Source organism: Glycomyces sp. NPDC046736 (assembly GCF_040645615.1).
Lineage (GTDB): Bacteria > Actinomycetota > Actinomycetes > Mycobacteriales > Micromonosporaceae > Glycomyces.
Genome location: NZ_JBEYYO010000003.1, coordinates 1 through 55,370, shown reverse-complemented (window position 1 = coordinate 55,370; position 55,370 = coordinate 1). Strand labels below are relative to the sequence as shown.

Annotated in this window: 59 protein-coding genes and 1 tRNA gene (1 of these 60 running past the window's edge); 36 read left to right on the top strand and 24 right to left on the bottom strand. The window is 68.8% G+C overall.

Annotated features, from left to right (window positions below):
- The 4 genes from AB0B28_RS04005 to AB0B28_RS03990 all read right to left on the bottom strand — a co-directional run.
- On the bottom strand, positions 1 to 464 hold the 5' portion of the coding sequence (locus AB0B28_RS04005; RefSeq protein WP_360116100.1) for a phosphoglyceromutase. It extends 289 nt beyond the left edge of the window; only the first 464 of its 753 coding nucleotides appear in the window; the start codon lies at positions 462 to 464; the stop codon falls past the left edge of the window.
- A gap of 82 nt (positions 465 to 546) precedes the next feature.
- Complete coding sequence (locus AB0B28_RS04000; protein WP_360116097.1) at positions 547 to 1,590, bottom strand: hypothetical protein; 1,044 nt, start codon at positions 1,588 to 1,590, stop codon at positions 547 to 549.
- A 30-nt stretch (positions 1,591 to 1,620) separates the two neighbouring features.
- Positions 1,621 to 1,914 (bottom strand): hypothetical protein, encoded by a 294-nt coding sequence (locus AB0B28_RS03995; RefSeq protein WP_360116094.1) that lies wholly within the window; start codon positions 1,912 to 1,914, stop codon positions 1,621 to 1,623.
- Entirely contained in the window at positions 1,907 to 2,602 is a 696-nt protein-coding gene (locus AB0B28_RS03990; RefSeq protein ID WP_360116091.1) for a hypothetical protein, read from the bottom strand. Before AB0B28_RS03990 ends, AB0B28_RS03995 begins: the two co-directional genes overlap by 8 nt.
- Positions 2,603 to 2,893: 291 nt before the next feature.
- On the opposite strand from AB0B28_RS03990, the gene AB0B28_RS03985 reads away from it, so the two are divergent.
- From AB0B28_RS03985 to AB0B28_RS03960, 6 genes are all read left to right on the top strand, one after another.
- On the top strand, positions 2,894 to 3,229 hold the full coding sequence (locus AB0B28_RS03985; protein ID WP_360116088.1) for a WXG100 family type VII secretion target: 336 nt from the start codon (positions 2,894 to 2,896) through the stop codon (positions 3,227 to 3,229).
- 2 nt (positions 3,230 to 3,231) lie between these two features.
- Positions 3,232 to 3,756, top strand: a complete 525-nt coding sequence (locus AB0B28_RS03980; RefSeq protein ID WP_360116085.1) for a hypothetical protein — start codon at positions 3,232 to 3,234, stop codon at positions 3,754 to 3,756.
- Between the two features lie 36 nt (positions 3,757 to 3,792).
- Complete coding sequence (locus AB0B28_RS03975) at positions 3,793 to 4,221, top strand: EndoU domain-containing protein (RefSeq protein ID WP_360116082.1); 429 nt, start codon at positions 3,793 to 3,795, stop codon at positions 4,219 to 4,221.
- Positions 4,222 to 4,269: 48 nt separating this feature from the next.
- Positions 4,270 to 4,698 (top strand): hypothetical protein, encoded by a 429-nt coding sequence (locus tag AB0B28_RS03970; RefSeq protein WP_360116079.1) that lies wholly within the window; start codon positions 4,270 to 4,272, stop codon positions 4,696 to 4,698.
- Between the two features lie 75 nt (positions 4,699 to 4,773).
- Positions 4,774 to 5,202 carry a hypothetical protein gene (locus AB0B28_RS03965; protein ID WP_360116076.1) on the top strand — a complete coding sequence of 143 codons (429 nt, stop codon included), beginning with the start codon at positions 4,774 to 4,776 and terminating at the stop codon, positions 5,200 to 5,202.
- Positions 5,203 to 5,325: 123 nt separating this feature from the next.
- Complete coding sequence (locus AB0B28_RS03960; RefSeq protein ID WP_360116073.1) at positions 5,326 to 5,709, top strand: hypothetical protein; 384 nt, start codon at positions 5,326 to 5,328, stop codon at positions 5,707 to 5,709.
- A gap of 71 nt (positions 5,710 to 5,780) precedes the next feature.
- Here AB0B28_RS03960 and AB0B28_RS03955 read toward each other — a convergent pair whose 3' ends face one another.
- From AB0B28_RS03955 to AB0B28_RS03945, 3 genes are read right to left on the bottom strand one after another with little or no spacing between them, the layout of a single operon-like run.
- Positions 5,781 to 5,993, bottom strand: coding sequence for a DUF397 domain-containing protein (locus AB0B28_RS03955; protein ID WP_360116070.1), 213 nt, complete (start codon positions 5,991 to 5,993; stop codon positions 5,781 to 5,783).
- Positions 5,994 to 6,004: 11 nt separating this feature from the next.
- Positions 6,005 to 6,223: a DUF397 domain-containing protein gene (locus AB0B28_RS03950; protein WP_360116068.1), complete on the bottom strand. Its 219-nt coding sequence runs from the start codon at positions 6,221 to 6,223 to the stop codon at positions 6,005 to 6,007.
- Position 6,224: 1 nt separating this feature from the next.
- Positions 6,225 to 7,079: a helix-turn-helix transcriptional regulator gene (locus AB0B28_RS03945; protein ID WP_360116065.1), complete on the bottom strand. Its 855-nt coding sequence runs from the start codon at positions 7,077 to 7,079 to the stop codon at positions 6,225 to 6,227.
- Between the two features lie 313 nt (positions 7,080 to 7,392).
- Here AB0B28_RS03945 and AB0B28_RS03940 point away from each other — a divergent pair, with 313 nt between their 5' ends.
- The 3 genes from AB0B28_RS03940 to AB0B28_RS03930 all read left to right on the top strand — a co-directional run bounded on the left by AB0B28_RS03940 (position 7,393) and on the right by AB0B28_RS03930 (position 8,430).
- Positions 7,393 to 7,668 carry a hypothetical protein gene (locus tag AB0B28_RS03940; protein WP_360116062.1) on the top strand — a complete coding sequence of 92 codons (276 nt, stop codon included), beginning with the start codon at positions 7,393 to 7,395 and terminating at the stop codon, positions 7,666 to 7,668.
- Positions 7,665 to 8,042: a hypothetical protein gene (locus AB0B28_RS03935; protein ID WP_360116059.1), complete on the top strand. Its 378-nt coding sequence runs from the start codon at positions 7,665 to 7,667 to the stop codon at positions 8,040 to 8,042. Before AB0B28_RS03940 ends, AB0B28_RS03935 begins: the two co-directional genes overlap by 4 nt.
- 118 nt (positions 8,043 to 8,160) lie before the next feature.
- Positions 8,161 to 8,430, top strand: coding sequence for a hypothetical protein (locus AB0B28_RS03930; RefSeq protein ID WP_360116056.1), 270 nt, complete (start codon positions 8,161 to 8,163; stop codon positions 8,428 to 8,430).
- On the opposite strand, the gene AB0B28_RS03925 is transcribed toward AB0B28_RS03930, so the two are convergent.
- Both AB0B28_RS03925 and mshA read right to left on the bottom strand, forming a co-directional pair.
- Positions 8,427 to 8,903 (bottom strand): YbjN domain-containing protein, encoded by a 477-nt coding sequence (locus tag AB0B28_RS03925; protein ID WP_360116053.1) that lies wholly within the window; start codon positions 8,901 to 8,903, stop codon positions 8,427 to 8,429. The genes AB0B28_RS03930 and AB0B28_RS03925 overlap by 4 nt on opposite strands.
- Positions 8,900 to 10,135 carry a D-inositol-3-phosphate glycosyltransferase gene (mshA, locus tag AB0B28_RS03920; RefSeq protein WP_360116919.1) on the bottom strand — a complete coding sequence of 412 codons (1,236 nt, stop codon included), beginning with the start codon at positions 10,133 to 10,135 and terminating at the stop codon, positions 8,900 to 8,902. Before mshA ends, AB0B28_RS03925 begins: the two co-directional genes overlap by 4 nt.
- Positions 10,136 to 10,492: 357 nt before the next feature.
- On the opposite strand from mshA, the gene AB0B28_RS03915 reads away from it, so the two are divergent.
- The 3 genes from AB0B28_RS03915 to AB0B28_RS03905 all read left to right on the top strand — a co-directional run bounded on the left by AB0B28_RS03915 (position 10,493) and on the right by AB0B28_RS03905 (position 14,599).
- Positions 10,493 to 11,164, top strand: a complete 672-nt coding sequence (locus AB0B28_RS03915) for a TetR/AcrR family transcriptional regulator (RefSeq protein ID WP_360116050.1) — start codon at positions 10,493 to 10,495, stop codon at positions 11,162 to 11,164.
- Between the two features lie 115 nt (positions 11,165 to 11,279).
- A complete protein-coding gene (gene tmk / locus AB0B28_RS03910) occupies positions 11,280 to 13,445 on the top strand; it encodes a dTMP kinase (protein WP_360116047.1) in 2,166 nt (721 codons plus the stop codon).
- The gene (locus tag AB0B28_RS03905; protein ID WP_360116044.1) at positions 13,442 to 14,599 is read left to right on the top strand and encodes a DNA polymerase III subunit delta'; all 1,158 of its coding nucleotides are present in this window, start codon (positions 13,442 to 13,444) and stop codon (positions 14,597 to 14,599) included. Before tmk ends, AB0B28_RS03905 begins: the two co-directional genes overlap by 4 nt.
- On the opposite strand, the gene AB0B28_RS03900 is transcribed toward AB0B28_RS03905, so the two are convergent.
- Entirely contained in the window at positions 14,600 to 15,178 is a 579-nt protein-coding gene (locus AB0B28_RS03900) for a hypothetical protein (protein WP_360116041.1), read from the bottom strand.
- Positions 15,179 to 15,330: 152 nt separating this feature from the next.
- Here AB0B28_RS03900 and AB0B28_RS03895 point away from each other — a divergent pair, with 152 nt between their 5' ends.
- Entirely contained in the window at positions 15,331 to 15,963 is a 633-nt protein-coding gene (locus AB0B28_RS03895; RefSeq protein WP_360116038.1) for a hypothetical protein, read from the top strand.
- Between the two features lie 106 nt (positions 15,964 to 16,069).
- Here the strand turns inward: AB0B28_RS03895 and folE are convergent, their stop codons facing one another.
- Together folE and ftsH are read right to left on the bottom strand one after the other, a co-directional pair.
- Positions 16,070 to 16,711 (bottom strand): GTP cyclohydrolase I FolE, encoded by a 642-nt coding sequence (gene folE, locus AB0B28_RS03890; RefSeq protein ID WP_360116035.1) that lies wholly within the window; start codon positions 16,709 to 16,711, stop codon positions 16,070 to 16,072.
- 103 nt (positions 16,712 to 16,814) lie between these two features.
- Positions 16,815 to 18,794, bottom strand: coding sequence for an ATP-dependent zinc metalloprotease FtsH (gene ftsH, locus AB0B28_RS03885; RefSeq protein WP_360116032.1), 1,980 nt, complete (start codon positions 18,792 to 18,794; stop codon positions 16,815 to 16,817).
- A 297-nt stretch (positions 18,795 to 19,091) separates the two neighbouring features.
- Between ftsH and hpt the strand changes: the two genes are divergently transcribed.
- Positions 19,092 to 19,724: a hypoxanthine phosphoribosyltransferase gene (hpt, locus tag AB0B28_RS03880; protein WP_360116029.1), complete on the top strand. Its 633-nt coding sequence runs from the start codon at positions 19,092 to 19,094 to the stop codon at positions 19,722 to 19,724.
- A gap of 276 nt (positions 19,725 to 20,000) precedes the next feature.
- On the opposite strand, the gene tilS is transcribed toward hpt, so the two are convergent.
- The gene (tilS, locus tag AB0B28_RS03875; protein ID WP_360116026.1) at positions 20,001 to 20,972 is read right to left on the bottom strand and encodes a tRNA lysidine(34) synthetase TilS; all 972 of its coding nucleotides are present in this window, start codon (positions 20,970 to 20,972) and stop codon (positions 20,001 to 20,003) included.
- Positions 20,973 to 20,977: 5 nt separating this feature from the next.
- Positions 20,978 to 22,084: a zinc-dependent metalloprotease gene (locus AB0B28_RS03870; protein ID WP_360116023.1), complete on the bottom strand. Its 1,107-nt coding sequence runs from the start codon at positions 22,082 to 22,084 to the stop codon at positions 20,978 to 20,980.
- A gap of 183 nt (positions 22,085 to 22,267) precedes the next feature.
- On the opposite strand from AB0B28_RS03870, the gene AB0B28_RS03865 reads away from it, so the two are divergent.
- On the top strand, positions 22,268 to 24,049 hold the full coding sequence (locus AB0B28_RS03865; protein ID WP_360116020.1) for a carbohydrate-binding module family 20 domain-containing protein: 1,782 nt from the start codon (positions 22,268 to 22,270) through the stop codon (positions 24,047 to 24,049).
- A gap of 47 nt (positions 24,050 to 24,096) precedes the next feature.
- Here AB0B28_RS03865 and dacB read toward each other — a convergent pair whose 3' ends face one another.
- Positions 24,097 to 25,539 (bottom strand): D-alanyl-D-alanine carboxypeptidase/D-alanyl-D-alanine-endopeptidase, encoded by a 1,443-nt coding sequence (dacB, locus tag AB0B28_RS03860; RefSeq protein WP_360116018.1) that lies wholly within the window; start codon positions 25,537 to 25,539, stop codon positions 24,097 to 24,099.
- Between the two features lie 55 nt (positions 25,540 to 25,594).
- Here dacB and AB0B28_RS03855 point away from each other — a divergent pair, with 55 nt between their 5' ends.
- Positions 25,595 to 26,092: an inorganic diphosphatase gene (locus AB0B28_RS03855; RefSeq protein WP_360116015.1), complete on the top strand. Its 498-nt coding sequence runs from the start codon at positions 25,595 to 25,597 to the stop codon at positions 26,090 to 26,092.
- A gap of 48 nt (positions 26,093 to 26,140) precedes the next feature.
- Here AB0B28_RS03855 and AB0B28_RS03850 read toward each other — a convergent pair whose 3' ends face one another.
- Positions 26,141 to 26,884, bottom strand: coding sequence for a peroxide stress protein YaaA (locus AB0B28_RS03850; protein ID WP_360116012.1), 744 nt, complete (start codon positions 26,882 to 26,884; stop codon positions 26,141 to 26,143).
- 454 nt (positions 26,885 to 27,338) lie between these two features.
- On the opposite strand from AB0B28_RS03850, the gene AB0B28_RS03845 reads away from it, so the two are divergent.
- The 6 genes from AB0B28_RS03845 to AB0B28_RS03820 all read left to right on the top strand — a co-directional run bounded on the left by AB0B28_RS03845 (position 27,339) and on the right by AB0B28_RS03820 (position 30,395).
- Positions 27,339 to 27,414 (top strand) — tRNA-Lys (locus tag AB0B28_RS03845).
- A gap of 193 nt (positions 27,415 to 27,607) precedes the next feature.
- Positions 27,608 to 28,216, top strand: a complete 609-nt coding sequence (locus AB0B28_RS03840) for a hypothetical protein (RefSeq protein ID WP_360116009.1) — start codon at positions 27,608 to 27,610, stop codon at positions 28,214 to 28,216.
- Positions 28,213 to 28,800, top strand: coding sequence for a hypothetical protein (locus AB0B28_RS03835; protein WP_360116006.1), 588 nt, complete (start codon positions 28,213 to 28,215; stop codon positions 28,798 to 28,800). The genes AB0B28_RS03840 and AB0B28_RS03835 overlap by 4 nt, the downstream gene beginning before the upstream one ends.
- Positions 28,801 to 28,833: 33 nt before the next feature.
- The gene (locus tag AB0B28_RS03830; protein WP_360116003.1) at positions 28,834 to 29,370 is read left to right on the top strand and encodes an SUKH-4 family immunity protein; all 537 of its coding nucleotides are present in this window, start codon (positions 28,834 to 28,836) and stop codon (positions 29,368 to 29,370) included.
- A gap of 23 nt (positions 29,371 to 29,393) precedes the next feature.
- Positions 29,394 to 29,918, top strand: coding sequence for an SUKH-4 family immunity protein (locus tag AB0B28_RS03825; RefSeq protein ID WP_360116000.1), 525 nt, complete (start codon positions 29,394 to 29,396; stop codon positions 29,916 to 29,918).
- Between the two features lie 276 nt (positions 29,919 to 30,194).
- A complete protein-coding gene (locus AB0B28_RS03820) occupies positions 30,195 to 30,395 on the top strand; it encodes a hypothetical protein (RefSeq protein WP_360115997.1) in 201 nt (66 codons plus the stop codon).
- 124 nt (positions 30,396 to 30,519) lie between these two features.
- On the opposite strand, the gene AB0B28_RS03815 is transcribed toward AB0B28_RS03820, so the two are convergent.
- From AB0B28_RS03815 to AB0B28_RS03800, 4 genes are all read right to left on the bottom strand, one after another.
- A complete protein-coding gene (locus tag AB0B28_RS03815; protein WP_360115994.1) occupies positions 30,520 to 31,662 on the bottom strand; it encodes an amidohydrolase in 1,143 nt (380 codons plus the stop codon).
- A gap of 92 nt (positions 31,663 to 31,754) precedes the next feature.
- Complete coding sequence (locus AB0B28_RS03810) at positions 31,755 to 32,675, bottom strand: alpha/beta hydrolase (RefSeq protein WP_360115991.1); 921 nt, start codon at positions 32,673 to 32,675, stop codon at positions 31,755 to 31,757.
- A 370-nt stretch (positions 32,676 to 33,045) separates the two neighbouring features.
- A complete protein-coding gene (acs, locus tag AB0B28_RS03805) occupies positions 33,046 to 35,004 on the bottom strand; it encodes an acetate--CoA ligase (RefSeq protein WP_360115988.1) in 1,959 nt (652 codons plus the stop codon).
- Between the two features lie 230 nt (positions 35,005 to 35,234).
- The gene (locus AB0B28_RS03800) at positions 35,235 to 36,377 is read right to left on the bottom strand and encodes a transposase (protein WP_360116916.1); all 1,143 of its coding nucleotides are present in this window, start codon (positions 36,375 to 36,377) and stop codon (positions 35,235 to 35,237) included.
- Positions 36,378 to 36,719: 342 nt separating this feature from the next.
- On the opposite strand from AB0B28_RS03800, the gene AB0B28_RS03795 reads away from it, so the two are divergent.
- Positions 36,720 to 37,475 carry an oxidoreductase gene (locus tag AB0B28_RS03795; RefSeq protein WP_360115985.1) on the top strand — a complete coding sequence of 252 codons (756 nt, stop codon included), beginning with the start codon at positions 36,720 to 36,722 and terminating at the stop codon, positions 37,473 to 37,475.
- Positions 37,476 to 37,509: 34 nt separating this feature from the next.
- On the opposite strand, the gene AB0B28_RS03790 is transcribed toward AB0B28_RS03795, so the two are convergent.
- The 3 genes from AB0B28_RS03790 to mqnE are packed head-to-tail and all read right to left on the bottom strand — an operon-like array spanning position 37,510 to position 39,346.
- Positions 37,510 to 37,761, bottom strand: coding sequence for a DUF4229 domain-containing protein (locus AB0B28_RS03790; RefSeq protein WP_360115982.1), 252 nt, complete (start codon positions 37,759 to 37,761; stop codon positions 37,510 to 37,512).
- Positions 37,758 to 38,171: a hypothetical protein gene (locus AB0B28_RS03785; RefSeq protein WP_360115979.1), complete on the bottom strand. Its 414-nt coding sequence runs from the start codon at positions 38,169 to 38,171 to the stop codon at positions 37,758 to 37,760. Before AB0B28_RS03785 ends, AB0B28_RS03790 begins: the two co-directional genes overlap by 4 nt.
- The gene (mqnE, locus tag AB0B28_RS03780) at positions 38,171 to 39,346 is read right to left on the bottom strand and encodes an aminofutalosine synthase MqnE (RefSeq protein ID WP_360115976.1); all 1,176 of its coding nucleotides are present in this window, start codon (positions 39,344 to 39,346) and stop codon (positions 38,171 to 38,173) included. The genes AB0B28_RS03785 and mqnE overlap by 1 nt, the downstream gene beginning before the upstream one ends.
- 213 nt (positions 39,347 to 39,559) lie before the next feature.
- On the opposite strand from mqnE, the gene AB0B28_RS03775 reads away from it, so the two are divergent.
- The 13 genes from AB0B28_RS03775 (at position 39,560) to AB0B28_RS03715 (ending at position 52,617) form a co-directional block, all read left to right on the top strand.
- Positions 39,560 to 40,909, top strand: coding sequence for a C40 family peptidase (locus AB0B28_RS03775; RefSeq protein ID WP_360115973.1), 1,350 nt, complete (start codon positions 39,560 to 39,562; stop codon positions 40,907 to 40,909).
- A 105-nt stretch (positions 40,910 to 41,014) separates the two neighbouring features.
- Positions 41,015 to 43,249, top strand: a complete 2,235-nt coding sequence (locus AB0B28_RS03770; RefSeq protein WP_360115970.1) for a hypothetical protein — start codon at positions 41,015 to 41,017, stop codon at positions 43,247 to 43,249.
- A gap of 140 nt (positions 43,250 to 43,389) precedes the next feature.
- A complete protein-coding gene (locus AB0B28_RS03765) occupies positions 43,390 to 43,659 on the top strand; it encodes an HPr family phosphocarrier protein (RefSeq protein ID WP_360115967.1) in 270 nt (89 codons plus the stop codon).
- A 71-nt stretch (positions 43,660 to 43,730) separates the two neighbouring features.
- Positions 43,731 to 44,594, top strand: coding sequence for a menaquinone biosynthesis protein (locus AB0B28_RS03760; protein WP_360115964.1), 864 nt, complete (start codon positions 43,731 to 43,733; stop codon positions 44,592 to 44,594).
- 37 nt (positions 44,595 to 44,631) lie between these two features.
- Positions 44,632 to 45,399, top strand: a complete 768-nt coding sequence (locus AB0B28_RS03755) for an FAD-binding oxidoreductase (RefSeq protein ID WP_360115961.1) — start codon at positions 44,632 to 44,634, stop codon at positions 45,397 to 45,399.
- A gap of 64 nt (positions 45,400 to 45,463) precedes the next feature.
- Positions 45,464 to 46,621, top strand: a complete 1,158-nt coding sequence (mqnC, locus tag AB0B28_RS03750) for a cyclic dehypoxanthinyl futalosine synthase (RefSeq protein WP_360115958.1) — start codon at positions 45,464 to 45,466, stop codon at positions 46,619 to 46,621.
- A 145-nt stretch (positions 46,622 to 46,766) separates the two neighbouring features.
- On the top strand, positions 46,767 to 47,141 hold the full coding sequence (locus tag AB0B28_RS03745) for a hypothetical protein (protein ID WP_360115955.1): 375 nt from the start codon (positions 46,767 to 46,769) through the stop codon (positions 47,139 to 47,141).
- A gap of 32 nt (positions 47,142 to 47,173) precedes the next feature.
- Positions 47,174 to 47,926, top strand: a complete 753-nt coding sequence (locus AB0B28_RS03740) for a hypothetical protein (protein WP_360115952.1) — start codon at positions 47,174 to 47,176, stop codon at positions 47,924 to 47,926.
- A gap of 18 nt (positions 47,927 to 47,944) precedes the next feature.
- Positions 47,945 to 49,510, top strand: a complete 1,566-nt coding sequence (locus AB0B28_RS03735) for a hypothetical protein (protein WP_360115949.1) — start codon at positions 47,945 to 47,947, stop codon at positions 49,508 to 49,510.
- Between the two features lie 62 nt (positions 49,511 to 49,572).
- Positions 49,573 to 49,878, top strand: coding sequence for a YbaB/EbfC family nucleoid-associated protein (locus AB0B28_RS03730; protein ID WP_360115946.1), 306 nt, complete (start codon positions 49,573 to 49,575; stop codon positions 49,876 to 49,878).
- A gap of 12 nt (positions 49,879 to 49,890) precedes the next feature.
- Positions 49,891 to 51,156 (top strand): hypothetical protein, encoded by a 1,266-nt coding sequence (locus tag AB0B28_RS03725; RefSeq protein ID WP_360115943.1) that lies wholly within the window; start codon positions 49,891 to 49,893, stop codon positions 51,154 to 51,156.
- A gap of 15 nt (positions 51,157 to 51,171) precedes the next feature.
- Positions 51,172 to 51,789 carry a hypothetical protein gene (locus tag AB0B28_RS03720; RefSeq protein ID WP_360115941.1) on the top strand — a complete coding sequence of 206 codons (618 nt, stop codon included), beginning with the start codon at positions 51,172 to 51,174 and terminating at the stop codon, positions 51,787 to 51,789.
- Between the two features lie 105 nt (positions 51,790 to 51,894).
- A complete protein-coding gene (locus AB0B28_RS03715; protein ID WP_360115938.1) occupies positions 51,895 to 52,617 on the top strand; it encodes a hypothetical protein in 723 nt (240 codons plus the stop codon).
- A gap of 51 nt (positions 52,618 to 52,668) precedes the next feature.
- Here AB0B28_RS03715 and AB0B28_RS03710 read toward each other — a convergent pair whose 3' ends face one another.
- Positions 52,669 to 55,020 carry a fibronectin type III domain-containing protein gene (locus tag AB0B28_RS03710; protein WP_360115935.1) on the bottom strand — a complete coding sequence of 784 codons (2,352 nt, stop codon included), beginning with the start codon at positions 55,018 to 55,020 and terminating at the stop codon, positions 52,669 to 52,671.
- Positions 55,021 to 55,370 lie beyond the last annotated feature (350 nt).

The following is a 55,370-nucleotide window of genomic DNA, read 5'->3' as shown; positions in this document are numbered from 1 at the left end:
TCCTTGAGGCACTCGGTGGCCGGGCGCACCTCGGGGGCGAGGTCGGCGTAGCGCGCGTCGGTGTCCTGGGAGAACTCCGAGCCGGCCTCGATCGCCGGCGGCGGCACGTCGTAGGAGCGGCGCCAGATCATGAACTGCTCCTCGCCGAACTCGGCGAGCGTGGCGGCCTTGTCCTTGCCCTGGAGCGCGCCGTAGTGGCGCTCGTTGAGCCGCCAGGAGCGCTTGACCGGGATCCAGGAGCGCTCGGCCTCGGCCAGCGCCAGCTCGGAGGTGTTGATCGCGCGGCGCAGCAGCGACGTGTGCACCACGTCGGGAAGCAGCCCGGCCTCGGCGAGCAGCCGCCCGCCGCGCCTCGCCTCGTCCTCGCCCGACGCCGACAGCTTGACGTCGACCCAGCCGGTGAACAGGTTCTTGGCGTTCCATTCGCTTTCGCCGTGGCGAAGCAGCACGAGTGTGTAGGTCATGCCTTCTATCCTGCCTGTCCGCGGGCTGGGACGGGGCGCGGTCGCCGCGGGTGTGTGGCGGAGGTCGCGGCGGCGGGGCGGGTCACTCGCCGCCCTCTTCCTCGTCCTTGGGCTTGCTCGACCAGTTCGGGGCGTCGTCCCCGCCGCCGCGGGCCTTGTCCTCGAACGTGTTGGGGATGAAGTCCAGGCCCATGACGTCGATGCCGGCGTCGGTCATCTTGTTCTCGCCGTCGGGGTTGACGTCGCCGGCGGCGTTGTTGCCGATGTTGTAGACGCCCTGGACGCCCACGAAGCCCTGCATGAACGGGTTGGCCTTGGCGACGGTGTCGCTCAGGGGCTTGGAGATCTTGTCGAGGTGGGTGCCGCTGGCCCCGGCCCGGCCGGGGGCCATGAGGTTGCGCAGCGCCAGCTGCGACAGGCCTTGGAGCATGCTGAACCCGGTGGAGCCGAGCGTGTCGGCGGGGTTGATGAGGATGCCCTTGGAGGCCATCGCGATCCAGGTGGCGGTCATGTTCGCGCCCATGAAGCCCGCGAGGGTCTTGGCGGCGACGCCGATCGCGTTGTCGAGTGCGGTGAGTGCCGTGAGTGAGCTTGTGGCCGTGGACATCACGATCAGGCGGATGTTCTCGGCGACGATCGCGGAGATCGGGTTCGGGATGGCGCGGATCGTCAGGTACGCGATCGAGAACGCCATGAGCGAGGTCGCGACGGCGAGCATGAGCGGGACCATGACCGCGAGCATCGTGGCCATGATGAACAGCGAGATGCCGATCTGCATGGCGAACGCGCCGATGGTCTGGAGCTGGGCGGCGACCTTGTCGGCCTTGCCGTCGAACGCGTCGCGGTCCTCGCCCGACCACGTCTCCCCGTCGACCGCGCCGGTCTTCTCCTTGAGCATGTCGCTGGCGGCGAGGTACTTCTCGGCGACCTGGAGCCAGGTGGCGGCGACGATCATGAGTTGGCCGGGGTTGCACTGGTTCATGTAGATCAGGCGCGAGAGCGCGGTGCAGGGGCCGGAGAACAGGAACGCGGGCAGGGTGATCTGGGCCGCGGCGAGCGGGGCCATGTACGAGCTGGCCTGCTCCAGGCCGCTGAACTGCTCGGGGTTGGGGGCGGTGTAACCCATCTGGGCTCCTTCAGGACTCGTTCGCGGGCGTCACTTGAAATCGGAGGCGGTGGCGTCGTCCGCCTCCTCCCATGACTTCGCCGTCTCCGCGAGGTCTGTGTTCATGCCCTGGAAGCATTCGGCGGCGCCCCGGACCATCTCGTACATGTAGCTGGTCGCGCCGGTGTAGGCGATCGCGAGTGAATAGTGGACGGTCGTGTAGAGCGTCTGGTCGAGCGAACGCAATGTGGGGAGGAGTTCGTTGGCCTCCTCCAGGATCGGGACGATGTCGTTCTCGATCCCGGTGCCGAGGTCCTTGATGTTGCCGGTGTTGATGTTAGGCAAAGTAGCCTCCGTCGATCAGGCGGCGTTCGAGGTCGGCGCGCTGCTGGTTGATGTGCTCGATGTCGGCCAGGGCCTGGTCGCCCCGGGCGCGGTTCTCGTCGGCCACGGCCGCGATGTCGTCGGGGCCGAGCGGCAGGCCGAGGTCGGTGAAGTACCCGTTCGTCTTGCCCGCCAGGTCTTCGGCGGCCGCGGCGGCGGTCTCGGTGATCTGGGCGCCGAGGGCCTTGGGGCCGATCTCCATGGCGCGTTTGCTGAGCCACACTGAAGCGATCGGATGCTCCATTGTGGCCTCGATGGTGACGAGCTTGCTCTCGTGCGAGGCCTTGCCGACCGGGACTTCGAGGTCGCCTTTGCCGCCGCCTCCCGGTGGCGCGGTGTTGAAGCGCTCCAAGAGTTTGAGGGAAGCGTTGAGGGTCTCCATCACGGCCGGGTGGAGTTCGAGCTTGGCGGTGCCGGCGATGGCGTCCTGCGGCGCGGGCTGCACGTCCTCGGGCGCGACTTCGGCGCGTCTGCGTTCCAGTGTGGCGTGCAGGCCCTCGCCCTCGAGGTCGTCGCGCAGCCGCGAGATCTCGGTGATGGCGTCCGCAATGGACGGCACCCCCGCGGGCACGGGAGCCTCGGCGTTCGCCGCATCCGCTGCGGCCCTTGCGGTCTGCTCGACCAGCTCGGACAGATCATTGCTGAACATCCGCTCAGCCCCCGGCGCCAACTCCACCTTGGGAGCCGCCCCCACCGCCACGGTCACCGTGACCCGACCACAAGCACTGCTCAGCGAGCGCTCTCCAGGACTGTTCTCGGACAACAGATCTCCCGAATACATTGAAAGTTCAAGGGTCGCCCCATAATACGCCCACATATGCGAACTTCATATGAACACATCGTCTACTCCCCATGTCCCCGCAAGCGGGGACCCCGAAGTTGGCACCGATCGACTACGGTGAGTTCGACCGGAATTTCCTCCCGACCCCCTGGAGGCTTCATGTCATTCGGTGTGCAGGTTGAAAGCTCGGCGATCCGCAGCGGCGCGGGCAAGATGGGTGGCTTCGCCGGCGAGGCCAAGCAGTTGACGCCGGAGATGGAACGAGAAGCGTCGGCCGCCGACCAGGCGAACCGCGGCTTCATGACCGGCGAGGCCTGCGAGGCGGTCGCCGACGACTTCAAGCAGGACATGCGCGAACTCCAAGAGCACCTTGAGGACACGCAGCAGGCGCTGGAGGAGATCGCCCAGGACTGGGACGACAACGACCAGGGCGTCTCCGAGGAATTCGACCGCATCGGGTCGGACCTGTCGAACCTGCGAATGCCGGGGCTCTAGGCATGCCGACATTCCAGCAGACGATCGACGCCGACCCCTCGAAGTTCATGACCTACGGCGCCACGGTGCTCAAGACCGCCGGTTCGGTCACCGCGCTGGCGGCGAAGTACGGCCAGGAAGTCGGCGGCCTGGCGACCAGCTGGCAGGGCGACGACTACAACGGACTGCTGCGATGGGCCGGCGAGGTCGCCGGATTCACCGCCCGTGTGGACGTCGCGCTGCTGACGGTGGGCGCGACTCTAGAGGCCATGGGCGCCAGCATGACGGCCACGGTCCAGACCCTCAAACTCACCAAGCAGGCGGCCGAGGGGGCGGGCTACAAAGTGCTCCCGACCCCGTTCGTGATCCTCGGCCCGAGCCAATGGTCTCAAGTCTCCTCGGCCGGCCCAGGCGCCCCGGCGGTCCTCGCGGCCTACCAAGCCGGAGCGATCGCCTTCACCACGGCCCTCACGGCCCAGTACATCGCCCTCATCGCCCAAGACGTCGCAGCCAGCTCCGTCATGCGCACCGCGATCAGCATCGGATAGGGGAGGACTCGCATGGCTGGAGGAAACCTCCCGCGGATGAGCAAGCCTGGACGCAAACACGTCAGGGTGGGGCACATCAAACATGGCAGGAACAACCAGGGCCCGTTCCACTCGGGCTCGGGATGGCATCACCGCCCCAGGGGCCAGAGCCCGCCCGGGCGCAGAATCGTCGCAGGGTCGCGGGAGACGAACGGCACCAACGGCGTCTACTTGGCGAAGGTCGAGTTTTACGACGCCGGTTCGGGCCAGTGGCTTGAGAAGTTCGGTGGAGGAGGAAAGAGTTCTTTCTTTCCTGACGACTGGACCAATGACGAGGTCAATGCGGCCATTGAGGAAGCCAAGGCGAACAGCTCGCCGCACCCGAACAACCCCAACGGCAAGTGGCTCGGGCAGTCGCGAGGTATCCAGATCGAGGGCTACACCTCTGGCTATGCTCACGGCTGGCCGTACAAGATTCAGGCCTGATGAGGAGGCGCAGTGATTCGTTATCGAAATGACGAGCGGTTCGGGCCCGTGATCGAAGACGCCTCGGATCGGTTTCTGGGGCTGGGACGGTGGATGGCCGATGAGATAGGACCGGACTTCGAGATCGCGTTGGACGCCCTTGCGTTCGTGGACGCGGCGAGTCATCGGCGGGAACTTCCGGGCGAGTGGTCGAGCGAAGGCTATGAGGTGCTGTTCAGCGCGGAAGGCCTGACGATCCAAAACCTGTGGGACGAGTCCAGCGAGCCGCCGCTCAACTACTCGATCGGCGAGGCCCGAGAAGCGATCGAAGAGTATGCGGAATTCCTCATGAGCCTTCCGGAACGAGCCAACGTGGTCAGGGAGTTTCGGCCCGATCTTCTGGCTTGGCAAGCCGCACTCCTGTGGTGGGAGCAGTACTGGAAACGGCCCCACCCCTACCGCGGCCGCCTCGGCCTACCGGCGACCGGCCCAGCTTGACCGGGCGAGCCTCTGTTCCGAGGTGGGTGAGGAGGCGCGGTGATTCGGTACCGGAATGATCGACGAGTTGGGCCTGTGGTCGAGTCTGCTCCTGAACGGCTCTTGGGATTGGCGCGGTGGATCGCTGATGAGGCGGGCGGTGGTTTCGACACGGTGCTCGATGCCCTTGAGTCCGTGGACGCGGCGATCAATAATCGAGAACAGCGCGGCGATTGGTCCAGCGAGGGATACCACGTTACGTTCGGTCCCGACGTTCTCACCATCGAAGGGCGCTGGGATGACGATGACGAACCCGCTCTCGTATACGACCTGCAAGAAGCTCGAGACGTGATCGAGGAATACGCGGTGTATGTCATGGGCCTGCCCGAGCCGCCGAACGATGTGAGGGAGTACTTCCCCGAGCTCCCCGTCTGGCAGGCGGATCTGCTTGTTTGGGAGGAGCGCTGGAAGCGGCGCCACCCCTACCGCGGCCGCCTCGGTATCCCCGAGACCGGCCCGGCCTGACCGCGGCCCGCCGTTCGGGGCCGATGGGGAGATGGAGATGCCGTGATTCGATATCGGGACGATGAGCGGTTCGGGCTCGCGATCGTTGATGCCCCTGAGCCGTATCTTGGGTTGGCGCGCTGGATGGCTGATGAGATCGGTCGGGATTTCAGTATTGCGCTCGATGCTTTGGCATTCGTGGATGCGGCATTCCACAAGCGCGCGCTGCCTGGCCAGTGGTCGAGTGAGGGTTATGAAGTGCTGTTTGGCACGGAGGTGCTGACGATCCGGGACTTGTGGGATGAGTCCGGCGAACCGCCGCTTCGCTACCCGATCGATGAGGCCAGGGAGGCGATCGAGGAGTACATGGTCTTCATCATGAGCCTCCCCGATCGCGCGAACGAGGTCAGAGAGTTTCGACCTGATCTTCGGGCTTGGCAAGCCTGGCTGCTGTGGTGGGAGCAGTACTGGAAGCGGCGCCACCCCTACCGGGGTCGCCTTGGCATTCCGGAGACCGGCCCGGCCTGAGACATGGTGAAGGCGCGCTTCCGGGTTTGGAAGCGCGCCTTTTGGTTTGCGGAGGGAGCTGGGGGGTCGGGTCAGGGCTTGAGGGCCGAGACGAGGCCGGTCCAGTCCTCGCGGGTGATGATCAGGTGTTGCATGCTGCCGTCGGGGGTCGGGAGTTTGGTGTCGCCCACTGCGACCTCGGTGCCGTCCACAGCTGCGGCGACGCATTCCCCATTGCCAGAGCTGTTGCTCCGGGTGCTCTTGCGGAACTTCCCTCGTGCCCACTGGGCCTGTTCACTGACCATCCTGCGCTCCCTTACTTGAGGGCGGCGACGAATCCCGCCCAGTCTTCACGGGTCACTACGAGGTGTTGCATGCTGCCATCGGAGGTCGGGAGTTTGGTGTCACCGACTGCGACCTCGGTGCCGTCCACAGCTGCGGCGACGCAGTTCCCGTTCCCGGTGTTGTCACTCCGGGTGCTCTTGCGGAACTGCTTTCGCCCCCACCTTGCCTGCTGCTCGGGCATCTGGGTCATCTCACTCCACATCCTTCAAAACCGCCTTGATGCGGTCGATCGAGCCCTCCTCTCCGAGGCTGTGCTCGTTCCAGAGGGCGTCGTAGGCATCTGCAAATGACTCTACATCTTCACCTTCGGCGACTACCGCGCCGATCGGCGTGTCTACCTGCATCAACGTAGGCCAGGCTTCGCGCATCTCTAGAACGCGGAAACCCGAACCGAGCCCTGCGCGGACATGCGCCCACGATGCCGCTGGGAGGATTCGCAGCGATACATTCGGTCGCTCGGCAAGCTCAAGCGCGTAGCGGAGTTGGGCCGCGATCACCGCTGGCCCAGCGTCTCGCTGATCGAGGATCGCCTCGTGGATTAGGAAGCTAGCCTCTGCTGCATCGGCTTTGCGCAGAACCTCGCCGCGCATCACGCGAGCTTTGAACAGCAGTGTTGACTTCTCGGGATCGTGGCTTTGCGGGCCTTCGGAAATCAGGGCCTTAGCGAACTCGGGAGCCTGGATCAGGCCTGGCCAGGTGTCGAGTGTGAACACGCGCATGCGGGCTGCTTGGCTTTCCGCCCACAGGTAGTCGGAGAATTCCGAGTTCACATAGCCTTCCCACCAGCCGCGCTGATTGGCCGACTGCGCGAGCCGTAGGAGCTGCACTCGGTCGTCGATGTCATCGACGCCGTAGAGGTCGAGCAGGGTCTCAAGATCCTGGGCCTTGACCGGGAACAGCCCGTTCTCGTAGCGGTTGAGCGTCGGTTGGCGGACCCCCAGGTACTCGGCGACGTCTTTGACCGCCAGTTCCTTGTTCTCGCGCAACTGGCGCAGTTTTCGTCCGAGCCAGCGCGCTCGCCAGGTCGGGCGTTTCGATGCGGCCACGGGGTGCCTCCCTTGGTTGGGAACTCTTCGGCATGTCGCACTCATCGTAGGGCCAGCGAATCCTACGATCAAGGTACCGAAAGAGTGAATCAGTACTTGACTACTATCGCGTACTAATACACACTCGAAGGGCATCAGTCGCTCATGAAGGCTGATGAGGGGGTTGTCGGTGGGGGCGACCCTGAAAAGGGCGGCCTGCCGGATCGGGTCCAATCGAAGACCGGCAGGCCGCTTCCACCACAAGGAAGGGGACCTTCCTCATGACAGATCCGAGCCTACGCCCGCGCACCGACAGCGCCGAGGCGGTGACGACTTGGAAATCCGCGACCTGCGCAAGGTGATCGGCCAGTTCAAGCTCGAATACCGCACCATCGAAGTCCTGTCCCTGGGCGACGAGGAGAGCGCCACCGTCTGGCTCCGGCGCGTCGCGCCTGCGCCCGTCCTCGAACTCGGCTACATCACCGAGCTCGACAAGCCGATCCCGCGCCTGCACCTGTACCGCGCCGAATGGAACCGGAACCTCCGCCAATCGGCGAAGGACGCCGCCCGCGAAGTGTGGAACTTCGACCGTCAGCGGGGGAGCGTATGACCTTGCCGCCCAATACGATGCCGCCCGACACTGCGGCCACCAGCGCCGCATCCATCAACACCGCATCCACCGCCACCGCGTTCACGACCACCATGCGCGCCAAGCTCGGCGACATCGCCGTCGAGGGCCGCCGGATCGAACTCGTCTGGCTCACCGCGCTCGATTCGGTGCAAGTCTCCTTCACCGACCTGGAGCCCAACCGGATCGGCACCGTGATCGGCCTGGCGAGCCCGCACGCCCGCCTCGTGATCTCCGAATCCGAGCACCTCGACTGGGTAAGCTCCTTCAACCGCGCCGACCTGATCGTCGTCGCCGTCATCGAGCACTACCGCCACCGAGAAACCCTGGCCCGCTGCCACATCGCGGACCATTGACACCAATCGCCGATCAACATCAGGGGCCCCGGCCGGCGCTCGGGGCCCATCTGATAGTCGCACAAGTCCCATAAATGTTGTCCTGCAACGACATTCACTCGAAAATGAGGACGAACCCGTGGTAGACGAGGTACCCGAGGGCATGGGGTTCTATGCGCTCACGGAGACGGGCATGACCAAGGTGGCGGTCTTTCGGCGAGGCGGTGACGGCGTCACCTTGGAGATCCTCGATGAGCGATGGGAATCCATGGCGCGCAAGTACTACACCGAGGGCATCTTGTCCTACCGGCTCGGTGCGGTGGTGACGCCCGCGCATCCCGAGCGGTTCATGGAGGCGCTGACCGAGCCGCGGAACATGACCTACTACGCGTTCCGCCGCGAACCCTAGGTCTGCGGGCGCAGGTGCTCGAAGGCTTCGAGGTTCTTCGTGGATTCGCCTCTGCTCAGGCGCCAGCGCCATTCTTGTTCTATCGAGGTTCGGAAGCCCAGTTCGAGGATGGTGTTGAAGGATTCGTCCGCTGCTTCGAGGACTTGGCCTAGGACTCGGTCGAGTTCGTTCGCTTCGATCGCGGTCAAGGGCAGGCGGCCGACGAGGTGGATGTCCTCGGATTCGTCGGTGGCGAAGGCGACGGCGTAGAGGCGGCCGTTGCGGCGCAGCAGCTCTGACCAGACCGCTTCGTGGTTCTCTTCGGGGCGGCGGGCGACGAAGCACTCGACGCGGAGGGCGTGGTCTTCGAGGACGAGGCCGCAGGCGATGTTGAGTTTGCGCCGGCCCGGGAGTGAGACGACGACCGATCGGTCGCCGTCTCGGCGGTATTCGGCGCCGGTCTCGGCGAGGGCCGCTTCAAGTCGTTCGATCACCGGTTCAGCGTAATCGCCTGCGAGCGTGCGAGCAGGGCGCGGCGGTAGGCCGTGTTCAAGCCTTCCGCTGTGGACTGCCATGAGAACAGCGCGGCGTGCTTCCGCGAACCGGCGGCCAGGCGCGCGCGCAATGCGTCGTCGCCCATGAGGCGGCCCAGGGCGCTCGCCCAGTCGTCGGAGGAGTGGGAGTCGACCAAGAGCCCGGAGTCGCCTTCGGCGACCGCCGTCGTCAAGCCGCCGACTTTCGCCGCGATCACCGGGGTGCCGGTGGCCTGGGCTTCGAGGGCGACGAGCCCGAACGACTCGTTGTAGCTGGGCACGGCCACCGCGTCGGCGGCCCGGTAGACCTGCGCGAGCGCCTCGCCCGAGCGCGGGGTGCGCCATTGGACGCGGTCGCCCAGGCCCAGTTCCCCGGCGAGTTTCGGCAGCCAGTAGAGGTCGGTGTTTGAGGGGCCGCCCACGAAGACCGGGACGATCCGTTCGGCCAGCGCCGGGTCGGTCTCCCGCAGCCGGGCCAGGCCCCGCAGCAGCACGTCGGGGGCCTTCGCGGGCTGGATGCGGCCCACGAACGCGACCACCAGAGCGTCTTGACGCAGGCCCAGCGCCTCCCTGGCCGCGTAGGAGTCCCCGGGCCGGAACACCCCGAGGTCCACACCCGGGTGGATGACCTCGACGCGCCGCGCGTCCGCGTTGTAGAACCGCCGCAACTCCTCGGCCTCGGCTGCGGTGTTGGCGATGAGCAGGTCCGCTTCGCAGGTCAGCTGCTCCTCGCCCACGACGCGCCCGATCGGCTCGGGCGAGTCGCCCTCGGCGAGCTGGGCGTTCTTCACTTTCGCGAGCGTGTGGAAGGTCTGCACGAGCGGCACGCCCCACCGGTCCGAGGCGACCCACGCGGCCTGGCCCGAGAGCCAGTAGTGGGCGTGGATGAGGTCGTAGTGCCCGGCCGGGTTGTGGGCCTCGGCGCGGAGCAGCCCGCCGGTGAACGCGCACAGCTGCGTGGGCAGGTCGTTCTTGGAGAGCCCTTCGAAGGGCCCGGCGGGCAGGTGGTGGACGAGCACGCCCGGCGCGGCCTCGGCCGTGGGCGGCTCTTCGGAGGAGGTGGCGCGGGTGAAGATCTCGACTTCGACGCCGGCGCGGGCGAGTTCGCGGGCGGTGTTGAGCACGTACACGTTCATGCCGCCGGCGTCGCCGGTCCCCGGCTGCGCGAGCGGTGAGGTGTGGACCGAGACCATCGCCACGCGGCGGACGGGCTGCTTGCGGCATCGGGCCCGGAAGGCCGGGGTGCGCCGTGTGTTCACGTGTGAGTCCTCTCCGCGGTTGCCTCGTCCCCTGAAGCAACGCGCAAAACACTCGCAATACTTCCGTGCCCTGGTGTTCACACACAACCGCCACAAGCGCTGGAGTGACGAACTAGGCATTCGTCAAGCCAAAATGCGACGCGAGCTTACGACTTCGCTGCGTGTCGGATTCACGACCCCCGGTCAGGTGAAGCCGGAATTTCTCTCGCGACACGAGCCGGAATGAGCCTCAAATCCGGGCAAGTCGTCCATGATGGGGATACTTGTCATCACCAGGGGGGAGACAACACCATGAGCACCGCCACCGTTCCGGCCGCTCGACAGCCCACCATGTCGCCGGTGTCCAAACTCGGCGCGACGCACTCGCTGCGGCGCCTGCCCGTCCAGGAGCGCTCGGCCGCGCGCGTGCGCCGCATGCTCGACGCGGCGGCGGACCTGATCGAGGAGGTCGGCTACGACCGGCTCTCGACCACGGCCATAGCCCAGCGGGCCGATGTCGCGATCGGCTCGGTCTACCAGTTCTTCGGCGACAAGCGCTCGCTCGCCGAGGCGCTGAGCCAGCGCTACATCGACCTGTACTTCGAGCGGCTCACCGCCCGCTTCGACGCCGAGCCCCCCGCCGACTGGCGGGACGGGGTCGCCGCGGCCATCGCCGAGTACGTGCACATGTACCGCACCGCGCCGGGCTTCCGCGTCCTCCACCTGGCCGACGCGATCGACCCGGGCCGGGCCGACGCGGTCACCACCGGCGGCGACGTGATCGCCGACCAGATCCTCGCCGGGCTCGCCCAGCGCTTCGGCATCGGCGGCGACGACGAGTTGGGCAAGACCGTCACCGTCGCCGTCGAGACCGGCCAGGCCCTGGTCCGGCTCGCGTTCCGCCGCGACCCCGAAGGCTGCGAGGCCTCGCTGGCCGAGGCCAACGGCGTCGTCTGCGACTACCTCGCGCGCCGCCTGTCCTAGAACTTCGCGCGGGGGTGGCCCGCAAGACTCATCGACCGCGCCGAGACGTGAGGCCGCGCCGAGCCGACTAGTGTCGTAGTCGACCCGGCGCGGTCTCTGACTTTCGAGGAGCAGCATGGCGAACACCCTTGCCGATATCCAGACAGTGCTGCGGATCCGCCCGTTCAGAAGGCTGTGGACCGTGCTCGGCCTGGCCTCCTTCGGCGACTGGTTGGCCCTGTTCGCCACGGCGGGATTCGCGCAATCGCTGTTCGACGACCCCGCGGCCAAGGGCGCGGCGTTCTCGGCCACGATCGTGCTGCGGCTCCTGCCGTCCCTGGTGCTCGGCCCCGTCGCGGGCGTGTTCGCCGACCGGTTCGACCGCCGCAAGACCATGGCCGCGTGCGACACCGCCAGGTTCCTCCTCATCGCCTCGGTGCCCACGGTCTACCTCATCACCGACAACACCGCGATCACGGTGGCCTGGCTGGCCGTCGCCCAGCTGTGCATCGAAGGGGCCGTCCTCATCTGGTCCCCGGCCAAGGAGGCGGCCGTGCCGAACCTCCTGCCGCGAGACAAGTACGAGGCCGCCAACCAGCTCAGCCTCGCCACCACGTACGGCATCGCCCCGCCGCTGGCGTTCGCGGTCCTGGCGATCCTCGAACGGGGCTCGGGCGTGTGGGCCAACCTCGGCCCCTGGGCCGAGCCGATGGTCGTGGCCCTGTACCTGACGGCCGCGATGTTCGCGATCCTCGCCGTCACCGTCTACTTCTTCATCCCCCAGATCTCCGGCCGCTACGGCCAGGTCGCGGCCAAGACCTCCAGCGTGTGGAACGACTTCGTCGAAGGCTGGACCTACATGCGGGACCGCGAGCGCGTGAGGGGCCTCATCCTCGGGATGCTCGGCGCGTTCAGCGGCGCGGGCATCCTCATCGGCGTCGGCACGGTCTACGCGACCACGCTCGAAGCCGGAGAAGCCGCGTTCTACATCCTCGCGGTGTTCCTGTTCCTCGGCCTCGGCGCCGGGATCGCGTTCGGCCCCAAGCTCATCGGCGAACTCTCGCGGCTGCGCTGGTTCGGCATGAGCATCGTCCTGGCCGCCGCGGGCCTGGCCATCGACTCGGTCGCGCCGTGGCTGTGGGTCGCGCTCGTCGGCTCGGTCATCATGGGCCTGGGCGCGGGGATGGCCTTCCTCGCCGGGATCACCCTCCTCCAAAGGGAGACCGAGGACGAGATCCGCGGCCGCATGTTCGCGTTCATCGCCGTCTCCGCGCGCGTCATCCTCATGCTCGCCATGACGATCTCCGCGCCGCTCGCGGGCTGGCACGCCGCCCGGCAGCTCGACCTCGGCTTCACCGAAGTCGAGATCTCCATGAGCCGGATCCTCCTGTTCGTGGCCGCCGCGCTCGTGGCCTGGCTCGGCGTCACCGCGTTCCGCAACATGGACGACAAGCCCGGCGTCCCGGTCTTCGCCGACCTGTGGTCCTCCCTGCGCGGCAGGCCCCTCGCCGCGGTCGTGCCCAACGCGGGCACCGGGTTCTTCGTGGTCTTCGAAGGCGGCGAAGGCGCCGGGAAGTCCACCCAGTCGGTCAAACTCGCCGCCTGGCTCAAACTCCGCGGCTACGAAGCCGTGCTCACCCGCGAACCCGGCGCGACCGACATCGGCGCGCGCATCCGCTCCCTCGTGCTCGACTCCGGCGGCGAATCCGCTCCCGCCCCCCGGGCCGAAGCGCTCCTGTTCGCCGCCGACCGCGCCCAGCACGTCGAGAAGGTCGTCCGCCCCGCCCTCGAAAGGGGCGCCGTCGTGGTCTCCGACCGCTACGTCGACTCCTCGATCGCCTACCAGGGCGCGGGCCGCGAACTGGGCAAAGACGAGATCGCCTGGGTCTCCTCGTGGGCCACCGGCGGCCTCAAACCCGACCTGACGGTGCTCCTGGACGTCGACCCCGCCGCAGGGCTCCACCGCGCCAAGGCCGGCGGCACCGGCGACCGGCTCGAACAAGAAGAACTCGACTACCACGAGCGCGTGCGCGCCACGTTCCTCCAGCTCGCCGCCGCTGATTCCAAGCGCTACCTGGTGATCCCCGCCGGAGGCACCGCCGACGAGATCGCCGCCGCCGTGCGCGAGGCCGTGGCCCAACGCCTCGACATCCGCACCCAGACCGCCCGCACCGAGACCGGCTGGCCCGGCCTCGACGCCGACCGGCCCGCCCAGGCCCCCGCCGACGACCGCCCCGCGGCCGACGACGACGGCGAGTACGGCTGGAACACCGTGGTCGCCGAGGAGGCCGGACGGCCGTGAACGCCCCCTCGGTCTTCGACGAACTCGTCGGCCAAGACGAGGCCCGGCGCGTACTTTCCGCTGCCGCCGTAGGCGATGGGATGACCCACGCGTGGCTGTTCACCGGCCCGCCCGGCTCCGGTCGCTCCACCGCCGCCGTCGCCTTCGCCGCCGCCCTCCAATGCGCCCAAGGCGGCTGCGGCGACTGCCACGAATGCCGCACCACCCTCGGCGGCACCCACCCCGACGTCACCCGCGTCATCCCCGAAGGCCTTTCCCTCGGCGTCGACCAAGTGCGCGGCCTGATCCTCGACGCCTCCCGAGCCCCCACCGCCGGGCGCTGGCAGGTCCTGGTGGTCGAAGACGCCGACCGCCTCACCGAAGCGGCAGCGAACGCCCTGCTCAAAGCCGTCGAAGAACCCCCCGAACGCACCGTGTTCCTGTTGTGCGCGCCCTCGGTCAACCCCGCCGAGATCTCGGTGACCATCCGCTCCCGCTGCCGCGTCATGACCTTGCGCCAGCCTCCGGCCGGAGCGATCGCCGACCTCCTGGTGCGCCGCGACGGCCTCGACCGCCGCGAAGCCGAGCTGTACGCCGCCGCCGCGCAAGGCCATGTGGGCCGCGCCCGCCGCCTCGCCACCGACCCCGAGGCCCGCGCCAAACGCCACGACGTGCTCCAGATCCCGCGCCGCCTCACCGGCCTCGGCGCGTGCTTCACCGCCGCCGTCGAACTCATCGAAGCCGCCGAAGCCGAGGCCTCGGGCACCTACACCGAGCAGTCGACCTCCGAACGCGAAGCCCTGGAGACCGCACTCGGCAAGGGCGGCACCGGGAAAGGCGCGTCCAAGGCCGCCCGCGGCTCGGCGGCCGCGCTCAAGGAACTCGAGAAGCGCCAGAAGACCCGCGACACCCGCGCCCAGCGCGACTCCCTCGACCGGGCCCTGGTCGACCTCGCCGCGTTCTACCGGGACGCTCTGGCGGCCGGGTTCGGCGCGCGCGTCGCCCCGATCCACCCCGACATGGCCGACACGACCCGTGCTGCCGCCGCGAGGCTCAGCGCCGAGTCGCTGCTGCGCCGGATCGACGCGATCCTGGACTGCCGCAAGGCCATCGAAGCGAACGTGCGCCCGCGCATCGCCGTCGAGGCGATGATGACGCGCCTGTGGCAGGCCTGATCACTGCGTCCACAGGTGGTGGATGAACGCGTCCTCGGCCTTCGGCAGCACTCCGCTGCGCTGCCACCGGTACCAGGCCCGCTCCTCGACGACCCGCACGCAGAAGTCCCCGTCGATCTCGAACGCCTCTGAGACGCAACGGAAGTCGTCCCTGAACGCCCCGTCGGTCCAGTACCAGACCCGCCGCCCGATCAGGTTCGGCACGTCCGAGGCCGGATAGGGCCTGCGCACCGGCGGCGAGTCGGGGTCGGAGAGCCGCTCGATCAGGTAGCCCGGCCTCGGAGCGCCCGTGCCGGGCTCGGGGCGCTGCACGTACACGTCCTCTGCGGGGACGAGGCTCGCGTAGGCGTCCCCGTCGCCGTCCACCGCCTTGTAGTAGTCGGCCTCAGGCACCAAGGGCACCAACAGCATTCCGTCACGGGTGATCGGGTCGTCGGCGCGGAGGTCGAACCGCCATCCGCTGGCGGCCGAACCGTGCACGACTCGCGCCGAGTGGATGTCGAAGGAGCGGCTGACCGGCACCGGGACCAGGGCCGGAGGCGGCTGCGGCACGTCGAACGCGCTGTCGTCTACGCCCACAGAGACTCCTGACGTTCTGGGACAACCGTGTGCAAGGGTGACGGGAGAAAGCATAGGGGGTTGGCACACTCTGGGGATTCAGGGCCCGGGCGGCGGCCGTAAAGTTCTCTTCACAAGCAACGAACGCTTCACACCCAAAGGATGGAACAGCGATGAGCGAGTACGACGAGACCCCGGTCGAAGAAGACGTCGCGGCCGAGGACTACACCGCCGAAGACGACACCTACGCCGCCGAGGACACCTACGGCGACCACACCCTGAGCACCGTCGAGGAGTCCTTCGACATCGACGGCGACGGCATCGCCGACGACACGATGACCGCCGACGGCGTGACCTTCATCGACACCGACTACGACGGCCAGGCCGACGCGATCGCCGTGGACTACGACGGCGACGGCATCTCCGACAGCGTCGTGATCGACGCCGACGGCGACGGCACCTTCGAGTCCAACGTCTACGACACCGACGGCGACGGCCTGATCGACACGATCGAGTCCGACACCGACGGCGACGGCTACGTCGACCAGGTCTCCTACGACACCAACGCCGACGGCTACATCGACCAGGTCGCCACCGACTCCAACGGCGACGGCTACGCCGACACGGTCGCCACCGACTACGACCACGACGGCCTCGTGGACGAGATCTCGGTCGACTCCGACGCCGACGGCATCGCCGACACCGTCCTGGCCGACACCGACGGCGACGGCTTCCTCGACACCACCTACACCGAGGCCAACCCGGCCGGCGACTCCTTCCAGTCGCAGACCGGCCAGGTGTTCTAGCAGGATCGGGGCCCTCAGCGGACTCGACTCATCCTGAAGCGAAGGCCGGACGCGCCAGCGTCCGGCCTGTTCGCCTGCCCGCGATACGGTCGCGGGCCTTACGTTCTCACGCGACGGTCCCGCGGATGAGCGCCATCGCCTCGGCGCGGGTGCGCGCGTCGGACTGCATGAGCCCGCGCACCGCCGACGTGATGGTCTTGGAGCCCTGCTTCCTGATGCCGCGCATGGACATACAGGTGTGCTCGCACTCGACCACCACGATCACCCCGCTGGCCTCCAGCGACCGGTAGAGCTGGTCGGCGATCTGGCTGGTGAGCCGCTCCTGCACCTGGGGCCGGCGCGAATAGACCTCCACGAGGCGCGCGAGCTTCGACAGCCCCACGATCTGGCCGCTCTCTCCGGGGATGTAGCCCACGTGCGCGACGCCGGTGAACGGCAGCAGGTGGTGTTCGCAGAACGACTGGACCTCGATGTCGCGCACCAGGACCAGTTCGTTGTGGTTCTCGTCGAACGAGGTCTTCAAGACGTCGGCCGGATCGACGCGAAGCCCGGCGAACAGCTCGGCGTAGGCCCGGGCCACGCGGCGGGGGGTCTCCTTGAGGCCGGCCCGGTCGGGGTCCTCGCCCACGGCCGCCAGGATCTCCCGGACGGCGGCTTCGATGCGCCCCAGGTCCACCGAATCCTCGACGGGACTGCCGTTGATGCGGCCGTCCACGAGGCGGGCGGCGAGGTTGTCGAGTTCAGCCATCGCACAAGTTTACGGGTTTTCCCCGCCGGCCCCAGTGGGCTTCCTCACGCGCTGTACGCGAAACGGCCCGCCTACGACGTAGACGGGCCGTTTCGCTGTCTGGCTACGGCTGCGGGCTCTGGCCCTCGGTGGCCGGTCCGACCTCGATGCCCTCTTCGGGGCCTTTGGCGGGTCCCGAGCCGTTCGGGGTCGACACCGGCGGGTTGCCGAGCTTGCGCTTGTCGGTGCCGTTGAACGGGGCCATCGGGGCCCGCTTGACCACGCGGGTGGCGATGCGGGCCAGGTCGTCGGTGTCGAGCGTCTCCTTCTCCAGGAGCTCGGTGACCATCTGGTCGAGCACGTCCCGGTACTCGGTGACGATCGCGTAGGCCTCGTCGTGGGCGGTCTCGATGAGCGCGCGGACCTCGGAGTCGACCAGCGCGGCGACCTCGTCGGAGTAGTCCTTCTGGTGCCCGTACTCGCGGCCCAGGAACGGCTCGGAACCGCTGGACCCGTACTTGATCGCGCCGAGCTTGGCGGACATGCCGTACTCGGTGACCATGGCGCGGGCGACCTTGGTGGCCTTCTCGATGTCGTTCGAGGCGCCGGTGGTCGGGTCGTGGTAGACCAGCTCTTCGGCGGCGCGGCCGCCCAGGGCGTACGCGAGGGTGTCGATCATCTCCGAGCGGGTCTGCGTGTACTTGTCCTCGACCGGCAGCACCAAGGTATGCCCGAGGCTGCGGCCGCGGGGAAGGATCGTGAGCTTGTGGACCGGCGCGGCGTGCGGCAGCGCGTGGGCCACGAGCGCGTGCCCGGCCTCGTGGTAGGCGGTCATCTTCTTCTCGGCCTCGCCCATGACGCGACCCTTGCGCTCGGGCCCGGCGATGACGCGGTCGATGGCCTCTTCGAGGGCCTCGTTGGAGATGGCCTTCTCGTTGTGGCGGGCGGTCAGCAGGGCCGCCTCGTTGATGACGTTCTCGAGGTCGGCGCCGGAGAAGCCGGGGGTGCGGCGGGCGATGGTCTCGAACTCGACGTTGGGGACGAACGGCTTGCCCTTGGCGTGGACCTGGAGGATCGCCTGGCGGCCTTCCTTGTCGGGCGCGTCGACGGGGATCTGGCGGTCGAAGCGGCCCGGGCGCAGCAGCGCCGGGTCGAGGATGTCGGGGCGGTTGGTGGCGGCGATGAGGATGACCCCGCCGCGGGTGTCGAAGCCGTCCATCTCGACCAGGAGCTGGTTGAGGGTCTGCTCGCGCTCGTCGTGGCCACCGCCCATGCCGGCGCCCCGGTGGCGGCCGACGGCGTCGATCTCGTCGACGAACACGATCGCGGGGGCGTTCTCCTTGGCCTGGGTGAACAGGTCGCGGACGCGGCTGGCGCCGACGCCGACGAACATCTCCACGAAGTCCGAGCCGGAGATCGAGTAGAACGGGACCCCGGCCTCGCCCGCGACGGCGCGCGCGAGGAGGGTCTTGCCGGTGCCGGGAGGGCCGAACAGGAGGACGCCCTTGGGGATCTTCGCGCCCAGTTCCTGGTACTTCTTGGGGTCTTCGAGGAAGTCCTTGATCTCGCGGAGCTCTTCGACGGCCTCGTCGGACCCGGCCACGTCGTCGAACGTGGTCTTGGGGGTGTCCTTGGACACCATCTTGGCCTTGGACTTGCCGAAGTTGAGGACTCGCGAGCCGCCGCCCTGCATCTGCGACATGAAGAACAGCAGCAGCAGGACGATGAGGACGATCGGCAGGAGGCTGAACAGGAACGAGACGAACATCGAGGTCTCGTTGACCTCGGTGTCGAACTCGACGGCCGCCTCTTCGAGCTCGGTGGCGACGGTCTCCATGAGACCGGCGGGCACGTAGGCCTCGACCTTGTCGCCGTTCTTGAGGTCGAGCTGGATCAGCTGTTCCTTGTCGAGCAGGTTGGCCTTGTCGACGCTGCCGTCGTTGACGTACTTGAGGACTTCGGAGGTGGTCGCCTCTTCGTAGTCGGAGCCGCCGGACCAGAAGCTGCCGATCAGGACCGCGACGAGCGCGATGAGCACGATCCAGACGAGCGGCCTGCGGAAGAACCGCTTCCGCTCAGGTGTGGGTCTCCCGGCGTCGACCACTCGTTTCCTCCTGCTGCGTTTCGTCGCGTCTTCGAGTGAGGCTGGCCTCGTTCGCGGCCGCAAGGGCTGGGCCGCGTGTCATTCCCGACAGGTTTCCTTGGCTGCAAGGCGTTGACAACTCGAACGTACACGGTGTGAGGGTGTGACGTCCCGCTGCGTCCGCACCCCGAAGATGGCGCACCGCGCCGGAAACCGCCCTTTACCCGCCCCGCCGATAGACCGTAATTAGTACCACGCGTGGGTTGAGTTCGCCCACCCAAGCCTGCGCCGCGAGCATTCGGGTGGCACCCTTGTCTCATGACGTCGGAGCTAGCCAGCCCAGCCTCAGTGCCGTCCGCAGCAGCACGGGACGCGGTGTTCGATCCTGATTCGTGGTACGCCGAGGAGATCGAGCGGACCATCATCACCGAAGACGAGATCCGAGCGAAGGTCGCCGAACTGGGCGAACGGGTCTCGGCCGACTTCGCCAACGTGCTCGAAAGCGGCGACGAGCTGCTGCTCGTGGGCGTGTTCAAGGGAGCGGTCATGTTCATGGCCGACTTCGCGCGGGCGCTGTCGGTGCCGGTGAAGATGGAGTTCATGGCCCTGTCCTCGTACGGGAGCTCGACCACCTCCTCGGGCACGGTGCGCATCCTCAAGGACATCGACTCCGATGTGAGCGGCAAGCACATCCTCGTGGTCGAGGACATCATCGACTCCGGCCTGACCCTGTCCTGGCTGCTCAAGTACCTCGACGGCCTGCACCCGGCCTCGGTCTCGGTGGTCTCGATGCTCCGCAAGCCCGGCGTGCAGCGCGTCGACATCCCCGTCGACTACCTGGGCTTCGACATCCCCAACGAATTCGTGGTCGGTTACGGCCTCGACTACGCCGAGCGCTACCGCGAGCTCCCCTTCGTGGGCGTCCTGAAGCCCGAGGTCTACCAGAAGTAACCCGAAGACTCGTCCAAGCGGGGCCCGCGCTTTTGCGCGGGCCCCGCTCCGTTTTCGCGGTGGACGGGGCCGCGTTTCGCGCCCTTCCCGCGCCCGCGTTCGCCGGGAGTTTCGCTATGAGCGGAACTTTGGCTTCGCGGCGCCGAATTGTCGTACCCCTCGGGCACCTTTGCAACCGGGGGCCCTTAACCCAGAGGTGCGGGTGTTCTCGGCGTGCGCCGAAAACGGCGGCGGACTTCGGACGGTTCGGCGAGGATCCGCGAGGCGGATCGCGGGCTAGTGGCTAGGTTCGGCGAGGAGCCGACCGGCCTCGCGACGGATCGCTACTCCGCCGGGGAGGAACGTCGGGCCTTGGCCGTGCCACGCGGCGACTAGCGCGTCGACCGCTTCCAGGTGGCGGTGGTTGAGCTCCGAGCCGTTCGCTCCCGCTTCGAGCATCCACGCTTGCAGTACTCGTTGCCGAAGCGGCGCGGGTACTGCAATCAGCCGTTTCGCGTCCAAGTCCTTGCCCAGGCGGCAGTCTTCGAGCGCTTCCTTCGCCAACTTGTCCAGGTAGTCCGCGTCCGCGCCTACCAGCGTCGCCGTCCTCGCCAGGTTCGCCACGATGCCCTTGCCCAGCACCTCGGTCAGCGCCTCAAGCGTCGGCCGCAGCGCCGACCTCAAGTACCTCGGATCGGCGTTGTGCGGGTCCGTCCAAGGCTTCAGCCCCCGCTCCTCGCAAGCCGCGTGCGTGTCCTCCCTCGTCACGTCCAACAACGGCCGCCGGTACCTGCCCCGCACCGCTCGCATGCCCGCGACCCCCCGCGGGCCCGCGCCTCGCACCAGCGCCAGCAGCACCGTCTCGGCTTGGTCGTCCCTGGTGTGCCCCAACAACACCGCAGCCGCCCCGTGCCGCTTGGCCGCCTCGTCCAACGCCTCGTACCGCGCTTCCCTTGCCGCGCCTTCCGGGCCGCCCTGCTTCCCGACCCGCACCGCGACCGCCTCGGCCGGGTCGAGTCCCACACTCGCGCCCCACGCGGCTACGTCAGCGGCCCTCGCGGCCGAACCCTCCTGGAGTCCGTGGTCGACGCTCACGAGCCCGGCTCGCAATCCCATCCTCGGCGCGCAGAACGCCGCCGTGTCGGCCAGCGCGAGCGAGTCCGGCCCGCCCGAGCAGGCCACGAGCACGAGCGCCCCTTCGGGAAGGTCGGCGAGCGCGCCCCGCACGGCCGCGCGCAGCCGCGCCACCGAAGGCGGCAGCTTGGCCATGCGTCTTACCCGCGCGCCGCGATCGCGTGCCGCCCGAGCCCTTGACCGCCGATGACCCGCGCGATCCACTGGTCGGGCGCGTCGATTTCGGCCTCGGTGGGCAGATTCTGGGGCCGGTCCCACACCCGGTTGAACCCGGTGACGCCGTGCTCGGCGACCACGTGGTCGACGAAGCGCCGCCCGGCCGCGTACTGGCGCATCTTCGCGTCGAGGCCCAGGAGCTGGCGCAGGAACTTCTGGAGCGTGGTGGGGTTGGCCCGCCGGTGGTCGAAGCGCCGCCGCAGCAGCGCCACGTGGTTGATCGAGGTGCGGCCCACGCCGTCCATGACGGACTCGGCGTGTCCCTCCAAGAGCGTCATGAGCGCTTGGATGCTGGAGATCGCTTCGCGCTGTTCGGGACTGGTGACGGCGGACATGACGTCGGTGCCGTCGTCCTCGATCTCCTCGGGGTCCTCGTCGCGGGCGGTGGCCAGGGCCCGCCTCACGGCGCGGGCGAGTCCGGAGGCGGTGGACCCGTCAGGTTCGGCGGCGTCGAAGAACGTGTGGATGAGGCCGTGGAAGTGCTCCCGCATCCACGGCACGGCCGTGAACTGGGTGAGGTGCGCGGCTTCGTGGACGGCGATCCAGAGGCGGAACTCGCGCGCGGGCAGGCGCAGGCGGCGTTCGACCTCGACGATGTTGGGGGCCACGAACAAGAGGCGCCCGGTGTCGGTGGAGAAGGTCTCGAACTGGCCGAGGACCCGCGAGGACAGGAACGCGAGGACCGCGCCGGTCTGGACCCCGGTGAGTTTCGCGGCGGCTCCGGCGGGGCCGTCGGCGCCGACGTTCTCGGCCCCGAGTTCGAGCAGGAGGCGGCGGAACCCGGCGATGTTGACGCGGCTCCAGCGGGAGCGGTCGACCACGTCGATGGGGGGCCGTTCGGCGGGGGAGAGTCCGGTGTAGTCGGCGACCAGGTCGATGGCGTTGCGGGCGTGGCGGTGCAGGTCGGCGACCACGTCGCGGGCGCCTTCGCGGCTCATGCGCGGACCGCCCTTGCTGAACGCCCGGGAGCAGGAGGCGGCGGTCTGCCAGTCGACGGACGGCAGCATCGGGTTTCCTGCGGGCGACGCCATCGGCCAAGCCTATCCAGAGCGGAGTCGTCTCGCCACTGTCTTGCGGGGGCCAGGTCGAACCGCCGCGTTCCGGGATGAATCCAAATATTCGCATCTTGAAATTTGTACCGAACCGGTGTTAGATTCAGCACCAGCCCGCAATATCTTGCAGCATTGCGGGCAGGAATTGCAAAGGGAGCAACGATGCCTCACACCATCACGAGACGGATCATCGCCGCCGCGGGCACCACCGCCCTGGCCGCGGCGGCCCTCGTCGCCGCGGTCGTCCCCGCCGCCTCGCAAGACCTCGACGCCGCCCCCGCCGCCGCGCTCGACGGCGGCGACTCGATCCTCAACCTCTTCGAGTGGAACTGGAACTCCATCGCCGCCGAATGCCAAGGCGAACTCGCCGATTCGGGCTACACCTACGTCCAGACCTCCCCGCCCCAGGAGCACATCCTCGGCGCCGACGCCAGCCCCGGCGAGGCCGACGCCTGGTACATCCACTACCAGCCCGTCAGCTACCAGCTCGAATCCCGCCTCGGCACCCGCGCCGAATACGCCGCCATGATCGACACGTGCGAGGCCAACGGCATCGGCGTCATCGCCGACGTGGTCATCAACCACATGGCCGCCGGCTCGGCCACCGAGACCCGCTACGGATCGAACGGCAGCGAATACCGCCAGTTCCACTACCCCGCCGCCGGATACGACGCCTCCGACTTCCACAACACCGGCTCGGCGTACTGCGAGATCCAGAACTACCAGAACCGCGAAGAGGTCCAGACCTGCCACCTCGTGGGCCTCAACGACCTCGACACCTCCCAGACCGACGTCCGCGAGACCATCGCCGCCTACCTCGACGACCTCACCGGCCTCGGCGTGGCCGGATTCCGCGTCGACGCCGCCAAGCACATCTCCGCGACCGACCTCGCCGCGATCATGGACCTCACCAGCGGCGACCCCTACATCGTGCAAGAGGTCATCGGCGCGCCCGGCGAACCGATCACCGAGGCCGAGTACACCGGCATCGGCGACGTCCAGGAGTTCTCCTACGCCTACGACTTGAAGAACCACATCAACGGCGGCGCCGCCGCCTCCAACCTCCTCACCCTCGGCGAGAGCTGGGGCTACACCGTGCCCGCCGGAGTCTTCGTGGCCAACCACGACACCGAGCGCGGCCCCCAGACCATGAGCTACCAGCACGGCCAGGACTACCTGCTCGGCGAGGCCTTCATGCTCGCCTACCCGTTCGGCACCCCGGCCTCCTACACCGGCTACGCGTTCTCCAATACCCACCAGGCGCCCCCGCTCAACGGGGACGGCACCGTGGCCGACGTCAACTGCGGTTCCGACGCGTTCACCTGCATCCACCGCTCCCCATACATGAGCGGCATGGCCGGATTCCGCGCCGCCACCGCAGGCCAGAGCGTCAACCACACCTGGGGCTCGGGCGACGCCCTGGCCTTCGGCCGCGGCGACGCCGGGCACTTCGTGCTCAACGCCGGCTCGGGCTCGATCACCCAGACCTTCACCACCTCGCTCGCCGACGGCGCCTACATCGACGTCATCTCCGGATCGACCGTGAACGTCTCGGGCGGCTCCTTCACCGCCACCGTGGCCGCGAAGACCGCGCTGGCGATCTACACCGGGAACACCTCCGGCGGCGGGGACGGCGGCGGCTCGGGCGAGGACTGTGTCAACGTCAGCGCCCACGTGACCGGCACGAACATGGGCGACGAGGTCTACCTCGTCGGCTCGATCCCGCAGCTGGGGTCCTGGACTCCGGCCAGCGGCCTGCACCTCTCGGGCGCGACCTACCCGACTTGGAAGGGCACCGTCACGATCCCCTCGGGCACCGCGTTCGAGTACAAGTACGTGATCATCCGCTCCGGCGGAGCGGTCGTGTGGGAGTCGGGCGCCAACCGCTCGGCGACCGTGCCGAGCACCGGCTGCCTGGAGCTCAGCCAGACCTGGAACGGCTGACCTGAACGCCGAAGGCCCCGGGCGAGCCCGGGGCCTTTCCGCGTTCGCTAACAGCCGCAGAGTGATACGGCCGTGGTGATCTCGTCCATCGCCGTCTCCACCGATCCCTCGGTGTAGCGGGCGTGCCCGTTGCTGATCATCGAGAAGATCAGCTGCCGACCGTCGACGGTGGTCAGCGTCCCGGTCAACGAGATGACCCCGGTGGGCTCGGAGAGCGTCCCGGTCTTGCCGCGCACGACCCCCATGCCCTCCTCGGCGGTGTCGAACCGGCCCGCGAGCGTGCCCGAGTACCCGGCCACCGGCAGCGACTCGAACACCGTCGCCGCGGGCGTCTCGGCCGCGCCGAGCAGGAGCTGCGTGAACGCCGACGCGGTCATGCGGTCCTCAGGTGAGAGCCCCGAGCCGTCGTGGAACACCAGCCCGGTCGTGTCGACCCCGAGGTCTTCGAGCGTGGACTGGTGCACGGTCGCCATCGCCGCCCAGGTCATCGAGCCCTCGACGGCCAACGCGGTCTGGAGCGCGACCGCGTCGGTGAGGAGGTTGTCCGAGGTCAGGATGAACGAGTCGACCAGGGCCGCGATCGGCGCCGAGTAGACCGTCGCGAGCTCCTCGGCCCCGTCCTCGGCGACGCCTTCGACGGCCGTGTCGGCGCCGAGGAGTTCCGCGAACTTCTGCGCGGCGACCATGGCCGGGTCGGTGTGGTGGGGCGTGTACTTCTGGGTGTTGTCGATGCGGCCGCCGTCGAGCATGATCGTGGTCATGGGGGCGGTGTAGAGGTTGAGGTCGGCCGGGTCCACGCCTTGGGCGCTGACGCTGTCGGTGAACAGGCTCGTGTCGAGGTAGACGGTGGTCGGCGCGGTGCCGCCGCGCGCCTCCAGGACCGCTTCGGCCAGTTCGGCGAGGCTCGATCCGGTCGCGTACTCGTTGTAGTAGCCCTCGCCGTCGACGGTGAGCGTCACGTCGCCCAGGCCCACGAGCACCACGCTGTCCTCGGTGGGTCCGGCCACGACCGTGGTCGGGATGCGGAACTGGGGCCCGAGGTGCTCGAGCGCGGCCACGGCGGTGACGACTTTCATCGACGAGGCCGGGGCCAGCGGCTTCGACCCGTCCTGCTCGAACAGGACCTCGCCGGTGAGCGCGTCGGCGAAGGACGCCGAGAGGCTGCCGTTGAGCCGCTCGTCGGTCAAGAGCGCGGGCAGCACCGATTGCAGGTCGGGGACTGGTGCGTCGGCGTCGGAGGCGGCCAGGACCGGCGCGGGGGCGGCCGGGGGATACGCCTCCGGTGCGGTGATCGTCCCGGTCCGTGGCACGGCCACGGCCGCGATCTGCCACAGCAGGCCCCCGGCGGCGGCTACCGTGACCACGACGGCGAGGCACGCGAGCACGACCGTCAGGGCGCGGCGGCGTTTCGCCCGCGCGGGCCCGGCGGAGGGGGCGGCGTGTGGCGTACTACTCGCGACCTTGGGGTCGGCGTTGTCGCTGAGGGACATGCACAGAGACTAAGCCATCAAGAGCACTGGATTTGAGCCTGGAGGAGGTCGGCCGATGGAGTTCGACGTGACCGTTGAGATCCCCAAGGGGAGCTCCAACAAGTACGAGATCGATCACGAGACCGGACGCATCCGTCTGGATCGGACCCTGTTCACCGCCACGGTGTACCCGGCCGACTACGGTTTCATCGACGACACGCTGGGCCAGGACGGCGACCCGCTGGACGCGCTGGTGCTGGTGGAGCCCACGTTCCCCGGCTGCGTGATCCGCGCGCGGGCGATCGGGATGTTCCGCATGCGGGACGAGAAGGGCGTGGACGACAAGGTCCTGTGCGTCCCGGCCGAGGACCCCCGCAAGGACCGGTTCAAGGACATCGGGGACGTCCCCGAGTTCGACCGCCTGGAGATCGAGCACTTCTTCACCGTGTACAAGGACCTGGAGCCGGGCAAGAGCGTCGAGGGCGCGACCTGGACCGGCCGCGCCGAGGCCGAGGAGGAGGTGCGCCGTTCGTTCGAGCGCGCCAAGACCGAGGGCTACCACTCGCACCACTGATCTGCACGCGAAAGCGGCCCGGACTTTGTCCGGGCCGCTTTCGCGTGCCTACGCTGCGACGATGTCGAGGAGCCAGGGCTTGGACCTGGTGGCCGGTTCGCTGAGCTCGACCTTCCAGCCCTGGCCTGCGAGGAAGTCGCCGAGGTCGGCGGCCGATTCGGGGCGCGCGCCGCCGGCGAGGAGCGCCCGGGCCACTTCGCCTCGGGTGGCCTTGGCCATGTGGGTGATCACGCTGCGCTTGCCGTCGGCGTCCTCTTTGAACACCCGGACGGACACGCCGCGGTCCTTGGGGCCCCACACCTGGGCGTACGCGCCCGAGCGGAGGTCGACCACGAGTTCGTCGCGCGCGCCGAGCACTTCGGCCACGGCCGGGCGCCACAGTTTGGTGAGGGTCTCGACGCCGGGGAGCTTGGTGCTCATCGGCATCCGGTACGGCGGGATGCGGTCGGAGGGCCGCAGGAGCCCCCACAGCGGGGACGCGATGAGGACCTGGTCGCCGTCGGGCAGGTCGCCGAGGCCGAGCCGGTCGTAGAGCACGCCGTTGTACAGCTCCCAGGCGGCGAGGGTGGGGGCGGTGCGGAGCGCCCGGTTCGCCTGGACGTAGTGGTGTTGCGTGGCAGGCAGTTTGAGGACCTGCGCGGCCTCCTCGGCGTCGGCGCACAGTTCGACCAGACGCTCGACGAGGAATTCGCGGATGGGGTTCAGCGCCGGTGAGGAGAGTCGCCCGAGATCGAGGGGAGGACCGTCGCCTTGACCGGCCTTCCCTTCTGACGGCGGCAGCAATATGAGCACAGCAGGCGAGTCTACCTGCTCGTCCACCCGTCGCCGGAGGGGCGGTGCGGCGCGCCGCGCCTTGGGGCCCGGGCCGCCTGGAAGTTCACCCGACCGGGGGTTTGCGGCGTGGCGCCGATGGTTTATAGTACATATGTTCGATTCACGCGGGAGCGGGCCCGCCCCCACCGAGGGCTTCGTGTGACGCCGAGTCGAATAGGCGCGGCGGCGGTGCTCCGCGATCGCCGCCGCGCCGTCCACCCGCGACGGGCCGCCCCCCACAGCGCCCGCCGCAGGCTCCACCACCACCGGCCCGGTGGTGGAGTCCGCCTCGCGCACCGTGTGGGTTCGAATCCCATCCGGGCTTCGCCGCACCGAACCACCCTCTCGCACACCCCCGACATTCCGAGTGCCACACCCCATCCGCGCCCCGCCACCCTCACCGTCACCACTCCAGTGCGGTAAAGTCCCCTCCGGGTCTATAGCTCAATTGGCAGAGCTGCGGACTTTTAATCCGTAGGTTGTGGGTTCGAGTCCCACTGGACCCACCAAAAGCCCAGCTCGACTCAGGCGGCACCTCCATCGCGACAGCTGCGAACCTCGAGTCTCATTGGCGCGCGGGCGGTTACGGGTGCAGCTTCGGCAGGTTACGATCGAACGAATCGGCCGTGGTGCATCTGGAGGTTTCGACATGGAGAGTTGCTCGCGGGCTCCCCTGCCGCCGTCGAGAGCGGGAATCCGGTTATGCCGCAGACGAACCGGGGGACGCTTCCCAGCAGCAGCCGACGCCAGGAGCTCAAGCGCAAGCAGTTGAACAGACTCCCTGGCGTCGCGCCCTCGCGCAACCCGCTCCCGACGAAGAACCCCGACGGCAGCTACACCATTCGCGTGGAGCGCAAGCACCATTGGAGCAAGAAGGACTTCCGCCGCAAGGTCGGAGCACTCGTGCGGGCCTCCGACGCGAACCGACTCACCCGCAAGCCCGACAACAAGAAGACCCGCGGCGGCACCATGCAGAAAAATAGCCGCGATCAGTTCAAGAAGATGTTCCAACGCGACCGCGACGGGGCGGTCAAGGACGCCGAACGGCGTCACGCGCGCGGGGCGATCAGCGACCAGGAGCGGAACCGGCTGGTCCAGGAAGCGGACGACCTCCACCAGCGCCAGCTCGACCGCTTCAAGACCAAGGAGGCGGACCACCTCGTCGAACTCCAGCTCGACGGCGCCGACGCCCTCTCGAACCTGGGCCCGATCGAGAACGTGACGAACCACGGCATGGGCGTCCAGATCAGGAGCCAACTTGCGAGCGTCCCCGCGGGCGCTAGGGTGTACATCGAGGTGTTGAAGTGGTGAGTGAACTCGGTCGGCGGGTCGCCGAGAAGGTCGACCGCCTGCGGTCCCTTATAGAGGGTGACCATGAATTCCTCGTCACCTTCCCCGCCGGTGTCGCCCTCGACGAGACCGCCGTCCTCGACGGCTACCGCGAACAGTTTCGGTTCCTCATCGGGCAGGGCGAGATCCCCGAGACCGCGGGCGACGAGCTGGACGGACTCGTGCTCCCCCCGGCCCTCGTCGAGCTCTACTCGATCACCGCGGCGCCGAACGTCGAGTACATCGAGCTGTTCGGCGATTTCGACAAGGGCGAGATCATGGACGCGGACGGCCAGGTCCACCGCTTCGCCGAGCACTGGCTGGAGATCGGCCTGTGCGGCAACGACAAGTTTCTAGTCGACCTGGTGTCGGGCCAGGTCATGTACTCCGACCAGTACTTCTGGCGCTACGGTGAACCCGACTCGTCCCGCATCGTCGCTTCGGACGCGCTGGTCTTCTTCGACGAATGCGTCACCGGCCCGCGTTACCGTGAGTTCCTCGAAACCGACGAGATCGAGGACCCGAACGGGTGGTATCAATTCCTCCGCGCCAACGGCCTGGCATAGACCTCGATCGACGAACTCTGGAGCGAACGCGACATGACCACCCGTGACCGGTACTGGGATCTCTGGGAGGGCGAAGAGGGCACCATTGCGATGCCCGTCGCACAATGGCGCTCGCAGTTTCGCGCGCCGGCCGCGGTCTACCCCGACGCCGACTTCCTCCCGGACGCCGTCTCCATCTTCTACACCGCCGAAACTCCAGGCGACATGCCCCTTTACGCACAGGTCAACCTCGAACCCGACCCCGAAGACGGCGGCCCGGCCGTCCCGACCGTGCTCATCGGCTCGGTCCCGGACGAGGGGGACATGCTGTTCCTGTTCGACACCGACAAGGGCGAGGTCCTGTACCTGGACCTGCGCGAGGGCATACCGGAGTTGGTGAACTCCAGCCTCCGCACCTTCGTCGACTTCCTCTACGAGCTGACGCTGTTCGTGGACGCCGACACCGGGCTCGCAGGCCGCGCCGAGCGCGCGCGCACGCTCCACCAGCGACTGCTGTCGATCGACGCCGCGGCCTTCGCCGAGTCCGACTCCTGGTGGTCCGTGGCCTTCCAGCAGCTCGAATCCGCTTGACCCCGAAGGAAGGACGCATCACGGTGCATGCCGAGGAATCCGCAGCCGGCGCCGATCTCAGGGCGAAGCTCATCGGCCGGGGACTGTCGGCCGACTCGCTGCCCCCGGCCATCCCCGTCCCGATCCCCGAGAACTACCTGTTCTCCGGCGACTTCACCGAGTCGGGAGTGCCGGGCTTGGGGCAGTACGCGCTGTTCAAGCTCGGCGCCGACCAGGTCCAGCTGGAGGCCGAACTGGTGGCGCTGGGGGTCCTGCCCGGCGGAAGCGGGGCGCTCTACTGCCTCGACCTGGCGACCGGCCAGGTGATCCTGGTAGACGTGGCGCAGAAGTCCGTGACGGGAGTGAACTCGACGTTCAAGGCGTTCTGCGCGTTCCTGAACGCCTACGACCACTTCCTCTCGGCGAACCCGACCCCCCAGGGCCTCGCCGCGAACGCGCGCGAGATCGGGGACTGGATGCGGCGAATCGACCCCGCCGCGTTCGATCACGAGCTCTCCGAGCAACTGTGGTGGCCGGTGGTACTCGACGGCCTCGAAGCGAGCCCCTGAACCGATGACGAACGAAGCGCCCGGACGCGAAGCGTCCGGGCGCTTCTTCGATGCTGTCGGCATTGCGCTGGCGGTCTCTTGTGTTGGCGGGGCTGGGGGTTGTGACCTGGGGCATGATCGGCACCTTGGTGTTCATCAGGTGTGTCCGAGGGTTTCCTGGGGCGTAATGCGTCGGTGACACCGCAGGGTCACAGTGGGGTTCGAGGCCCGGAGATCGGGTCTCACCGCCGCACCGGCGCGGCGCGCGTTTCGCACCACCGCCCGGAAGGAACACCGATGGACCACTACGCGATCCTGGCCTTGCAGATCGTCCAGACCGAGGCCACGTCGGCCCTGCCCGACGCACCGGTCGTCCCCGAACGGCCGGGCCTGTTCAGCCGCCTCGGCGGCGGACTCGCCGCCGTCCGGCGCACCGTTATGGCCCGCGGACTGGGCATCGGCTCGCTCAAGCGTGCCGAGGTCCGCAGGGCCGCCTGAAGCCGGCACTGAGACGAACGGCGGGGCCGGGGGAAACCCCGGCCCCGCCGCCGTTCGTTGGAAGATCAGGCGCTCGGCGGACCGGCCGGTTCGCTGAGCGATCCGAGGCTCGGTGGACCGGCGCTCAGGCGATCTTCGCGCCGTCGATGTAGGCCGCCTCGACTTCGGAGTAGTAGTCGAGCGGGTCGCCCGACCACACGCAGAAGTCGGCGTCCTTGCCCGCTTCGAGCGAGCCGAGCCGGTCGGACACGCCGAGCACCTCGGCCGGGTTGATCGTGACCGCCCGCAGCGCGGCGTCCCGGTCCAGGCCGGCCTTGACGCACTCCATGACCTGAACGATGAGGTACTGAATCGGGACCACGGGGTGGTCGGTCATGATCACCAGCTTCACTCCCGCTTCGACCATCTTCACCGCGTTCGCGGGGAACCGCCCGGCGGTCTCGACCTTCGCGCGCGCCGTCAACAGCGGTCCGAACAGGACCGGGACGCCGCGCTCGGCGATCACCTCGGCCAAGAGGTGCGCCTCGGTGCCGTGGTCGAGCACGAGCTCGTACCCGAACTCCTCGGCCACCCGTAGCGCCGTGGCGATGTCGTCGGCCCGGTGGCAGTGCTGGCGCCACGGGATCTCGCGGTCGAGGACCTTCACCAGGTTCTCCAGCTTCAGGTCCCGGTCGGGGTTCTCGGCCGCGCGGTGCTTCTCGGCCGCGACGAACGCCTGGCGCAGCACGCCCGCGGTCCCCATGCGGGTCTTCGGGGTCTGGCCCTTCTCGCCGTAGACGCGCTTGGGGTTCTCGCCCAGCGCCGACTTGATCCCGGCGGGGGAGCGGACCACCAGGTCGTCCACGCGGCGCGAACCGGCGGTCTTGATCACCACGCACTCGCCGCCGATCACGTTGCCCGAACCGGGGTTGACGCACACGGTGAGCACACCGCCCTTGAGCGCGTCGGCGAAGCCCGCCTCGGCCGGGTTGATCCCGTCCAGGGCCCGGACCTGAGCGGTGTTCGGGTCGGTCATCTCGTTCGTGTCGTCGCCCGCCCAGCCTTCTCCGGTCTCGTGGACACCCAGGTGGGTGTGCGCGTCGATCAGGCCCGGCAGGATCCACTTGCCCGAAGCGTCCTCGACCGGGACCCCTTCGGGCACTGCGAGATCGGGGCCGCCGACGGCGCTGATGCGCCCGTCCTCGACCAGGATCGTGCCCTGCTCGATCGGCGCTGAGGTGATGGGGAGGATCGTCGCGCCGCGGAGCGCGAATGTGGCCTGGGACATGAACCCGCCTTCGAAAGTCGACAGCAACTGTCGCCCATCCTGCCCCACCGACTAGCCGGGCGGCTAGTGGATTCGGGATCTGTGACCGCGCCTCACGACGCCCAGCGGATGATCTCCTTGGTGACGAGCTCGGGCGCCTCCTGCTGCGGGAAATGCCCGATCCCGTCGAGCAGCTTCCACTCGTAGCGCCCCTGCACGTACCGGCCCGAACCCTGCGCGGTGCGCGGCAGCACGCACGAGTCCAGCGCGCCGTGCAGCTGGAGCGTCCGCACCGGAGTCGGTCGCTGCAACAGCTTGACGAACCGCCGCCCGGCCAGGCCCAGCGAGGTGCGGAAGGGCCAGCGGAACGCCTCCAGGGCGCAGAACGCGGCCTGGGGGATCTGGATGACGTCGCGGCAGGCCCGCACGTACTCCTGGAAATCCCGGCTGCCCCGCCAGCCCGGCCCCGACCACGTGTACATCAGGTCGGCTACTTTCCTTGCGTCCCAAGCGGTCAGCTTGTGCTCGTAGCGCGGCATCTGGAACGCGAACAGGTGTCGCGAGGCCGAGAGCTGGCCCTTGGGGTCGACCGCGAGCGCCGAGCGCTGGCGCAGCGGGTGGGCCGCGCCGAGGACCACGAGGGAGCGGAACTGCCTGGGGTGGAACGCGGCGGCGGCGAAGCCGAGGATGCCGCCGAGGTCGTGCCCGACGACGGTGGCCTCGCGTTCGCCGAGGGCGCGGACGAGGCCGACCACGTCGGCGGCCATGGTGTAGGCGTCGTAGCCGCGCGGCGGCTTGTCGGAGGCTCCGTAGCCGCGCAGGTCGGCGGCGACGACCCGGAACCCGGCGGCGGCGAGCGCGGGGATCTGGTGGCGCCACGCCCACCAGAACTCGGGGAACCCGTGCAGCAGCAGGATGAGCGGGCCTTCCCCGGCCTCGACCACGTGAAAGCGCGAGCCGTTGGCGTCGACGTGCCGATGGATCCACGGCCCCTGCTTCAGGGCGGCGCTGTCGGCGAAGGTCTTCCGGGTCACGCGCACAGCGTACGAGGTGGCCGCCGGGTGGCGGCGCGGCGGAGCCTGGGCGGGCTGCCGGTCACGGTGCGGGCGAGTTACCCGCGCGTTTTTTCGCGGCATCCCCGGCAACAACCCTGCCCGAGGGGTGTGACATTCGTGCTCGGCGGGAGGTGGGAGCTTCGCTTTCGGTGCGGCGGTGCGGCGGTGCGGCGGTGCGGCGGTGCGGCGGTGCGGCGGTGCGGCGGTGCGGCGGTGCGGCGGTGCGCGCTCGCCTCGCGGCCGGACACGGCACCGCCACCGGGCGATTGCCCGGCGGCGGTGCTGTGTCTGTTGGGGTTCGGCTCGGATCGTATATCCTATATCATATAGGATATACGATCCGAGGGCGTCAGTCGTCCTTGCCGCCCTGGAGACCCGCCTTGATGCGGCTCATCACGGAGTTGTCGGCGAGCGTCGTGACGTCGCCGATCTCGCGGTCTTCTGCGATGTCGCGCAGGAGGCGGCGCATGATCTTGCCCGAGCGGGTCTTGGGGAGCTCTGCCACGACGATGACCTGGCGGGGCTTCGCGATGGCGCCCAAGGTCTTCGCCACGTGCCCGCGCAGTTCGGCGAGGTGCTCGGGGCTGGACTCGCCGTCGCCGCGCAGGATCACGAACGCGACGATGCCCTGGCCGGTGACCGGGTCCTTCGCGCCCACGACCGCCGCCTCGGCCACGGTCTCGTGGCTGACCAGCGCCGACTCGACCTCCGTGGTGGAGATGTTGTGGCCGCTGACGAGCATGATGTCGTCGACTCGGCCCAGGAGCCACAGGTCGCCGTCGTCGTCCTTCTTCGCGCCGTCGCCGGCGAAGTACATGCCGTCGAAGTGCGCCCAGTAGGTGTCGAGGAACCGCTGGTCGTCGCCCCAGATCGTGCGGAGCATCGAGGGCCACGGCTCGCGGATGGTGAGGAACCCGCCGCCGCCGTCGGGCACCGACTCGCCCTGCTCGTCGACCACGTCGACCGAGATCCCCGGCAGCGACCGCTGCGCCGAACCGGGCTTCGTCGCGGTCACGCCAGGCAGCGGCGAGACCATGATCGCGCCGGTCTCGGTCTGCCACCACGTGTCCACGACCGGGACGTTCCCGCCGCCGATGTGCTCGCGGTACCAGACCCACGCCTCGGGGTTGATCGGCTCGCCGACCGACCCGAGGACCCGCAGGCTCGACAGGTCGTAGCGCGCCGGGACGTCGTCGCCCCACTTCATGAACGTGCGGATCGCCGTGGGCGCGGTGTACAGGATCGAGACCTTGTACTTCTCCACGATCTCCCAGAACCGGCCCGTGTGCGGCGTGTCCGGGGTGCCCTCGTACATGACCTGCGTGGCCCCGTTCGACATGGGGCCGTAGACGATGTACGAGTGCCCGGTGACCCAGCCGATGTCGGCGGTGCACCAGTACACGTCGGTCTCGGGCTTCAGGTCGAACACCGCGTGGTGGGTGAACGAGGCCTGCGTGAGGTACCCGCCCGAGGTGTGCAGGATGCCCTTGGGCTTGCCCGTGGTCCCCGAGGTGTACAGGATGAACAGCGGGTGCTCGGCGTCGAAGGCCCGCGCCTCGTGCTCACCGGACGCCGTCCCGACGGTGTCCTCCCACTTCAGGTCGCGCTCGTTCCAGTCCACGTCCTGCCCGGTGCGGGTCACGACCAGGACCTTCTCCACCGACGGGCACCGTTCCACGGCGGCGTCCACGGTCGGCTTGAGCCCCAGCGGCTTGCCGCGGCGGAACCCGCCGTCGGCGCAGATCACGAGCTTCGCGCCCGCGTCGTCGATGCGGCTCGACAGCGCGTCGACGCTGAACCCGCCGAACACCACCGAGTGCGGGGCGCCGATGCGCGCGCACGCCAGCATCGCGACCGCGGCCTCGGGGATCATCGGCATGTAGATCACGACCCGGTCGCCCGCTTCGACGCCGAGGTCGGTGAGGGCGTTCGCGGCCCGCTTGACCTCGTCGAGCAGCTCCGCGTAGGTCACGGCCCGGGTGTCGCCGGGCTCGCCCTCGAAGTGGATCGCGACCCGCTCGCCCAGGCCCGCCTCGACGTGGCGGTCGAGGCAGTTCGCGGCGACGTTCAGCTCGCCCCCGGTGAACCATTTCGCGAACGGCGGATTGTCCCAGTCCAGGACCCGGTCCCAGTCCTTCGCCCAGTCCAGCCTGCGCGCCTGGGTCTCCCAGAAGGCGAGGCGATCGGCCGCGGCCTCCTCGTAGGCGGCCGCGGTGACGTTCGCCGTCCGAGTGAACTCGGGAGCAGGGGGGAAGGTCCGCTCCTCCGAGAGGAGATTGGCAAGCGTCTCTTGCGGGGTATCTGCCACGGGTATTCGCTCCTTACAGGTCGGCGCACCTGTGCGCCACTTGTGAGGCGGGTCTCTGATCGGCAACATTACCGCGAACTAGGCGACACAAAACCTGCGGCCGTCGCCGTGCCGCCATCTGGGAGTCAGACTCGCCGAACGGTCGGTGAGCGGGTCGCACCCGGGAGTCGAACGGCTAGACCCTTGCGAGGCGGGTCTATTTGAATCCTCCCCGTTGAGGGATTTCCGGCTCAGGCCGCCTGATCGGCCGGCGGCCGATCAGGTCTTCCGCCTTCAGCGCCGGCCGGGTCGAAACCTGCCCGGACGAGCATGACCAGTGCCGAGTTCTTGTCTCGGGCACCGGTATACCCGCAATGCGAACAATCGTAGGTGCGATCCGACAACGTCGGTGCGGGCTTGGCTCTCGCTCCGCATCGCGAACAGTCGGCAGTGGTATTGGCCGGGTTCACCAGCCGCAGGTCGCGGCAGTGCTTCCGAGCCATGTGGATGAGTTCGGCCTTGGTGGTGGTGATCGCCGCGTCAGCGGCCTTGCGCGCCAACATGGACGAGGCGAGGAACTTGGGGCGGAAGTCTTCGACCGCGAGGGAGTCGAACTCCCTGACCAGACGCTTCGCCCATTTGCGGGCGGTGTCTCGACGCTGCCTGGCGACCTTCTTGTGCAGCTTCGCGACCTGCGAACGAACCGCTAGATAGCTCCTAGAAGCCGAACCGCCGGGCTCCGGCCGCCGCCGGGCCATTGCCCTCTGACGATGGGCCAGTGCGGCGACGGCCTTCGCTCCGTACTCGGGATGGGGCAGGTCGTAAGCGTCGGAGCTGGTGGTGGCGATCTCGCGAACACCCCAGTCCACACCGATCGATCTGCCCGTCGACGGAAGCGGTTGGACCACTGCCTCCACCGCGAATGAGGCGTACCAGTGCCCCAGCGTGTCCCGATAGATCCGAACGCTCGAAGGAATTCCAGGTAGCGGACGGGACCAGACAACGGTCAGACTGATGCCGCCGACCAAGAGCAGACGGTTGTCCTTGATGCGAAAGGCGGGCCGCGTGTAGTTGAGCGTTGGCCGCGCCCGGTGCCGCAGCTTGAACCGGGGCATGCCTCTCCGCCTGCTCATCGGAGCGCGGCTCTTGACATCCATCAGCGCTTTCGCGCGAGCTTGACCGAAGGCGCGGACCGTCTGCTGCTGCGGTGCCGAAGCCCCCGCGCCGAGCCACTCGTGCGCGCCGCGCCAGCCGGTGAGCATCCGCCCCAAGCGAGCCGGTCCGCACTCCTCTCCCGCTAGGTGCGCCCGACGGGAGGTGGCAACGCATTCGTTCCACACCCATCGGCATCGACCCCATTCGGCGTCGAGAGAGGTCTCCGCCGAGGCGGACACGCGCAACCGGTAGGTAAACCGGGCCTTGCCGGTTCGCCGCTCATTACTCACGTCCCACCTCCGCCGCCTCGCATGCCAGATCGTTTCTCGGACACACGGACTAACGAACTGAAGTCGCGGAAAGAGACGGCGGAAAATCGACGATCGACGTGACGTCCCCCACGCTCGTTTCGGCCGCGAACGGTTCGGAGGGCGCGCGGGCCTCGGGGGCCGCCGGGCGGCGATTCGGGAGGTATCGTCGGACCGGTGCATGACCGCGTACTCCGATACAGTTCTGTGACTGCCCTCTAGCCCGCCCGGTGCGCCGTATGCGCGCCGCCCTCGAACGGTAAGGTTCCGCCCGTGGATCCTCTCGCGCCTCTCCTCGAACTCTCCGAGGTCGCCGACGCCCTTGAGAACGCCAGAGCCAACGTCGACCGCATGCTCTGGCACGAGGCCTTCCGCGGCGGTGACGAACTCGTCGCCTCGGAAGTGGCCCTGCACTCGGCCTCGGCGACCTTGGCGCTGGAGGGCTACGACTGCGACGTCGAGCGGCTGCGGGACAAGGACTTCGACGACCCGGTGGTCGCGGGCGCCGTCCGCGTCGTGGAGGCCCTGCCCGCCATGGCCGCGGTCTGGGCGGCCTCGCCGCGGTTCGTGCTCGCGAAGCTGCACCTGCTCGCCACCCGCGACTTCCCTGACGCCGGAACGGACTTCGAGCCCGGCCGCATCGAGGTCGACCAGTCCGGCTCGGCCCGCATCAACGCCCTCTGCGCGCTGATCACCAACCCCACCAAGGAGATCCCGGCCGCGATGGCCGCCGCCGTGGTCCACGGCGAACTCCTCGCCGTCCGGCCGTTCCCGGTGGCCAACAACCTCGTCGCCCGCGCCGCGGCCCGGCTCGCGCTGGCCTCCAAGGGCCTGGACCCGAAGCTGCTCATCACCGTCGACGCCGGGCACCTCGAACGCCAGCCCGAGTACGTGGGCGCGCAGCGCGCCTGGTCGACCGGGACGCCCGACGGGGTCCGGTCCTGGCTCAAGCACTACGGCAAGGCCCTCGAAGCGGGCGCGGCCGAAACGCTCCAGATCTGCACCGAGCTGATGAAGGACGCCGAATAACCGCCGCGCCAGGTGCGAGCGGTCACACCGCCTGCTACTCGGTGTCGGTCTCTCCGGCCAGTTCGGCGCGCAGCCGCTGCTTCTCCTCGCTGCGGCGCTTCACGGCGGCGTCGATGTGGTCGATCATCGCCTCGCGGTGCCCGCGCAGCATCAGAAAGCCGATCACCATCGACCCGATCAGGCCCAGCGCCAGCGCGAGCCACAGGTTCATGAAGAAGCTCAGCGGCGTCGCGATGACGGCGAACAGGGCCAGGCGGGCCAGGAAGTACTTGACGACCGGGTTCACTGCGGCCGCTCCTTTCCGTAGATGTTGATGCCCGCGTGCCACAGCACCGAGTACACGAAGGCGGCTACGAGCCCGCCGATGGCGCCGGTCGCCAGCGGCGCCCACGTCGCGGGCATGAACACGGTCGCCGCGACGCCCGCGCCGAGGCCGAGCACGATCGCGATGAGCGCCACGGCCCAGCGCGAGGAGCCCTGGTAGCGCTTGAAGCGCTGGTTGAACACGAACACGGCCGGGACGGCCCCGACCCAGCCCGAGACGTTCCCGAACTCGCCGCCCGCGGCGACGATGAACAGCAGGTCGATGACCGCGAGCGCGGCGGTGCCCATGACCACGTAGGCCAGCACGGTCCCCAGGAGGTGGACGAGCATGCCCTCGGCGGCCGCGGTGTCGCCTTCGGCCCGCTCGGCCATCAGAACTGCACCGATTGGGGCTGGGCGCGGCGCTCGGCCAGCGTCTGCGGGCCTTCGTATTCGCGCACGACCTCGTAGCGGGTGTTGCGCTCGACGGGCTGGAATCCGGCGTCGCGGATGAGTTCGAGCAGGTCCTCGCGGGTCATCTTGTCGGGGGTGCCGTACTCGTCGGCGTCGTGGGTGATCTTGTACTCGACCACCGAGCCGTCGAGGTCGTCGGCGCCGAACGAGAGCGACAGCTGCGCGACGTCGAGGCCGTGCATGACCCAGAAGCACTTGACGTGGTCGAAGTTGTCCAGCAGCAGCCGCGAGACGGCGAAGGTCTTGAGCGACTCGGCCGGGCTGGCCATCGTGGTGCGCGCCTGGAGCTTGTTGCGGACCTTGCCGTCCTTGGAGTCGTGGAAGTCGTGCTGGTAGCGCAGGGGGATGAACACGGCGAACCCGCCGGTCTCGTCCTGGAGCTCCCTCAGGCGCAGCACGTGGTCGACGCGGTGGCGGGGCTCCTCGATGTGGCCGTACAGCATGGTGGCCGGGGTCCGCAGGCCCTTGGAGTGCGCGAGCCGGTGGATGCGCGACCAGTCCTCCCAGTGGCAGTCGTGGTCGACGATGTGCTGGCGGACTTCCCAGTCGAAGATCTCCGCGCCGCCGCCGGTGAGCGATTCCAGGCCCGCCTCGATGAGCTCGTCGAGGATCTCGCTGGCACTCAGGCCGGAGATCTTCTCGAACCACTGCACCTCGGTGGCGGTGAAGGCCTTGAGGTTGACTTCCGGCAGGGTCTCCTTGAGCGCCTGGAGGACCCGCGGGTAGTACCGCCACGGCAGGGTCGGGTGGAGGCCGTTGACGATGTGCAGCTCGGTGGGCGCGTCGCCCCTCATCTGCTCGGCGAGGGCCACGGCCTGCTCGACGCGCATCGTGTAGGCGTCGGACTCGCCGGGCTTGCGTTGGAAGGAGCAGTACGCGCAGGAGGCCGAGCACACGTTGGTGAGGTTCAAGTGCCGGTTGACGTTGAACATGGTGCGGTCGCCGTTCTTGGCGGTGCGCACGCCGTGGGCGAGGCGGCCGAGCCAGGCGAGGTCGTCGACCTCGTAGAGCCCCACCCCGTCCTCGAAGCTCAGCCGCTCGCCGGCCGCGAGCTTCTCCTCGATGCCGGCCTTGAACTTGGCGGTGTCGTCCATGGCGCTCCCAACTCTGGTTCGGTACCAGCCAGGGTAACGCCGCGCCCACCGCCGGGCCCTCCCGCGTGAACGGCGTGTGAGTCCTCGGACGCGGTCGCCGCGCGAGGCGGCCTCAGAAGCGGCACTTGCGCCGATTCGGTACAGTAGCCGTGGCTTCCCCCACAGGCTCGCAGTGAACGCTCGCGGCGCCGCAATTCCACAAGGACACCTCACATGCGCGTTTCACGGTTCGGTGCCCGCATGATCGCCGCGGCCGCCACCTCCGCCATCGTCTTCGGAGGCTCCCTCCCCGCCGCCGCCGAACCGGGGGTCACCGTTCCCGACGACGGGACCCGGCCGCTGGGCGGCTCTTCCGACGACTCGCCGGTCTTCAACCCCGAGACCGCCGACGGCCCGCTGGCGGGCCAGATCAACGCCGCGCAGATCGACCTCGCGCAGCTCGCCGAGGAGACCACCGCCGCGCAGGACGAGTGGCTCACCCGCGAGGAGCGCTTGGCCGTGGCCCAGACCGCGTGGTCCGACGCGGCCGCCGACCTCGCTGCCGCCCAAGAGGCCCTCGACTACGCCGCTGGTGAGGCCTACACCAACATGGCCGGCGTCCCCGAAGCCGACCTGCCCGACCTCTCCGGGCTCTCCCCGCTCGGCGGCGAATGGGACCTGCCGAGCCTCTCGGCCGACCTCGAAGCGGCCCAGGCCGCCGAGGCCGTGGCCCATGCCGCGACCGACGCGGCCGAGCTGTCCGCGTCCCGCTCCGAGGAGCGTTTCGCGGCCCTGGACGCCGAGTTCGCGCGCGTCCAGGCAGAACTCAACGCGCTCATCGCCGAGAACCGCGAGGAGATCGAGCAGATCGAGCGCGAGCGGGAGGCCGCCGCGTCGAAGTACTCCGGCGACTTCTCCTCCGAAGTGGACGGATGGGACGCCGCGCCCGAGGCCAAGAAGGCCGTCGAGTACGCGCTGGCGCAGTTGGGCGACCCGTACGTGTGGGGCGACGAGGGCCCCGACTCCTTCGACTGCTCGGGCCTGGTGCAGGCCGCTTATAACTTTGCGGGCGTGAACGTCCCGCGCGTGGCCAAGGACCAGTTCCAGGCCACCCGCGACAAGCCCGTCGACATCGAGAAGCTCCTCCCCGGGGACCTCTTGTTCTGGTGGGACAGCCCCGGCGACTGGCGGTCGGTCTACCACGTGGGCATGTACCTCGGCGACGGCAAGATGATCCAGGCCCCGCGCTCGGGCGACGTGGTGAAGATCAGCTCGATCTGGTTCCAGAACTTCGCCGGGGCCCACCGCGTGGTCGACGCCGTCCAGACCGACCCGGACGCGGGCGACCCGACGCAGTCGCCGACCGATTCGCCCACGACCAGCCCCGCGCCCTCGCCGAGCCCGACGCACTCGCCTTCACCGAGCCCCTCGCCGAGCGAGTCGCCCTCGTCTTCACCTTCGCCGACCCCGTCCGACTCGCCTTCGGAGCCCTCGCCCACGCCGTCCGAGGACGAGCAGGAGAGCCCCGAGCCGACCGTGCAGGACTCGGTCTCGGGCGTGCTCGGGCGCGAGACCGGCGAGTGAGGGCGCCCTCCGGTAGTGGGAAGGCGTGCACGCGACGCGACCGAGTGATGGCACGATGGTTGTCGAGTGGCCCGATTGACGACGCTCCAGCCCCGAGGAGGCTCCGTGGACGGAAACAGCTGTAGCTCCTGCGGCAAGCGACTGACGTCCGGGCAGCGTCGCTGCCCCCAGTGCGGGGCGCCCCTGCCGCCGCCGATCGGCGGCTTCCCGGCCGAGGCCCAGTACCCGCCGCCCGGCTACGGTTCGGCCCCGGCGTACGGGGCCGCGCAGGTCCCCGGGCACGCCCCGCCGCCCGAGCCGACGTACGCGCCCCCGGGCGCCTACCAGCCGACCGCCCCGCCCGAGCCGACCTACGCCCCGCCCGGCGCGTACCAGCCGACCGCGCCGCCCGGCGCCTATCAGCCCACCGCCTCCCCTGAGCAGCACGGATACGCGCCTCCGCCGCCGTACGTGCCCAACCCGCAGGCCCAGCAGGGGTGGGCCCCGCCGCAAGGCTCGGCCCCGGTCCCCGGTTACGGGCCCCCGCAGGGCTCGGCGCCCGTCCCCGGCCCGCAGCCCCATCAAGGCTCCGCCCCCGTCCCCAGCCCGCAGTCCCGCCAGGGCTCGGCGCAGGTCCCGTACCCGCCGCAGCACGGCTACCAGCAGCCGTATCAGCCGCCGCAGTACCAGTCCCCGCAGTCGCTGCCGCCGGTCGGCGGCCAGCCCGCCCCGCAGCCTGCGGCCGCGCCGTACTCGCCGCCGGACGCGCACTACACGGCCCCGCCCGCCGCGCCGTACGTCGCCCCGTCCGAGCCGCCGATGTCCTCGCCGGTGACCGGCCCGCCGTTCGCGGCCCCCGTGGGCGGGTTCACCGTCCCCGACGCGATCCCGGACGGGACCCAGATCCTGCGCCGCACCCCGATGCCCGCCGAGGCCGCGCCGTTCGCCGAACCCGAGGAGGTCCCGGCCCCGAGCCCGGCCGCCGGGTTCAGCGTCCCCTCGGCCGACAGCACCCCGGGGGCGGCCTACGCGGCCCCCGAGGTCCAGTTCGACGCGCCCGCCCCGGCCCCGGAGGTCCCGGCCCAGCCCGCGCCGCCCGCCGCCGAGGAGCCCGACGAGGACGGCGGCCTCTGGGACGACCTGCCCGACCCCGAGGACGCCGACGACGATTCCGAGCTCTCCGACGAGCACGAAGAGTCCATCGCCGGTCTCGGCGACGACGTCCCCGGCGAGTCCCTCCCGCCCGCCCCGCCCGGCGCCGAGGGCCTCCCGCCCGACGAAGACGACGCCGAGGCCGGACCGGCCCTCGCGTCGGCCGGTGACGAACCCGCTTCGGACTCCGCGGCCGCAGGCGCCTCGCCCGAATACGACGCCGCGGCCGGTCCGGCCTACGTGTCGGCCGAACGCCGAGACGAGCCTGCCTCTGACTCCGCGGCCGCAGTCTCCCCGCCCGGTGACGCTCCCCCCGCCGTCAGCCCGGCTCTGGACGCCGCGCTCGCCGAAGGCCAGGACTTGCCCGCTTCGGACGCCGCTGCCGGTCCGGCCTTCGGGTCGGACGAGCCCGCCGTCTCCCCGCCCGCCGCCGTCAGCCCGGCCCTGGACGCCGCGCTCGCCGAGGCCGCCGACATCGCGCCCCCGAGCCCCGGCGCGGACTTCGAGGAGGCGGTCGATGCCGCCGAAGAGGTGATCGAAGCGGTCGGCGTCCCGGTCGCCGAGCCCGCCGAGGCGATCCCCGCCCCGGTCGACCCGTCCGGCGTGGTGGTCCCCGCCTCGGTCCCGACCCGCAAGGACCCGCCGCTCTTCGCGTCCTCCGACGCGGTGACCCCGCCGACCCCGATCGAGGAGGGCCACACCGTCCGCGAGAGCGCCGAGCCGTCGATCCTCGCCGACACCGAGCCGACCCCGCCGCGCCCGGCGCCCGAGCCCGAACCGGTCCCCGACCCCGAGCCCGCGCCGCCGTTCCCGCAGCCCGAACCGGACCCGCTGCCGCAGCCCGAGCCGCTGCCCGACCCCACGCCGGGCCCGCCCTTCCCCAGCGACAGCCCGTTCTCGGACGCGGCCCCGATCGACTACGAGCCCGCTCCCGCCCCTGAGCCCGAACCTGAAGGGCCCGCGACCGAGGTCGAGTCCTCCTCGAAGCAGATCGTCAACGCTCCCGACATCAGCCTCTTCGAGGAGCCCTCGGCGAAGAAGACCGGCTCCCACCAGGTCCCGCCCAGCGAGTGGCCGCCGCCTGAATCCGACGGGTACGCGCCCGGCCGGGCCCGCGTGCGCAACCTCCTCGACCGCTCCGAACTCCCCGAGCACATCCCGCTCCCGCGCCCCACCGTCTACGGCGCGAAGCCCGAAGACGAGGACTGACCGCCCGCGCCCCGTCCCCCTTCCGCTGGAATAGCCCGAAAACGCACCCGCCGTCCGCATCAGCGGTCCATTCTGGACCGACGGGTCGCCGCGCGGCCCGACCGCATGCGAGATCGCCTCGCGCGAACGGGGAGGGGAACATGGCCGAACGCCGTGTGAAAGTGAGCACCGAAGTGGGCATCCAGGCCCGGCCCGCCACGGTCTTCGTGGAGACCGCCGCCGAGTCGGCCGCCGACGTGGCGATCGCCAAGATCGGCGGCGAGCCGCGCGACGCCAAGTCGATCCTCCAGGTCCTCACCCTGGACGTGCGCCGCGGCGACGAGGTCCTCATCGAAGGCGACGACCAGGACGTGGTCGACCGCCTCGCGGCCCTCGTCACCGAAGAGTCCGGTGAATCCGACGAACCCTAGGCCGTGACTTCGGCGACCCCGCCCAGGCGAGGCCCGTTCCCCTTGCCGCGCGAGGGGCTACGGTCGAAACCGTGAACACCGCCAGTCGGCCCAGGGTCGGCCACATCGCGTTCCTCAACTGCCTGCCGATCTACTGGGGCCTGGCCCGCACCGGGACGCTCCTGGAGATCGACCTGCACCGCGCGGCCCCTGACGAACTCAGCCGCCGCCTCGTCGCAGGAGACCTCGACATCGGGCCCATCACGCTCGTGGAGTACCTCAAGCACGCCGAGGACCTGCTGCTCATCCCCGACCCGGCCGTGGCCGCCGACGGGCCGGTGCTCAGCGTCGACCTCGTCACCCGAGGCCCGCTCGCAGACCTGCCCCACGCCCCGAAGGTCGCGCTCGCCTCGACCTCGCGCACCGGCGTGCTCCTGGGCCGGATGCTCCTCGAACAGCGCTACGGCCGCGAACCGGTCTACGCCGTCACCCCGCCCGACCTCGACGGCGCCCTGGCCGCCGAAGCGTTCGACGGCCGCGCGGACGCCGCCGTGCTCATCGGCGACGAGGCCCTGCGCGCCTACCACGAACCGCGCGGCCACCACGTCGTCGACCTGGCCGCCGAATGGAAGGACTGGACCGGCCTGCCGATGGTCTTCGCCGTGTGGGCCGTGCGCCGCGAATACGCCGAAGCCAACCCCGGCCTGGTCAAGGACGTGCACCTCGCGTTCCGCGAATCGGTGAACCGCAGCCGGGAGGAGATCGACGCGGTCGTGGCCTCGGCCGCCCGCTGGGAGCCCTTCGCGCCCGAAGCGCTCGCGGAGTACTTCGAGCGGCTCCAGTTCGGCCTCAGTGAGCGACACCTCGCCGGGTTGAGGGAATTTGCCTCCCGTGCGGCCCGTTACACCAATGCGGCCCCGCTTCGCGACGGGCCCGAATTCTTCGCGGCCGGGTGACCCCCGGCGCACGGACACCCTGGGAAGGAACCGCACCGTGGCACTGGAGCTGAAGAGGTCCGGCCGGAAACGGCCCGCTTGGCACAAGCTCACCGTCGCCCGCGTGCGGGCCCTCACCGACGACGCGGTCGAGGTCACCCTCGACGTGCCCGAGGAGCTGCGCCCCGTCTTCGACTTCAAGCCCGGCCAGCACCTCACTTTCCAGAGGGTCGAACCCGACGGCTCCGAGGTGCGCCGCTCCTACTCGCTGGCCTCGACCCCCGCCGAGCTCGCCGAGCGCGGCACCCTGCGCCTGGGCATCCGCTCGATCCCCAAGGGCTCGTTCTCCGGATACGCCAGGTCCCTCCAGAGCGGCGACGTGCTCGAAGTGCTCCCCCCGCTGGGGAACTTCAAATGCGACGTGCGGCCCGACCGCCACTACGCGTCCGTCGTCGCCGGCTCGGGCATCACCCCGATCATCGGCATCGCCGCGACCGCGCTCGAAGCCGGCGCCACGGTCACGCTCCTGTACTCCAACCGCTCCGAGGCCAGCACCATGTACGGCCCCGAACTGCGCGAACTCCAAGCGGCTCACGGCGACCGGCTGCGCCTCCACCACGTCCGCACCCGCTCCGAAGGCGCCTCCCCGCTGCTCACCGGACGGCTCACGCCCGAGCGCCTCGGCGAGGTCCTCGACACCCTCATCGACGCCCGCGAAGTCGACGAATGGTTCCTGTGCGGCCCCTACGACATGGTCCTCGGCGTCAAAGACGTCCTGGAAGAGGCCGGAGCCCAGACCATCCACACCGAGCTGTACACGGTCTAGAGACGCACGAGTCACCGCGACCCGGCGGGTGCCGCCGGGGCCCGGGCGGCGATACGCTTCGTGCATGGCCGAGATTGACGAGGTCCTCGCCCGCGCCGCCGACGGCGGCGCCATCAGCGCCGAGGAAGCCCTGCTGCTCTACACCGAAGCGCCCTTCCACCCGCTCGCGGAGGCCGCCGACGCGGCCCGCAGGCGCGTCATCGGCGACAACATCGTCACCTACCTCATCGACCGCAACATCAACTACACGAACGTGTGCGTCACCGCGTGCAAGTTCTGCGCCTTCTACCGCGCCCCCAAGCACGACGAGGGCTGGGCGCACCCGATGGAAGAGGTCCTGCGCCGCTGCGGCGAGGCCGTGAGCCTCGGGGCCACGCAGGTGATGCTCCAGGGCGGGCACCACCCCGACTTCGGCGTCGAGTACTACGAGGAGCTGTTCTCCTCGGTCAAGGCCGAATACCCCGACCTGGTGATCCACTCGATCGGGCCCTCCGAGATCGCCCACATGTCGAAGGTCTCCGGCGTCGAGATCGACGAGGCGATCGGCCGCATCAAGACCGCCGGGCTCGACTCGATCGCGGGCGCGGGCGCGGAGATGCTCCCGGCCCGGCCGCGCACGGCGCTCGCGCCGCTCAAGGAGTCCGGCGAGCGCTGGCTGGAGATCATGGAGGCCGCGCACCTCCAGGGCCTGGAGTCGACCGCCACGATGATGATGGGCACCGGCGAGACCGCGGCCGAACGGATCGAGCACCTGCGCATGATCCGCGACGTGCAGGACCGCACGGGCGGCTTCCGCTCGTTCATCCCGTGGACGTACCAGCCGGAGAACAACAAGCTCAAGGGCCGCACCCAGGCCACGACCCTGGAATACCTGCGGCTCTTGGCGACCGCGCGGCTGTTCTTCCACAACGTGACCCACCTCCAGTCCTCGTGGCTGACCACCGGCAAGGCCTCGGGCCAGCTCAGCATGCACCTCGGCGTGGACGACCTCGGCTCGATCATGCTGGAGGAGAACGTGATCTCTTCGGCGGGCGCCCGCCACAGCTCGCGCCTGTCCGAACTGATCGACCTCATCCGCTCCGCCGACCGCGTTCCCGCCCAACGCAACACGACCTACGAACGCATGTCGGTCCACTGGACCCCCGAAGACGACCCCACGGACGACCGAATCCGCTCCCACTTCTCCACGATCGTGACGGAACTCCAGATCCAAGCCAAATAACAAGCACACGTAACGGCCCCGACCCTTCGGTTGGGGCCGTTGCTTTTGTTGGGGGTCCTTCGTGTACCCCATGTATGGAGTCGATCACTTACTATGGGCGAGGCCGACATTCGCGACCTATTTCCCACGAGGAGCCCCGACCCCCGTGTCCACAAGAAAATTCGATCCCGAAGCGGTGGCCGAGTACCAGGCCGTCCTCCAGTCCGACCTGGAGTATCTGGAAGACCTGATGATTCCTCGGCTTCGCGACGGCGACCTGAGTTACATGCCCGCCTTCGGACTTGAGGGCACTGCGGGCAAGCAAGCCGAATATCAGGCCAGCTTCGCTTCCATCTGGACCGACCTCCAGTACGTCAAGACCACCATGAAGCGACAGGACGAGGCACTCGCCGACATCGTCAAGGAAAAGGCCAGCACTGAGGACGTCAATGTCGCCGAACTCGAGCAGTACCTCACCGCAGGCGAATCCGTCCCGCTCGACGAGAACGGCGACCCCGACTACAACGCCGACCTCACCTGACCGACCTCCCGCCAGAAAGGCGACACTCCACAATGCGCAAACGACACTTCACCTTGCCCGCAACCGCTTTGACGGGCTTGGCCCTGCTGGCCGTCACCGGCTGCTCGGCCCTCACCGGAGGCGACGACACCTCGGAGGACGGCTTCAACGACATCACCAGTGAGGTCGCCGGGTGGGACATGTGCGAGGTCCTGCCGATCGAGCCGATCAAGGATCAGGTCAAGTCGGATGCATACGTGCATGAGCCGAGCCACGTTGGGCTGGGGTCGGCTATGAACTCTGAGGCAATCTCCTGTTCCGGAGTCGTGCAGATCACCCACAATGATGGAAGCACTGACTCGATCGAGGTACTGCTCTCGGTCTTCCCGGGCAACTCGGCAGAGCATGTCGATGACATGTGGGAGCTGCGCCAGGGAGGCTTTTACGAGGATGTCGTCGAGACCAACTCGTACGGGTTGACCTCCGCTGACCTCTATCTCGACAAGGACATCGAGGGTGAGTGGGGCCAAGGTCACGCGTACGCGATTTTTGGCGATCAGGGTGAGTTGGCCGGTACCACCGGGCAGTTGATCGTGGATGTACGCACAGAGAACTACCTGGTAGAGGTCAATCTTGACCTTCCGACCGACCCCGACAAGACATTCGCGGCTAGGCACGGGCTCGATCAGGCCGAGATCGACTCTCGCACTTCGCTTCTGTTTGATCGCGCAGCTTTTGCCGATTGGGTGGCCGATGAGCACATCCACACCATGTTCGAAGCCGTGACCAGCAAGCTCAACTCCTAGAACTGAGGACTGCCCCACATGAGCGACAGCCAAGAAGAGATCGAGACCCACGACGGCCCGACCGAGCACACCGCCCAGCATTATGAGGCGACCAACGGTTGCAACGCCGACGGCTGCAACCTCGGCCGCTCCCCGGCGGACACCGCCTGGGAATCGCTCATGGCCGGCGTCTACCGGGCAGACAAGGCGTTTCACCTGGAGAACTCTGAGCACCGCTTCGCAGCTCCAGACCAGGGAACCTTTGATGCCGTGGTCGCGGCTATCCGTCCTGATCCGAAACACGCCATCAAACCGATTGCCGAGGCATGGGGACAGATCAGCGAGGACCTCGCCGACATTGAGGCTCGTCGGAAGTTCAACATGGAGCGGCTTTCCCATGACTGGGAGGGCGATGACTTCGACGCGTTCGCCGAGTCCGGTGAGGAGCTTCGGAAGCTCATCCTCGACACCGTCGACAAAATCAACTCCGTCGCAACCGAACTCGACCAGGCCGGTATCGAGATCTACACCCAGCAGGGCGGGGGCTCCGGCGAGATCCCCTTCCCCGAACCCCAGTACTACGTCAAGCAAGGCGGCTGCGGCGACGCCAAGACGCACTTCCGGCCCCCGTGGCACTCCGGGGACTGTCAGATCATGGACGACGAGACCGCGTACATGTGGTACGGCGGCTCGGATGCCGACGGGCAGGGCGAGGACGGTGGCTGGAGCGACGGATTGTTCGTCTCGGCCGGTCAATGGCGCGACGGCCGGGTCGAATACCTTGTGGGCCAGGGCATGGACGAGTCCGAGGCCCGGCAGGTCGCCGAGAACGAGCTCGACGATTGGGCCTTCTATGAGCGTCAGGACATCGCCGAGGCGCTCCAGTCCGCTTCTGATCGCAGCGCGGACGACATCGTCACCCGTCAGACCAATATGGAGTCCGGCGTCAACCAGACCTCCTACGACGCCACCCCGGGCAGCCTGCCCGCGATCTCCGCGGGCGAGGAGATCGAGCAGTCCCCGTCGTTGTCCGGCGCGAGCTCGCCTTCGCTGCCGAGTCTCGCTTCGGGCAGCTTCAGCGGTTCGGGCTCTCCGAGTGACATCACCGGTTCCCTCGGCGACTACGCCTCCCCGCCGACCTCCAGTCGAAGCGGCGGCGGCTCCTCACTGACCCCGGTCTCGCCCAAGAACCCTTGGGACACTTCCGGAACGGGCTCCGACGAGATCTCCGGTGGCCTGGCTTCGGGTGGCCTCGGCGGCGGGGGCGGCGGAGCGCTCGGTGCCGCGTCAGGTCTCGGTGGTGCGGGCCTGGGCGGCGGCTCGCCGCTCGGCGGTGCCGGTGGCATGAGCGGGATGGTCGGCGGCGGCATTGGCGCAGGGGCGACCGCCGGCCGGGCCGGCGCTGTCGGAAAAGCCGGGGCCCTCCCGAACGGCATGGGCAAACTCGGAGCCGCAGGCGGCGCGGGCGGCATGATGGGCGGCGCCGGCGGAGCGGGCCGAGGCGCCCCCGGAAGCGACAACCCCGAAGACGAATCGAGCACCCTCCTCAAAGAGGACCGCGACATTTGGGGCGCCGTCAGCGAAGAAGACGACCCCTACGCCTAGGCCGGAGAGCGACATGCCCGACTTCAACGAATCCGAACTCCCGCAACAGGCCTTGCGCGCAGATGCAACGCGACGCCGAAACCACCCTCGCCAGATACGAAGCCCTGCAAGCCGAATCCGGCCTTGGCGCGATCGAAGCCATCTCGGACGACGGCTCGATCAAAGTCCGACTCGACCCAGAAGGCCGAGTAGCCGACATCGACCTCCACGACGCAGCAATGTCCCACGGCCCCAACCTCGGCCGCCAGGTCATGGCGGTCATCAAGTCCGCCAAAGCAACCCATACCGAAAAGACCGCCGAGCTCGCACAGCAACTCCTGGGCGACAAGGTCGACATCCAATCAATCCTCAACCAGTACCGCCCCTAAGGACCTCCGAAGATGACCGACAACGACGCCGCGAACTACGGCTCCGACATCACCCAATATGCCGACACCGCAGAGCATTCCAGTGGCACCTCGATGGCTTCGTTGCCGTTCGTGAAGCGGGTTGTGGGCTCAGCCGAGGCCATCGACCAAGCCCGCGACGGTGAAAGGAGTGCGTTGAGCGCGACCGGAGCCGTCACGGGTGAAATATTCGGACTCGCCGGGGACGCCTGGGGCGTCATCAAGGACCCCATCGGCGCACTCGCCAACGCGGGCGTCACGATCGTCCTGGATCTCGTGCAGCCGCTCGATGACCTGCTGCTGTGGGTGAGCGGCGATGCGGGGGAGATGCAGACCCAGATCGACGTGCTGAATCAAGTCACGATGGCGCTCGGCGCGGTCGACGAGGAGATCGAGAGCGCGGCCAACGAGAACCTCGGAGGCTGGGAAGGCACGGCCGCGGATGCCGCAGCCGACCAGATCGGTGGACTCGCCGCCTCCTCAAGGGCCGTCGAGGACGCCTCAGGTCAACTGACGCAACTTCTGGACTGGGCGCGAATGCTGGCCGACACCATCTACAACGTCATCAAGGCCATTCTCAGCGAACTCGTCGCCTGGTTCATCACGCGCGGGATCGCCGCCCTGGCGTCGAGCGTGGTCACTGCGGGCTCTTCGGTGCTGGCGTTCATCACGACCGGGATCCTCAAGGCCAACACGATGATCATGAAGGCGCTGGGCAAGTTCCGGGCGGCGCAGACGCTCTTCGGAAAGATCGCCCTGTGGATCGCCAAGCTGTCGGTCAACGACCGTTCAAAGAAAGTCATCTGGAAGAGCCTGCTCGGCGCCATTGCCACCTCGATCAGGAAGACCGCCACCGCGAACGCCAGCGCGATCATCGACAACGTCTCGGACATCGTCTCCTCGGTGACTTCCCCCGACACCGGCCGGTTCAGCGAGGTGCCCGGAGATCACGACGGATTCAAAGTCGACCCTGAGGAGTTGAACGCGGCGGCAGACGCCTTTGCCGCGCTGGTGCCGAACATCGACGCGATCTCCTCCATTGCAGCCGGGGCCGGTGCTGCCGAGATGACTTGGGGCCTCACGGGACTCGCGTTCGAGGGCCGCTACACCGCAGGTGCGGAGAACCTGGTGGCCGCGATCAACGAGCTTGGAGCGGCCTTGGACGCCGAGTCGAGCGCGATCAAGACCTCGTCGGAGGAGTACCGAATGATCGACGAATCGATCGCACTGGAACTCGACCGACTCTTGAGCGACCTATGAGCCCGACCGGTCGGATTGGAGGACATGGTGTCTGACTACGGACTCCCGGAGTTCAACGCGAGGGCCACAGCGCTGCTCAACGAGCAGATTCTGGCGCCGGGAGAGCAGCTGCGTTGGGGATCGGAGGAGGGCATCGAGCACTTCTCCGTCCGAGGCCTGGAGCCCGATGGAAAGCCGATCGAGTACGCCGTCGAGGCCATTTGGACGATCTTGAAGATCGTATTCGTGCCCCTGTGGTGGTTCATGACGGCAGACAACCACTCCACCTCGTCGAGCACGACGAAGTCGGCTCCGCGATCTATCGTCTTCGGCAAGCATCCCGATTGCACAGCCGTGTACCGACCCGGCATGGGGACGGCAGCGCACGGGTCCGGTCTGTGGGTGCTGACCGACCGGCGCCTCGCGCGATACGCGCTGCGCCGCATGACTATCCACAGCCGACAACCAGGCGTCCCGCCTCGTGTCGAGTCAGTCGAATGCGTACTCGAATTCCAAATGCCCATCGCCGACGTGCGCTTCGAACCGGACCGCCGACGCTGGCTCAAAGGCGACTACAAGCCAAAGCGCCCGCGATACCACCGATTCACCTTCCCAGACGGCTCGGGCTTCGACATCGCTTCGAACGGAACATGACATGGCCTCATTGCCGGAACACTGCGCGATCCTCGCGGGTCGGCCTGGTGCGATCGGTGGCGTTGCTGTACAGCGGGGTGGGGTGGGATCCGGGAGAATGAGGGGATGAACAACCCCTCATTCACGTTGGAAGGCCTTGCGAGACTTCGCGGGCAGATCGAGACGTTTCGGCGCGGGGCCGGGCGGTTTCTCGACGGACTCGGCGTCGTTCCCGTGCCCACTCCCGAAGACCTCATCGATCCCGAGTCCGAACGGGCCGCGACGATCGGGAAGCTGCACACCGCCCGCATCGGGGCCGAAAACGACATCCGGGTCGCCGGGGCCGCGCTGGAGATCCTCGACCGGATGGAGGCGCACCTCGTCGCCGGGAGGCCCGCACAGGCCCAGGAGGAGATGCGGGAGCTGAAGAAGGTGCAGCAGTCGTTGCAGTCCAACCGATTCGACCCCCCGGCCTTCACTCGGCCCGACACCGAATCGCCACCCGAGGAGCGCCGACGCGGCGACGTCCTGCGGATCTGCGCCGAGATGCGGGAGAAGACGACCAAAATGCAGGCGTCCGTCCAACGCTCCCATGACAAGGCCGCGAGCCTGCGCCCCGACGACTCCGGCGACCCGAAGCGCGAGGAATGGTACGCGGGCATCGAACTGATGCGGGACGCCTTCGACGCAGACCTCGGCATCATCGACGCGATGCTGGCGGTCATCGCACGCGCCGAGACCCACGCGAAAGCCGGGCGGATCCACGAGGCGGCCCGGCTGTTCGAGATCGTCGACCGGCTCGGTAGGCAGCTTTCGGTGTCCAAGCGCGAACGCCGCCGCAGCGAATAGGCCTTGCGTGCCGCGGCCCCGCCGATGGACATCATCGGGGCCGCGGCCGGGTCAGGCCCACACGATCTTCACGCTCTTGGAGTCCTTTCCGGCGGCGTTCCAGATCGTGACTGTCATTGGGTTGGTGTCGCCTTCGGGGATGAATCCGATGGCGCCCTCGTTGAGGCTGCAATCGATCCTGCCGGTGGACTTGCCGTTCCAGGTGACCTCGCATTCGGCGTTGCCGCCCCCGTCGTCGTAGGCCCAGTCGCGGCAGATCAGCCACTCCCCGTCCTCCTGGCATTGATACCGGTACCAGGTCGTGACCTTCGGCAGGCCGATGGTCGTGCCCGAGCCCGAAGCAGTGGGCGACTGCCCCGCCTCGTTCACGGCCGCCACGGTAACGGTCACCGTCTTGTCGTTGCCGAGCCCTGAGACGGTGGCGGTGGTCCCGGTGACGGTCTGGCTGCGGCCGTTCGCGGTCACCACGTATCCGGTGATGGTGCGGCCGTTGTCGACCGGCTTGTTCCACGAGACCTTCAAGGTCCCCTTGTTGTCCTTGTCGGTCGTGACCTTCACCGTCCGCGGCGCACCCGGGTTCGAGAACGGCACCACGGTGTCCGAGTTCGGCGACGGCTCGGCCGCCGCGTCGCCCGCCAGCGCCGTCACGCTGAACATGTAGCTGCGGCCGTAGATCAGCTCGCCGTCGAAGAACACGTGCCCCGGCTCGGCCGTCTCGGCCACCACCTCGCGCGTGCCGCCCGAGTCGATCAATTCCACCTGGTAGCCGGTGATCTCCAGGCCCTGCCCACTGGGCGCCTCCCAGTCGAGCGTCACGGTCCCGTCCGGGTGTGCCAGGGCCGCAACGGCCGCAACGGGATCGGGCACCTCAGCGGTTGGACGCAGCGGCGGCGACGGCGTCGCGGGCCCGTCGCCCTCGGCGTTGCGGGCCGTCACGGTGAAGACGTACGTCTCGCCGTTGACCAGGTCGCCGATGTCGAGCATGCGCTGGCCGGGCGCGGTCTCCCAGGTGCGGCCGTCGCCTTCGACCACATAGGACGTGATGGGGGCGCCGTTGTCCGGCGCCGGGCCCCACGAGAGCGTGACCGCGCGGTCGGCGACGACCCCGGTGAGGTCGGTGACGGCCCCCGGCGGCTCCGGGTCCGGTTCGTCTTCGGGGCGTTCGACGTCGCCCTCCTCGCCGTGCGGGGACTCGTCGCCGGTGCCCGAGCCGTCGCCCTCGTCCTCGTCGCCGTAGTCGTCCACGGGCGGGACGTTGCCGCCGAGGATGTCGTCGCGGTCCTTCGGGGCCAGGCGCGCGGTGCCGTCGTCGGCGACCACGACCGCCTGGTTCGTGTAGGGCGCGTTGGCGAACAGGACCGCGCCGGTCGCGTACAGCTCGATCGGGCCGCCGCCCGCGTCGATGTCGATCCCGGCGAGCTCTTCGCCCGCGGGGCTGTAGACCCAGACGCGGTTCGCGTGCCCGTCCGGGACGTAGATCCGGTCGCTGAACTCGACCGACGCGCCGAGCAGCGGCGAGGATTCGGCGGCGATCGAGAAGTGCCCGGACCGCTCGTCATCGACCGCGACCACGCTGGGCGGGTCGGTCACGGTCACGGCGGCTTGGGTGCCCGGGCTGGTCTCGGCGGTGAGCGAGGGGCCGGCGAGGTCGACGTCGGCGGTCAGGCGCTTCCCGTCGGGGCGGACGGTGGTGACGGTCTGGACGGTGCGGTTGAGCACCGCCACGCCGTCGCCGAGCACGGTGAGGCTGAGGTCCTGGCCGGGGTCGGCGATGACCTCGGTGCTGTCGACGGCGGCGCCGTCGTCGCCGGTGGTGACGGCGACGAGCGTGCCCTCGCGGGGGACGCCGAGCCACAGCGCGCCGCCAGCGTCGAAGCTGCCGCCGGTGAGACCCGGCGGGAATGAGAGCTTGCTCCCGACGGGGGAGAGGTCGATCGGGTCGACTTGGGCCACTTGGCCTTGGAGGAGGTCCACGATGAACGCGCGGTCCTCGTGGAGCGCGAGCCGGACCCCCGCGCCGGGCGCGGTCTCGGCCTCGCCGGTGAGGTCGAGGGTGCGCAGGTCGACGGCGCTGACCTTCCCGGTGGTGATGTCGCGCAGGATCAGGAAGCGGTCGTTCTGCACGATCTGGACGAGATTGCCTGCGGCGTCGGCGATTTCGAGGCGCGCGTCGGTGACGGCGGTGAGGCCGTTGACGCGGGAGAGCTCGCCGGTGGGGACGGTCCACAGCCACAGGCTGGCGTCCTCGCCGGTCGTGTCGCGCGAGAACGCGCCGGTGCCGATGAGGGTCGCGACGAGCGCTCCGACCAGGACGATGGGGAGCCCGGCCGCGATCGAGATCCCTTTGAGGGACAGCTGTCTGGAGCCGGAGGAACGCGGGCGCGCGGAAGAGCGGAGATTCACGGTTTTGGAAGCCTTTGAGGGGGAATCAGGGGGGGTCGCTGAAGCGTACCAACTGTAACGTGGCCGGAGCGCCCTGTGTGTACACACAGGGCGCTCCGGATGAGGTGGGGGCGAATGTGAACGGCGATTCCGGGGTGAATCAGACATTCGCGAGCGCCCCCGGTTCAATACTGCGCCGGGGGTGCGACATCGTTTGCGGCGCGGCGAATATGAACGGAGGTTCTGTGCAAAACGGACGTTCGCAAGCGCCCCCGATTCCATGATGCGCTTCGGGTGTGACACGGCGGCGGGCGCGGACCCGTGGAGGGACGAGGCGTTGCCGAGGGCGCGAGCGGTCCGCACATAGGCGT

What these genes read in the sequence shown, in the direction of transcription:
- AB0B28_RS03715 (WP_360115938.1), top strand. Translation starts at nt 51,895, where the DNA reads ATGAACAACCCCTCATTCACGTTGGAAGGCCTTGCGAGACTTCGCGGG.
- AB0B28_RS03730 (WP_360115946.1), top strand. Translation starts at nt 49,573, where the DNA reads ATGCAACGCGACGCCGAAACCACCCTCGCCAGATACGAAGCCCTGCAA.
- AB0B28_RS03840 (WP_360116009.1), top strand. Translation starts at nt 27,608, where the DNA reads ATGCCGCAGACGAACCGGGGGACGCTTCCCAGCAGCAGCCGACGCCAG.
- AB0B28_RS03820 (WP_360115997.1), top strand. Translation starts at nt 30,195, where the DNA reads ATGGACCACTACGCGATCCTGGCCTTGCAGATCGTCCAGACCGAGGCC.
- tilS (WP_360116026.1), bottom strand. Translation starts at nt 20,972, where the DNA reads ATGGCCAAGCTGCCGCCTTCGGTGGCGCGGCTGCGCGCGGCCGTGCGG.
- AB0B28_RS03740 (WP_360115952.1), top strand. Translation starts at nt 47,174, where the DNA reads ATGCGCAAACGACACTTCACCTTGCCCGCAACCGCTTTGACGGGCTTG.
- AB0B28_RS03830 (WP_360116003.1), top strand. Translation starts at nt 28,834, where the DNA reads ATGACCACCCGTGACCGGTACTGGGATCTCTGGGAGGGCGAAGAGGGC.
- tmk (WP_360116047.1), top strand. Translation starts at nt 11,280, where the DNA reads ATGGCGAACACCCTTGCCGATATCCAGACAGTGCTGCGGATCCGCCCG.
- hpt (WP_360116029.1), top strand. Translation starts at nt 19,092, where the DNA reads ATGACGTCGGAGCTAGCCAGCCCAGCCTCAGTGCCGTCCGCAGCAGCA.
- AB0B28_RS03935 (WP_360116059.1), top strand. Translation starts at nt 7,665, where the DNA reads ATGACCTTGCCGCCCAATACGATGCCGCCCGACACTGCGGCCACCAGC.
- AB0B28_RS03870 (WP_360116023.1), bottom strand. Translation starts at nt 22,084, where the DNA reads ATGGCGTCGCCCGCAGGAAACCCGATGCTGCCGTCCGTCGACTGGCAG.
- AB0B28_RS03895 (WP_360116038.1), top strand. Translation starts at nt 15,331, where the DNA reads ATGAGCGAGTACGACGAGACCCCGGTCGAAGAAGACGTCGCGGCCGAG.
- mqnE (WP_360115976.1), bottom strand. Translation starts at nt 39,346, where the DNA reads ATGGACGACACCGCCAAGTTCAAGGCCGGCATCGAGGAGAAGCTCGCG.
- dacB (WP_360116018.1), bottom strand. Translation starts at nt 25,539, where the DNA reads ATGTCCCTCAGCGACAACGCCGACCCCAAGGTCGCGAGTAGTACGCCA.
- AB0B28_RS03815 (WP_360115994.1), bottom strand. Translation starts at nt 31,662, where the DNA reads ATGTCCCAGGCCACATTCGCGCTCCGCGGCGCGACGATCCTCCCCATC.
- AB0B28_RS03915 (WP_360116050.1), top strand. Translation starts at nt 10,493, where the DNA reads ATGAGCACCGCCACCGTTCCGGCCGCTCGACAGCCCACCATGTCGCCG.
- AB0B28_RS03960 (WP_360116073.1), top strand. Translation starts at nt 5,326, where the DNA reads ATGGCTGATGAGATCGGTCGGGATTTCAGTATTGCGCTCGATGCTTTG.
- AB0B28_RS03775 (WP_360115973.1), top strand. Translation starts at nt 39,560, where the DNA reads ATGCGCGTTTCACGGTTCGGTGCCCGCATGATCGCCGCGGCCGCCACC.
- AB0B28_RS03735 (WP_360115949.1), top strand. Translation starts at nt 47,945, where the DNA reads ATGAGCGACAGCCAAGAAGAGATCGAGACCCACGACGGCCCGACCGAG.
- AB0B28_RS03865 (WP_360116020.1), top strand. Translation starts at nt 22,268, where the DNA reads ATGCCTCACACCATCACGAGACGGATCATCGCCGCCGCGGGCACCACC.
- AB0B28_RS03785 (WP_360115979.1), bottom strand. Translation starts at nt 38,171, where the DNA reads ATGGCCGAGCGGGCCGAAGGCGACACCGCGGCCGCCGAGGGCATGCTC.
- AB0B28_RS03855 (WP_360116015.1), top strand. Translation starts at nt 25,595, where the DNA reads ATGGAGTTCGACGTGACCGTTGAGATCCCCAAGGGGAGCTCCAACAAG.
- folE (WP_360116035.1), bottom strand. Translation starts at nt 16,711, where the DNA reads ATGGCTGAACTCGACAACCTCGCCGCCCGCCTCGTGGACGGCCGCATC.
- AB0B28_RS03955 (WP_360116070.1), bottom strand. Translation starts at nt 5,993, where the DNA reads ATGGTCAGTGAACAGGCCCAGTGGGCACGAGGGAAGTTCCGCAAGAGC.
- mshA (WP_360116919.1), bottom strand. Translation starts at nt 10,135, where the DNA reads ATGGTCTCGGTCCACACCTCACCGCTCGCGCAGCCGGGGACCGGCGAC.
- AB0B28_RS03980 (WP_360116085.1), top strand. Translation starts at nt 3,232, where the DNA reads ATGCCGACATTCCAGCAGACGATCGACGCCGACCCCTCGAAGTTCATG.
- AB0B28_RS03725 (WP_360115943.1), top strand. Translation starts at nt 49,891, where the DNA reads ATGACCGACAACGACGCCGCGAACTACGGCTCCGACATCACCCAATAT.
- AB0B28_RS03990 (WP_360116091.1), bottom strand. Translation starts at nt 2,602, where the DNA reads ATGTTCAGCAATGATCTGTCCGAGCTGGTCGAGCAGACCGCAAGGGCC.
- AB0B28_RS03975 (WP_360116082.1), top strand. Translation starts at nt 3,793, where the DNA reads ATGAGCAAGCCTGGACGCAAACACGTCAGGGTGGGGCACATCAAACAT.
- AB0B28_RS04000 (WP_360116097.1), bottom strand. Translation starts at nt 1,590, where the DNA reads ATGGGTTACACCGCCCCCAACCCCGAGCAGTTCAGCGGCCTGGAGCAG.
- AB0B28_RS03765 (WP_360115967.1), top strand. Translation starts at nt 43,390, where the DNA reads ATGGCCGAACGCCGTGTGAAAGTGAGCACCGAAGTGGGCATCCAGGCC.
- AB0B28_RS03950 (WP_360116068.1), bottom strand. Translation starts at nt 6,223, where the DNA reads ATGACCCAGATGCCCGAGCAGCAGGCAAGGTGGGGGCGAAAGCAGTTC.
- mqnC (WP_360115958.1), top strand. Translation starts at nt 45,464, where the DNA reads ATGGCCGAGATTGACGAGGTCCTCGCCCGCGCCGCCGACGGCGGCGCC.
- AB0B28_RS03985 (WP_360116088.1), top strand. Translation starts at nt 2,894, where the DNA reads ATGTCATTCGGTGTGCAGGTTGAAAGCTCGGCGATCCGCAGCGGCGCG.